Source organism: Longimicrobium sp. (assembly GCA_036389795.1).
Lineage (GTDB): Bacteria > Gemmatimonadota > Gemmatimonadetes > Longimicrobiales > Longimicrobiaceae > Longimicrobium.
The window spans coordinates 1-56,539 of record DASVWD010000048.1 but is presented as its reverse complement, the minus strand read 5'-3'; the positions used below and the strand labels follow the sequence as shown (position 1 = coordinate 56,539).

Annotated in this window: 52 protein-coding genes and 2 tRNA genes (1 of these 54 cut by a window edge); 25 read left to right on the top strand and 29 right to left on the bottom strand. The window is 72.7% G+C overall.

The window, feature by feature from the left end; translation table 11 throughout:
• On the top strand, nt 1–125 hold the end of the coding sequence (bla, locus tag VF746_05695) for a class A beta-lactamase (protein HEX8691888.1). 844 nt of this gene lie to the left of the window's left edge; 125 of the gene's 969 nt are visible here — the last part of the coding sequence; its start codon lies off the left edge, out of view; the stop codon is at nt 123–125.
• A gap of 63 nt (nt 126–188) precedes the next feature.
• Nucleotides 189–2,903, top strand: a complete 2,715-nt coding sequence (locus tag VF746_05690; protein ID HEX8691887.1) for a DUF5916 domain-containing protein — start codon at nt 189–191, stop codon at nt 2,901–2,903.
• Between the two features lie 301 nt (nt 2,904–3,204).
• On the opposite strand, the gene VF746_05685 is transcribed toward VF746_05690, so the two are convergent.
• From VF746_05685 to VF746_05675, 3 genes are all read right to left on the bottom strand, one after another.
• Nucleotides 3,205–3,480 (bottom strand): hypothetical protein, encoded by a 276-nt coding sequence (locus tag VF746_05685; protein HEX8691886.1) that lies wholly within the window; start codon nt 3,478–3,480, stop codon nt 3,205–3,207.
• A gap of 76 nt (nt 3,481–3,556) precedes the next feature.
• A complete protein-coding gene (locus tag VF746_05680; protein HEX8691885.1) occupies nt 3,557–4,546 on the bottom strand; it encodes a polyprenyl synthetase family protein in 990 nt (329 codons plus the stop codon).
• 68 nt (nt 4,547–4,614) lie between these two features.
• Nucleotides 4,615–6,621, bottom strand: coding sequence for a tetratricopeptide repeat protein (locus VF746_05675; protein ID HEX8691884.1), 2,007 nt, complete (start codon nt 6,619–6,621; stop codon nt 4,615–4,617).
• Between the two features lie 399 nt (nt 6,622–7,020).
• Between VF746_05675 and eno the strand changes: the two genes are divergently transcribed.
• From eno to VF746_05650, 5 genes are all read left to right on the top strand, one after another.
• A complete protein-coding gene (eno, locus tag VF746_05670; GenBank protein HEX8691883.1) occupies nt 7,021–8,298 on the top strand; it encodes a phosphopyruvate hydratase in 1,278 nt (425 codons plus the stop codon).
• Nucleotides 8,289–8,618, top strand: a complete 330-nt coding sequence (locus VF746_05665; protein HEX8691882.1) for a septum formation initiator family protein — start codon at nt 8,289–8,291, stop codon at nt 8,616–8,618. The genes eno and VF746_05665 overlap by 10 nt, the downstream gene beginning before the upstream one ends.
• 37 nt (nt 8,619–8,655) lie before the next feature.
• Nucleotides 8,656–8,729 (top strand) — tRNA-Met (locus VF746_05660).
• A 49-nt stretch (nt 8,730–8,778) separates the two neighbouring features.
• Nucleotides 8,779–8,852, top strand: a tRNA-Met gene (locus VF746_05655).
• A gap of 123 nt (nt 8,853–8,975) precedes the next feature.
• Complete coding sequence (locus tag VF746_05650) at nt 8,976–9,281, top strand: hypothetical protein (protein HEX8691881.1); 306 nt, start codon at nt 8,976–8,978, stop codon at nt 9,279–9,281.
• 222 nt (nt 9,282–9,503) lie between these two features.
• Here VF746_05650 and VF746_05645 read toward each other — a convergent pair whose 3' ends face one another.
• The 5 genes from VF746_05645 to VF746_05625 form a co-directional block, all read right to left on the bottom strand.
• On the bottom strand, nt 9,504–11,018 hold the full coding sequence (locus VF746_05645) for a trypsin-like peptidase domain-containing protein (GenBank protein HEX8691880.1): 1,515 nt from the start codon (nt 11,016–11,018) through the stop codon (nt 9,504–9,506).
• 272 nt (nt 11,019–11,290) lie between these two features.
• Nucleotides 11,291–13,264 carry a molecular chaperone DnaK gene (dnaK, locus tag VF746_05640; protein HEX8691879.1) on the bottom strand — a complete coding sequence of 658 codons (1,974 nt, stop codon included), beginning with the start codon at nt 13,262–13,264 and terminating at the stop codon, nt 11,291–11,293.
• 275 nt (nt 13,265–13,539) lie between these two features.
• Nucleotides 13,540–13,770, bottom strand: coding sequence for a hypothetical protein (locus VF746_05635; protein ID HEX8691878.1), 231 nt, complete (start codon nt 13,768–13,770; stop codon nt 13,540–13,542).
• A gap of 168 nt (nt 13,771–13,938) precedes the next feature.
• Nucleotides 13,939–14,400: a type II toxin-antitoxin system antitoxin SocA domain-containing protein gene (locus tag VF746_05630; GenBank protein ID HEX8691877.1), complete on the bottom strand. Its 462-nt coding sequence runs from the start codon at nt 14,398–14,400 to the stop codon at nt 13,939–13,941.
• Between the two features lie 214 nt (nt 14,401–14,614).
• On the bottom strand, nt 14,615–15,304 hold the full coding sequence (locus tag VF746_05625; protein ID HEX8691876.1) for a phosphatase PAP2 family protein: 690 nt from the start codon (nt 15,302–15,304) through the stop codon (nt 14,615–14,617).
• 125 nt (nt 15,305–15,429) lie between these two features.
• Between VF746_05625 and VF746_05620 the strand changes: the two genes are divergently transcribed.
• Together VF746_05620 and VF746_05615 are read left to right on the top strand one after the other, a co-directional pair.
• Nucleotides 15,430–16,275 (top strand): purine-nucleoside phosphorylase, encoded by an 846-nt coding sequence (locus tag VF746_05620; GenBank protein HEX8691875.1) that lies wholly within the window; start codon nt 15,430–15,432, stop codon nt 16,273–16,275.
• A gap of 127 nt (nt 16,276–16,402) precedes the next feature.
• Entirely contained in the window at nt 16,403–16,723 is a 321-nt protein-coding gene (locus VF746_05615; GenBank protein HEX8691874.1) for a hypothetical protein, read from the top strand.
• A gap of 250 nt (nt 16,724–16,973) precedes the next feature.
• Here VF746_05615 and thiD read toward each other — a convergent pair whose 3' ends face one another.
• The 3 genes from thiD to VF746_05600 form a co-directional block, all read right to left on the bottom strand.
• Entirely contained in the window at nt 16,974–17,780 is an 807-nt protein-coding gene (gene thiD, locus VF746_05610; protein ID HEX8691873.1) for a bifunctional hydroxymethylpyrimidine kinase/phosphomethylpyrimidine kinase, read from the bottom strand.
• Nucleotides 17,781–17,897: 117 nt separating this feature from the next.
• Complete coding sequence (locus VF746_05605) at nt 17,898–18,764, bottom strand: M48 family metallopeptidase (GenBank protein HEX8691872.1); 867 nt, start codon at nt 18,762–18,764, stop codon at nt 17,898–17,900.
• Nucleotides 18,761–19,600, bottom strand: coding sequence for a M48 family metallopeptidase (locus tag VF746_05600; protein HEX8691871.1), 840 nt, complete (start codon nt 19,598–19,600; stop codon nt 18,761–18,763). Before VF746_05600 ends, VF746_05605 begins: the two co-directional genes overlap by 4 nt.
• Nucleotides 19,601–19,663: 63 nt before the next feature.
• Here VF746_05600 and VF746_05595 point away from each other — a divergent pair, with 63 nt between their 5' ends.
• Both VF746_05595 and VF746_05590 read left to right on the top strand, forming a co-directional pair.
• Nucleotides 19,664–20,440: an RNA methyltransferase gene (locus tag VF746_05595; GenBank protein ID HEX8691870.1), complete on the top strand. Its 777-nt coding sequence runs from the start codon at nt 19,664–19,666 to the stop codon at nt 20,438–20,440.
• 8 nt (nt 20,441–20,448) lie between these two features.
• Nucleotides 20,449–21,213, top strand: coding sequence for a prepilin peptidase (locus tag VF746_05590; protein ID HEX8691869.1), 765 nt, complete (start codon nt 20,449–20,451; stop codon nt 21,211–21,213).
• A gap of 474 nt (nt 21,214–21,687) precedes the next feature.
• Here the strand turns inward: VF746_05590 and VF746_05585 are convergent, their stop codons facing one another.
• From VF746_05585 to dusB, 3 genes are all read right to left on the bottom strand, one after another.
• Complete coding sequence (locus VF746_05585) at nt 21,688–23,376, bottom strand: sensor domain-containing diguanylate cyclase (protein ID HEX8691868.1); 1,689 nt, start codon at nt 23,374–23,376, stop codon at nt 21,688–21,690.
• A 269-nt stretch (nt 23,377–23,645) separates the two neighbouring features.
• Entirely contained in the window at nt 23,646–24,407 is a 762-nt protein-coding gene (larB, locus tag VF746_05580; protein ID HEX8691867.1) for a nickel pincer cofactor biosynthesis protein LarB, read from the bottom strand.
• Nucleotides 24,404–25,402 carry a tRNA dihydrouridine synthase DusB gene (gene dusB, locus VF746_05575; protein HEX8691866.1) on the bottom strand — a complete coding sequence of 333 codons (999 nt, stop codon included), beginning with the start codon at nt 25,400–25,402 and terminating at the stop codon, nt 24,404–24,406. Before dusB ends, larB begins: the two co-directional genes overlap by 4 nt.
• 595 nt (nt 25,403–25,997) lie before the next feature.
• On the opposite strand from dusB, the gene VF746_05570 reads away from it, so the two are divergent.
• The 5 genes from VF746_05570 (at nt 25,998) to VF746_05550 (ending at nt 29,727) form a co-directional block, all read left to right on the top strand.
• Entirely contained in the window at nt 25,998–26,234 is a 237-nt protein-coding gene (locus VF746_05570) for a hypothetical protein (protein ID HEX8691865.1), read from the top strand.
• A gap of 94 nt (nt 26,235–26,328) precedes the next feature.
• On the top strand, nt 26,329–27,270 hold the full coding sequence (locus VF746_05565) for a hypothetical protein (protein ID HEX8691864.1): 942 nt from the start codon (nt 26,329–26,331) through the stop codon (nt 27,268–27,270).
• A gap of 303 nt (nt 27,271–27,573) precedes the next feature.
• On the top strand, nt 27,574–28,008 hold the full coding sequence (locus tag VF746_05560) for a PTS sugar transporter subunit IIA (GenBank protein ID HEX8691863.1): 435 nt from the start codon (nt 27,574–27,576) through the stop codon (nt 28,006–28,008).
• 16 nt (nt 28,009–28,024) lie between these two features.
• On the top strand, nt 28,025–28,384 hold the full coding sequence (locus tag VF746_05555; GenBank protein ID HEX8691862.1) for a C4-type zinc ribbon domain-containing protein: 360 nt from the start codon (nt 28,025–28,027) through the stop codon (nt 28,382–28,384).
• A 266-nt stretch (nt 28,385–28,650) separates the two neighbouring features.
• Nucleotides 28,651–29,727, top strand: coding sequence for an endonuclease/exonuclease/phosphatase family protein (locus VF746_05550; protein ID HEX8691861.1), 1,077 nt, complete (start codon nt 28,651–28,653; stop codon nt 29,725–29,727).
• A 6-nt stretch (nt 29,728–29,733) separates the two neighbouring features.
• Here VF746_05550 and VF746_05545 read toward each other — a convergent pair whose 3' ends face one another.
• The 6 genes from VF746_05545 to VF746_05520 form a co-directional block, all read right to left on the bottom strand.
• Nucleotides 29,734–30,423, bottom strand: coding sequence for a tetratricopeptide repeat protein (locus VF746_05545; GenBank protein ID HEX8691860.1), 690 nt, complete (start codon nt 30,421–30,423; stop codon nt 29,734–29,736).
• Nucleotides 30,420–31,472 carry a VWA domain-containing protein gene (locus VF746_05540; protein HEX8691859.1) on the bottom strand — a complete coding sequence of 351 codons (1,053 nt, stop codon included), beginning with the start codon at nt 31,470–31,472 and terminating at the stop codon, nt 30,420–30,422. Before VF746_05540 ends, VF746_05545 begins: the two co-directional genes overlap by 4 nt.
• Nucleotides 31,469–32,461 carry a VWA domain-containing protein gene (locus tag VF746_05535; protein HEX8691858.1) on the bottom strand — a complete coding sequence of 331 codons (993 nt, stop codon included), beginning with the start codon at nt 32,459–32,461 and terminating at the stop codon, nt 31,469–31,471. Before VF746_05535 ends, VF746_05540 begins: the two co-directional genes overlap by 4 nt.
• A complete protein-coding gene (locus tag VF746_05530) occupies nt 32,458–33,468 on the bottom strand; it encodes a hypothetical protein (GenBank protein HEX8691857.1) in 1,011 nt (336 codons plus the stop codon). Before VF746_05530 ends, VF746_05535 begins: the two co-directional genes overlap by 4 nt.
• Nucleotides 33,465–34,424: a DUF58 domain-containing protein gene (locus VF746_05525; GenBank protein ID HEX8691856.1), complete on the bottom strand. Its 960-nt coding sequence runs from the start codon at nt 34,422–34,424 to the stop codon at nt 33,465–33,467. Before VF746_05525 ends, VF746_05530 begins: the two co-directional genes overlap by 4 nt.
• A 460-nt stretch (nt 34,425–34,884) precedes the next feature.
• A complete protein-coding gene (locus VF746_05520; protein ID HEX8691855.1) occupies nt 34,885–35,871 on the bottom strand; it encodes an AAA family ATPase in 987 nt (328 codons plus the stop codon).
• 355 nt (nt 35,872–36,226) lie between these two features.
• Here VF746_05520 and VF746_05515 point away from each other — a divergent pair, with 355 nt between their 5' ends.
• The 3 genes from VF746_05515 to VF746_05505 all read left to right on the top strand — a co-directional run bounded on the left by VF746_05515 (nt 36,227) and on the right by VF746_05505 (nt 39,754).
• A complete protein-coding gene (locus VF746_05515) occupies nt 36,227–37,351 on the top strand; it encodes a histidine kinase (GenBank protein ID HEX8691854.1) in 1,125 nt (374 codons plus the stop codon).
• Nucleotides 37,352–37,459: 108 nt separating this feature from the next.
• Nucleotides 37,460–38,587 (top strand): sensor histidine kinase, encoded by a 1,128-nt coding sequence (locus VF746_05510; protein HEX8691853.1) that lies wholly within the window; start codon nt 37,460–37,462, stop codon nt 38,585–38,587.
• A gap of 183 nt (nt 38,588–38,770) precedes the next feature.
• The gene (locus VF746_05505; protein HEX8691852.1) at nt 38,771–39,754 is read left to right on the top strand and encodes a hypothetical protein; all 984 of its coding nucleotides are present in this window, start codon (nt 38,771–38,773) and stop codon (nt 39,752–39,754) included.
• Nucleotides 39,755–39,989: 235 nt separating this feature from the next.
• Here the strand turns inward: VF746_05505 and VF746_05500 are convergent, their stop codons facing one another.
• The 7 genes from VF746_05500 to VF746_05470 form a co-directional block, all read right to left on the bottom strand.
• A complete protein-coding gene (locus VF746_05500) occupies nt 39,990–42,674 on the bottom strand; it encodes a DUF5916 domain-containing protein (protein HEX8691851.1) in 2,685 nt (894 codons plus the stop codon).
• A 260-nt stretch (nt 42,675–42,934) separates the two neighbouring features.
• A complete protein-coding gene (locus VF746_05495) occupies nt 42,935–44,485 on the bottom strand; it encodes a HEAT repeat domain-containing protein (GenBank protein ID HEX8691850.1) in 1,551 nt (516 codons plus the stop codon).
• 258 nt (nt 44,486–44,743) lie between these two features.
• Nucleotides 44,744–46,438: a hypothetical protein gene (locus tag VF746_05490; GenBank protein HEX8691849.1), complete on the bottom strand. Its 1,695-nt coding sequence runs from the start codon at nt 46,436–46,438 to the stop codon at nt 44,744–44,746.
• Nucleotides 46,439–46,721: 283 nt separating this feature from the next.
• Nucleotides 46,722–47,762 (bottom strand): pseudouridine synthase, encoded by a 1,041-nt coding sequence (locus tag VF746_05485; protein HEX8691848.1) that lies wholly within the window; start codon nt 47,760–47,762, stop codon nt 46,722–46,724.
• Complete coding sequence (scpB, locus tag VF746_05480; protein HEX8691847.1) at nt 47,749–48,321, bottom strand: SMC-Scp complex subunit ScpB; 573 nt, start codon at nt 48,319–48,321, stop codon at nt 47,749–47,751. Before scpB ends, VF746_05485 begins: the two co-directional genes overlap by 14 nt.
• Nucleotides 48,321–49,067, bottom strand: a complete 747-nt coding sequence (locus VF746_05475) for a segregation/condensation protein A (protein HEX8691846.1) — start codon at nt 49,065–49,067, stop codon at nt 48,321–48,323. The genes scpB and VF746_05475 overlap by 1 nt, the downstream gene beginning before the upstream one ends.
• Nucleotides 49,068–49,078: 11 nt before the next feature.
• Nucleotides 49,079–49,738 carry a site-2 protease family protein gene (locus VF746_05470; GenBank protein HEX8691845.1) on the bottom strand — a complete coding sequence of 220 codons (660 nt, stop codon included), beginning with the start codon at nt 49,736–49,738 and terminating at the stop codon, nt 49,079–49,081.
• Between the two features lie 167 nt (nt 49,739–49,905).
• Here VF746_05470 and rpsT point away from each other — a divergent pair, with 167 nt between their 5' ends.
• On the top strand, nt 49,906–50,163 hold the full coding sequence (gene rpsT / locus VF746_05465) for a 30S ribosomal protein S20 (protein HEX8691844.1): 258 nt from the start codon (nt 49,906–49,908) through the stop codon (nt 50,161–50,163).
• A 430-nt stretch (nt 50,164–50,593) separates the two neighbouring features.
• Here the strand turns inward: rpsT and VF746_05460 are convergent, their stop codons facing one another.
• Nucleotides 50,594–50,866, bottom strand: a complete 273-nt coding sequence (locus VF746_05460) for a hypothetical protein (protein HEX8691843.1) — start codon at nt 50,864–50,866, stop codon at nt 50,594–50,596.
• A gap of 639 nt (nt 50,867–51,505) precedes the next feature.
• Here VF746_05460 and VF746_05455 point away from each other — a divergent pair.
• The 5 genes from VF746_05455 (at nt 51,506) to VF746_05435 (ending at nt 55,444) form a co-directional block, all read left to right on the top strand.
• On the top strand, nt 51,506–51,721 hold the full coding sequence (locus VF746_05455; protein ID HEX8691842.1) for a cation transporter: 216 nt from the start codon (nt 51,506–51,508) through the stop codon (nt 51,719–51,721).
• 16 nt (nt 51,722–51,737) lie between these two features.
• Complete coding sequence (locus VF746_05450; GenBank protein HEX8691841.1) at nt 51,738–52,106, top strand: metal-sensitive transcriptional regulator; 369 nt, start codon at nt 51,738–51,740, stop codon at nt 52,104–52,106.
• A gap of 22 nt (nt 52,107–52,128) precedes the next feature.
• Nucleotides 52,129–52,935: a hypothetical protein gene (locus tag VF746_05445; GenBank protein ID HEX8691840.1), complete on the top strand. Its 807-nt coding sequence runs from the start codon at nt 52,129–52,131 to the stop codon at nt 52,933–52,935.
• Between the two features lie 74 nt (nt 52,936–53,009).
• A complete protein-coding gene (locus tag VF746_05440) occupies nt 53,010–54,674 on the top strand; it encodes a hypothetical protein (protein HEX8691839.1) in 1,665 nt (554 codons plus the stop codon).
• A gap of 11 nt (nt 54,675–54,685) precedes the next feature.
• The gene (locus VF746_05435) at nt 54,686–55,444 is read left to right on the top strand and encodes a hypothetical protein (protein HEX8691838.1); all 759 of its coding nucleotides are present in this window, start codon (nt 54,686–54,688) and stop codon (nt 55,442–55,444) included.
• 162 nt (nt 55,445–55,606) lie between these two features.
• Here the strand turns inward: VF746_05435 and VF746_05430 are convergent.
• Nucleotides 55,607–56,539: FtsX-like permease family protein (locus VF746_05430; protein HEX8691837.1), on the bottom strand; the 933-nt coding region annotated here is incomplete at its 5' end.

The window sequence follows — 56,539 nt, the reverse complement described above, 5'->3', positions numbered from 1 at the left end:
CCGTCGCGATCTTCGTCCGCAACGCCGCCGCCCCCGACACGGCCGTCGAGCGCGCCATCGCCGCGATCACCCGGGAGGCCTACTGCCACTGGGCCGCCGCGCCCACGTCCGCCGCACGCCGGTAGCGGTCTCCGGCGACTTCTCATCCTCCCGACGCGCGTCCACCCCCAACCCGCATCGCCAGGGTCATGTCCCGCAGACGCCGCTGCACCCCGCTGCTCGCCGCCTGGGCCTCGCTCGCGCCCATCTCGCTCGCCGCGCAGGCGCCCGCGCCGGACGAGCACGCCGGGCGGCCCCGGGCGGTGGCCGTCGAGACCGCCGCGCCGATCACCCTGGACGGCGCGCTGGACGAGGCCGCGTGGAGCGGCGGGGTGCCGGCCACGGGCTTCCGCCAGCAGGAGCCCGACGAGGGGCGGCCCGCCACGCAGGAGACGGAGGTGCGCTTCGCCTACGACGCCCGGGCGCTCTACGTCGGCGCGCGCATGTACGACTCGCTCGGCGCGCGCGGGGTGCGCACCCGCCTGGTCCGCCGCGACCAGGTCGCCGAGGCAGACCGGCTCCAGCTCGTCTTCGACACCTACCACGACCACGCGGGCCGCACCGTCTTCACCGTGAACCCGTCCGGGGTGAAGGGAGACGCGGGGCAGGCCTCGCCGGGCGCCGACCCGTCGTGGGACCCGGTGTGGGACTACGTCGCGCGCGTCGACTCGCTGGGATGGACGGCGGAGATCCGCATCCCCTGGAGCCAGCTCCGCTTCGGGCGCGACACGGCCCAGCTCTGGGGGATGCAGGTCTGGCGCTGGGTGGAGCGCCTGGGCGAGACCACGATGTGGGCGTTCTGGGGGCGGCGGGAGGCGGGCGGCCCCCACCGCTTCGGGCACCTGGAGGGGATCGTCGTCCGCGACCGTCCGCGGGGCGTCGAGCTCGTCCCCTACGTGCTGGCGCGGGCCAGCGACGTGACACCCACGGAGCCGGGGAGCCCGTTCCAGGCGGAGCGCCGCTACGGCGCGCGGACGGGCGCCGACGCGCGCCTCCTCCTGGGGAGCAGCTTCACCCTGTCGGTCACCGTCAACCCCGACTTCGGCCAGGTGGAGCAGGACCCGGCCGTGGTGAACCTGTCGGCGTTCGAGAGCTACTTCGCCGAGAAGCGCCCCTTCTTCGTGGAGGAGAGCGGGCTCCTGTTCTTCGGGGGGTTCAGCTGCTTCACCTGCAGCAACGCGAGCGGGATGAACGTCTTCTACTCCCGCCGCATCGGCCGGGCGCCGCAGGGCGCCGTGCAGGGTGACTACCGCTTCCGGGAGGTTCCCCGCGCCACGCGCCTCCTCGGCGCCGCCCGGCTCACCGGGCGCGCCCCGGGCGGGTGGCAGGTCGCCCTCCTGGAGGCGGTCACCGCGCGGGAGGCCGCCCTGGTGCAGGACACCCTCGGCGTGCGCGGCGAGGTGGCGGTGGAGCCGCTGACCAGCTACTGGCTGGGCCGCGTGCGGCGCACCACGGGCGGCGGCCGGTTCACCTGGGGCGCGATGGCGACGTCGGTGCTCCGCCGCTTCGGCGAGGACGACGGTCCGCTCCGCGCGCAGCTCCCCGCGCACGCCGAGGCCCTGGGCTTCGACTGGACGCTCGCCACCCGCGGGAACGGATACTCGCTGATGGGCAACTTCGTGCTCTCCAGCGTCGCGGGCGACTCGCTCGCCATCGCCCGGCTGCAGCGCTCCAGCGCCCGCTACTTCCAGCGCCCCGACCGCCGCGGCGGGGGCGGCGGCGTCTTCCCGGACGAGTACGACACCTCGGCGGAAGCGCTGCGCGGCTTCGGCGGGTACCTGCGGGCCAGCCGGGACCAGGGGGCGTGGCGCTGGGAGGCGATGGTCAACTACCGCAGCCCGGGCTTCGAGGTCAACGACCTCGCCTTCCTCACCCGCGCCGACTACGTGTGGATGGCCGCCAACCTCCAGCACCGGTGGACCCGGCCGGGCTCGTGGTACCGCGGCGCGACGTGGGTCGGCGGCGGCCAGCAGCAGTACAACTTCGACGGGGACCGCACCGACCTGCAGCTCCACTCCAACGCCAGCGCGCAGCTGCGGAACTACTGGACGGTCTCCCTCTACGGCCACTACCGCCCCTCCGTCATCGACGACCGGATGACGCGCGGCGGCGCGGCGGTGCGGCGGGCCTGGAGCTGGTACGTGTCGCCCGAGGTCTCCACCGACCCCCGCCGCGCGGTGGTGCTGGAGGTGAACCCCGTCCGGGCCCGCTGGGGGGACCGGAGCAGCTACTGGCGGATGACGGCGTCGCTGCGCTGGAAGCCGGCGGCGGGCGCGGAGCTCGCCTTCGCACCGTCCTTCTCCGCCATGAACGACATGGGGCAGTACGTCGAGCAGTTCCAGGACCCCTCGGCGAGCGCGTTCTACGGGCGGCGGGCCGTCTTCGCCGAGATGCGGCAGCGGACGCTCTCGCTGGGCACCCGGCTCAACTGGACGTTCACCCCGGAGCTCACCCTCGAGCTGTTCGCGCAGCCCTTCGTCTCGGCCGGGAGCTACACCGGCTTCCAGGAGTACGTCCGCCCGCGGAGCGGCGCGCGCGCCTACTTCGACACGCTGCAGGTCCGGGTGGCGGCCCGCGACTCCGGGGGCCGGCCGGCGCGCTACCGCCTCGACCCGGACCGGGACCCCGCGACGGCGGACTTCGACTTCGCCGATCCCGACTTCCGCGTGCGCAGCCTGCGCGGGAGCGCGGTGCTGCGCTGGGAGTACCGGCCCGGGAGCACGCTCTTCTTCGTGTGGCAGCAGGAGCGCAGCGGCACGGACGGCGTCGGCGACTTCGACGCGCGGCGCGACCTCGGCGAGATCTTCCGCCGCCACGCCGACAACGTGTTCGTCGTCAAGGCGACCTACTGGCTCGGGCGGTAGGGTGTCGAGCCGGGCGGTTGCAGCCGCGGCAACAGCGGCGAGAAGCCTGCCTTCGCAGGCTGGTTCGGCGCGCGAGCCGGCTTCGGCGCCAGGGGGCTGGCTTCGGTGCGCGAAGCGCGCGGGCGCAGCCCGCCAGTCCGCGCAGGCGGACTTCGTGTAGTTGTTGCAGCGAATTCATTCGCCCTGGCTCCCCACCCCGGCCCAGCAACGACGAAGGGCGCGACCGCCGCCCGCGGTCGCGCCCTCCCGTCATCCATCCCTGATCGACCTCGATCCCGATCGATTTCGCTCTTCGCCCGCCTCAGAGCCACGTCCGCGCGGCCAGCGCCACCACCAGCACGCCGAGCACGGAGAGGAAGTCGAGCCGGATCACCAGCGGGCCGATGGTGAAACCCACGGCCACCAGGTCGATCACCAGCGGCCCGAACGCCGCCGACACCGAGGTGGTGAAGAAGGTGCGCGCCGTGCTGTCGGGCATGAAGCGCACCGCCAGCTCCGACAAGAGCGCCCCCAGCACCAGCCCGATCAGCACCACCACCAGCAGCCGCCCCATCCGCCGGCGCGTCGTCGCGCTCATCTCCCCTCCCGCCCCCGGTGTCCGTTTCCGCCTGGCCCGCCCGTGCGCCCGCCGTGCCCCGGCAAATGCGGTGCCGTCACTTGCGGCGCTCCACCGCGTAGGTGATGCTCTCGCGCAGGCTCTCCAGCGCCGGGCCCTCGGGGAGCCCCTCCAGCGCGTCGTGCGCCCACTGCGCCGCCTCGCCCGCCTTCTCGCGCGCGTAGTCGAGCCCGCCGTGCGCCTTCACCAGCTCCACCACCTCGTGGATCGCCTCGTCGGCCGGCTCGGGGTCGCGGAAGAGCGCCTCGACCTCCGCGCGCTCGGCCGGCCCCAGCCGCGGCAGCGCGTGGATCAGCGGCAGCGTCACCTTGTGCTCGCGCAGGTCCAGCCCCGACGGCTTCCCCGTCACCTCGGCGTCGGCCGTGTAGTCCAGCAGGTCGTCGGCGATCTGGAAGGCGTGCCCCAGCCAGCGCCCGTAGCGCGCCACCTGCCCGCGGTACGCCGGCGCGCCGGTGAGCGCCCCCATCTCGCAGGCGGCCGCCATCAGCGAGGCCGTCTTGCTGTCGATCAGCCGGTAGTAGTCGTCCTCGGAGAAGTGCAGCGCGTCGTGCGACACCAGCTGCCGCATCTCGCCCACGGTCATGGCGTTGGCCGCCGCGGCGATCACCCGGATCGGCTCCAGCTGGCCCAGCCGGGTGATCTCGGTGATCGAGCGCGAGTACAGGTAGTCGCCCATGATGATGGCCACCTGGTGGCTCCAGAGGGCGTTCACCGTGGGCATCCCCCGGCGCAGCACCGAGTGGTCCACCGCGTCGTCGTGCACCAGCGTGGCCAGGTGCACCAGCTCGATGATGGCCGCCAGCGTCTCGGCCTCGCGGTGCGAGCCGCCCCCCAGCTCGTCGCAGAGGAGCACCAGCCCGGGGCGGAAGAGCTTGCCGCGCAGCTTGAGCAGGTAGTGGTTGACCTCGTCGACCGGCGCGAAGTCGGAGACCACGATGCGGCGGATCTCGTCGACCACGGCGTCCAGCCGCTCGCGGACGGGCGCGTGGATGTCGGAGAGCCGGGGAGGTGCGGTGCGCAGCGTCATTCGCCGGGTGTGTCGCGTCGGGACCGGGGGTGAAAACGGCGGTAAGCTAAGGGCGGCTTCCGGCGGTGTCAAAGCGGCGCCGCGCCGCTGGCCGCCCTGAGCGCCTCGATCCGCCGCGCGGTGTCGCGGAAGCGGATGTCCACCGAGAGCACCCGCTCGTAGTACTCGATGGCCTGCGCGGGCCGCCCGAGCGCCTCCTCCACGCGCCCCAGCTGGTAGAGCACCCCCACCAGCTCGGCGTCGGAGGCGTGCGGCAGCCGGTAGGCGCGGTCCAGCACGCGCGCCGCCACCGCGTACTGCCCCTTCTCCACGAAGCACTGGCCCAGCAGCTCCAGCGTGGCCAGCGGGTTGGCCCCGCCGCGCAGCGCCACCTGGAACTCGGCGATCGCCTCGTCCACCAGCCCCATCTCCTTGAAGGCGAGCCCCAGGTCGTAGTGGCTCTGCACGTCCTCCACCTCGATGTTCTCGGCCACCTTCTGGCGGAAGTGGGCCAGCATCTCGGCGAAGTCGCGGTCCTCGTCGCCGCTGGGCTCCTTCTCCTCCACCACGAAGCGGGTGGTGGTCTCGCGCTCGTCGTCCAGGATCAGCGCGCCCAGGTCCACGTACTCGGCGGCCGGCTGCGCCGGGGCGGCGGGCGCCTGGCGCGGGACGGCGGCGCGGGCCTCCGGGTTCTGCGGGTCCAGCTCCAGCACGCGCTGGAAGACGGCCTCGCCGCGCGCCCGGTCGCCCGAGGCGGTGAAGTGGCGGCCGAGCGCCAGGTACGCCTCCACCTGCGCGTCGCGGTCGCCCGACTTGAAGGCGTACTCCACCCGCTTCTGCAGGAGCAGCGGGTCGCCGGGGCGCAGGCGGACGAGCGCCGAGAGGGGCTGGATGGCGTCCAGGTACTGCCCCCGCACCGCCAGGTCGCGGTGCGCCTCCTCCAGCAGCGCCGGCACCTCGTGCGAGAGCCCGCGCTCGTGCAGCGCGTGCACCAGCTCGTCGCGGGCGGCGTGGTCGGCCGGGGCGGCGGCCACCCGGGCCCGCAGCTCCGGCAGCCGGTCGCGCCCCGGCGCCACGGGCTCCTCGCCCGGGTCGATCAGCGGGAGCGGCTCGCCCTCCTCCTCGTCGTCGCCCGCGCCGGGGGCGAATTCCAGCGGCTGCCCGAGCGAGACCTCGCCGAAGCGCGCGGGGTCGGCGGCCGGCGCGGGCGCGGCGTCGGGGTCGATGAGCGGCAGGTCGCCGCCCACCACCTCCTCGTCGTCGTCCGCCGCGGCCGCTCCGCCGCGGCCCGTGCCGATCATCGTGCTCTCCAGCCCGGCGATCGGCGCGACCTCGCCCGGCGCGGCGGCCTCCTCCGGGGCGGTCGGCACGTGGTCGGCGCGCGCGCCGCCGGCCCCGGCGGACGGCGCGCCCGGCCCGCCGCTGTCGAAGGCCTGCTGGAAGTCGTCGCCCGCGGCGGCCCGGGCGGCGCGCGCGAGCGGCTCGGTGGAGGCGCCGGGGTCGATGCCCAGGATCTGCTGCCGCACCGCGTCGGCCCCCTCGCGGTCGCCGCTCTCCACGAGCGGGGCCAGGAGGAGGCGGAGCTGCTCGACGGCTTCGTCGCGGCGGCCGTGGGCCAGGAACTGGTCGGCCAGCAGGCGGCGCACGTCCGCCGGGTCGGGGGAGAGGTCGGCGAACTCCTTCAGCGCGTCGAAGGCGGCGTCCACCTTCCCCGCTTTGCGCATGCGGTCGGCGTACTCCAGGAAGTTCTGCCGCGCGTCGGCGAAGAACCCCTTGGCGGCGCTGATCTGCCCCAGGCGCAGGTAGGTCTGCGCCCGCCCCGGCACCAGGCGCAGCACCTTGCGGCAGAGCGCGATGGCGTTGTTGTAGAGCCCCACCTCCACGTACGCGGAGACGGCCGACTCGTACGCCTGGATGGCGAGCTCGGTCTCGTTCAGCCGCAGGTGCAGGTCGCCGATGCGGTTCCAGATGCCGATGTCGACGTCGCCGCCCTCGGACGCCTCCAGCAGCTCGTGGTAGGTGCCGATGGCCGCGTGCCACTGGTCGCGCAGCTCGTAGGCGCGGGCCTGCTCCCTCAGTTTCGCCGGGTTCGCCATGCGGGTCGGGTGGGGTGGGGCCGCGCGTCGGGGGAACGGGCTCGGCGGGCCGGAATGGCAGTAGGACGAAGAAGATAGCGAGACGCGGAACCGTTTACAAGCAACGGCGCGGAGGTTTGCGCCGTCCCACGCCTGCGCGGGGGCCGGTCCCACAGGCATCGATTCCGAATCCTGAAAACAACAGGCCTCACGCAGAGTCAGCAGAGGTAGCAGAGAACTCATCATCCGCATGGTGTTTCTCTGCTACCTCTGCTTCCTCTGCGTGAGAAAAATCTTTTGCCGGACCTCGTGCCGAGCGGAACAGTCCACCCGCGATTCTGTTGACTTCCCGCACCCCGAAAGGTACGTTCCGCGCGCGTTTCCCCTTCCCACGACGAGTCCGAACCTGTTCCCGGATACATGGCGACCATCCAGCGCATCCACGCCCGCGAGATCCTCGATTCGCGCGGCAACCCCACCGTCGAGGCCGACGTCGTGCTCTCCAGCGGCGCCTTCGGGCGCGCGGCCGTCCCCAGCGGCGCCTCCACCGGCGAGCACGAGGCCGTGGAGCTGCGCGATGGCGACGCGGGGCGCTACCTGGGCAAGGGCGTGCGCCGCGCCGTCGAGAACGCCAACCGCGAGCTCGCCGAGGCGCTCCACGGCCGCGACGCCTACGACCAGGCGGGCCTCGACCGGGCGATGATCGCGCTCGACGGCACCCCCAACAAGGCCCGCCTGGGCGCCAACGCCATCCTGGCCGTCTCGCTGGCCGCCGCGCGCGCCGCCGCCGCCGACTGCGGGCTCCCCCTCTACCGCTACCTGGGCGGGCCGCTGGCCAACGTGCTCCCCGTCCCCATGCTCAACATCCTGAACGGCGGGGCGCACGCCGCCAACACCGTCGACTTCCAGGAGTTCATGGTGATGCCCGTGGGCGCGGAGAGCTTCTCCGAGGCGCTCCGGATCGGCGCCGAGATCTTCCACACGCTCAAGAAGGTGCTCTCCGAGCAGAAGAAGGGCACCGGCGTGGGCGACGAGGGCGGCTTCGCGCCGGACCTGGCCAGCAACGAGGAGGCGCTGGCCGTGATCCTCCAGGCCGTCGAGCGCGCCGGCTACACCCCCGGCGAGCAGGTCGTCCTCGCGCTCGACGTGGCGGCCTCGGAGCTGTACCGCGACGGCGGCTACGTCTTCCACAAGTCCACCGGCGAGCGCCGCACCGCCGCCGAGATGGTGGAGTTCTACCGCGACTGGAGCGCCCGCTACCCGATCCGCTCCATCGAGGACGGCCTGGCCGAAGACGACTGGGACGGCTGGAAGCTGCTCACCACCGCGCTCGGCGACCGGCTGCAGCTGGTGGGCGACGACCTGTTCGTCACGAACACACAGAGACTGGCGCGCGGCATCCGCGAGCGGGTGGGCAACGCCATCCTGGTCAAGGTCAACCAGATCGGCACCCTCACCGAGACGCTGGAGGCGATCGAGATGGCGCGCGCCGCGGGCTTCCGCGCCGTGATGAGCCACCGCTCGGGCGAGACCGAGGACACCTTCATCGCCGACCTGGCCGTGGCCACCGGGGTGGGGCAGATCAAGACCGGCAGCGCCAGCCGCACCGACCGCGTGGCCAAGTACAACCAGCTCCTGCGCATCGAGGAGCAGCTGGGCGCGGCCGCGCGCTACCCGGGCCGCGGCCTGTGGGGCTGAGCCCCGCCCGGGTGCGGCGCCTGCTGGCGGGCGCCGTGCTGGCCCTGGCGGCGTACTACGCCGTCTGGGGCGGCGAGTACTCGCTCTTCGACCTGCTGCGGCTGAAGCGCGACCGCCGCGCGGCCGAGGAGCGGCTGGCGCGCACCAGGGCCGAGGTGGACTCGCTTCGCGCCGAGGCGGGGAGGCTGGAGCGCGACCCGGCCGCCGTCGAGCGGGTGGCCCGCGAGCGCTTCGGGATGATCCGCGAGGGCGAGACGCTGTACCGCTTCGTCCCCGTCGACTCGGGCGGGGCGGGGAAGAACGCCCCGGCCCAGCCTTGACACACGCGGGCCTGGCGCTTACATTTATGGCCTACGACGCGGGGTGGAGCAGCCTGGTAGCTCGTCGGGCTCATAACCCGAAGGTCGCGGGTTCGAATCCCGCCCCCGCTATCCCGAAAGGGGCCGGTCCCCGGCGGACCGGCCTCTTTCGTCGGCCCGAGGCAGGGTAGCTCAGCTGGTTAGAGCACGGCACTCATAATGCCGGGGTCGGGGGTTCGAGTCCCCCCCCTGCTACTGCATCCCGAAAGATCGAAGGCCGCTTCCTGTCGGGAGCGGCCTTTTTCGTGCGCATGCACCGGGCGGCCCCCGCTCCCTCGCCGGACGCGGGAGGCCGTCCGCCTCTCGACGACGACTCGCATGCTGCTCTGCCGGAAGTGCGCGCACACCGTGCGCTTCACCACGCTGCGCTGTCCCCGCTGCGAGTGGCTGCTGCCGTACTGGCGCTCGCGCCGCTGGAAGCCGGAGCTCGACCTCTCGGGCCCCGCGTTCGGGAAGGACTGCCCGCGCTGCCGCCGGCGCACCGTCCGCCGGCGCCCGCCCCCGTGGTTCCGGCCGCTGCGCCTGCTCACCCTCGGCCGCTCCAGCTACCGCACCTGCACCGCCTGCGGCTGGCGCGGCCCCGCCTTCCACCGCCGCGGCCACGAGCCGTCGCGGGCCGCGTGAGCCGCGCCGCATCGCCGGACGTCGTGCTGGATCGAGGTTGAAACCGAATGTCTCACGCAGAGCAGCAGAGTCAGCAGAGAACAGCGCTCTCCTCTGCTGCTCTGCGTGATTCGACAACGCGAACGGCCGCCCACGCATCGGGCGGCCGTTCCTCGTCAGGCAGACATCGATCCTACCTCCAGCTCCTCACCTGCTCAGCACTTCGCACTCGGCACTTCGCGGTCACGACGGCAGCCGCACGTTCAGGATCGTCCGCGAGCCGTTGCGGAACTGCAGCTGGAGCGAGACGATGTCGCCCGGCCCCTTCCCCGCCACGGCGCGGCGGAAGGAGGCCACGTCCGGCACCGGCCGGCCGTCCACCGCCAGGATGCGCGTCCCCTCGCCCACGCCCAGGCGGCCCACCGGGCCGTACGGCTGCACGTCGGTGATGACGATGCCGCCGGTCTGGTCGTAGCCGAGCTGCCGGGCCAGCTCCGTCGTGAGCGGCGACACCGCCACCCCCAGCCGGGAGCCCGACTCGCTCTCGGGAGTGCCGCGCTCGGGGCCGCCGGCCACGCGCGTGGCCACTGGCTCGGTGGGCGCCTCCGACAGCGTGACCTTCACGCGGCGGCGGTTGCCGTAGCGGATCAGGTCCAGGGTGACCTCGTCGCCCGGGCGGTACGAGGCGATGATGCGCTGGAACTGGCCCACGCGCTCCACCGGCTTGCCGTCGACCGACACGATCACGTCGCCCGGCTCCAGGCCGGCGCGGCGGGCGGCGCTCCCCTCGGGGAAGTCCTGCGCCACCACGCCCTCGATGCGCTCCAGCTTGTAGACCTCGGCGTCCTCGGGCGACACCTGCGTCACGTGCACCCCCAGCGCGGGCCGGCGCACCTTGCCGTAGCGGATCAGGTCGTCGGCGATGCGCCGCGCCAGGTCGATGGGGACGGCGAACCCGTACCCCGAGTAGAAGCCGGTGCGCGAGGCGATGGCCGTGTTCACCCCCACCACCTCGCCGCGCAGGTTCACCAGCGGGCCGCCCGAGTTGCCGGGGTTGATCGGCGCGTCGGTCTGGATGAAGTCCTCGATCGCCCAGTTGCTCCCCGACGACTGCCGGATGATGTCGAGCCCCCGCCCCTTGGCGCTGATGATCCCCGAGGTCACGGTGATCCCCAGGTCCAGCGGGTTGCCGATGGCCAGCACCCACTCGCCGATGCGCGCCTCCTCGGAGCGGGCCATGCGCACCATGGGGAAGCGCCCCTCCACCTTGATCACCGCGATGTCGGTGTTGGGGTCGCGCCCCACCAGGCGCGCCTGCAGGTGCCGGTTGTCCTGGAAGACCACGTTGATCCGGTCGGCCTCCTGCACCACGTGGTTGTTGGTGATGATGTAGCCGTCCTCGCTGATGAGGAACCCCGAGCCGCGCGCCTCCTGCGGCACGTCCTGGTCGGGGAAGCGGAACGGGAACATCCGCCGGAGGTCCTCGGGAACCTGCTCCCGGTCGCGCCCCTGGGCGCCGGCGTTGCGCTCGGTCTCGATCGCCACCACCGCCGGCGTCACCGACTCGGCGATGGAGATGAAGGCCTGGCTGAGGTCGGCCACCGGCTTGATGTCCTGCCGGGTGGGCGCCGTCTGCAGCACCGTGGTGGCGTGGCTCCCGGCCGTGAGGTCGAGCCCCGAGGCCAGCAGGATCCCGCCGGTGAACGCCACGGCCGTGAAGCCGATCAGCTTGAGCTTGGCACGAACTGGATCTGGCATGGCACGCTGCGGGTGAGGGTACATCGGGGGCTGGAGCGCCCCATCAATACTGCCGTCGAAGCCGCGCGCTCGGGAAGCCCGCGCGGATTAGCCGAGGATTAACCCCGCCGCCCCGGCGCGGTTCCCCGGCTGCACGCCGCACCTCGTACTCCGCACTTTCGCACTCTCGCACTTCGCACTTTCGCACTCGCCGTGCGCTGCAAGACTTCGGCCCCGCCCCGGCCATCGGGACGGGGCCGAAGCCCTCGCGGCGGAGGCGAGCGCCGGCGGCGCTACTTGTTGTCGTCGACGATCTCGTAGTCGGCCTCGACCACGTCTTCCGGGGCGCCCTGGCCGCCGGCGCGCGCGGTGGCGTCGCCCTCGAACCCGGCGCCCGCCGTGGCGCCGCCGCTGAAGCCCGCGTCGGCCCCGGCGCCGGCCTCGGCCCCCGCCGTCTGCTGCTGCGAGGCGTAGATCTGCGCGCCCGCCGCGGTGAAGGCCTGCTGGAGCGCCTCGGCCGCGCTCCTGACCTCGTTCACGTCGTCCTGCTTGAGCGCCCGGCGCGCCCGCTCGACCGCCTCGTTCAGCCCGGTGCGGGTGGACTCGTCCAGCTTGTCCTCCCACTCCTTCTTGTCCTTGTCGACCTGGTAGACCAGCGAGTCCAGCCGGTTGCGCGCCTCCACCTGCTCGCGGCGCTGCTTGTCGTCGCTGGCGTGGCTCTCGGCGTCCTTCACCATCCGCTCGATCTCGCTCTCGGAGAGCCCGCTGGAGGCCTCGATGCGGATCTTCTGCTCCTTGCCGGTGGCGCGGTCCTTGGCCGAGACGTGCAGGATGCCGTCGGCGTTGATGTCGAACGTCACCTCGATCTGCGGCATGCCCCGCGGCGCCGGCGGGATGCCGGTGAGCTGGAACTTGCCGATGGTCTTGTTGTACATCGCCATCTCGCGCTCGCCCTGGAGCACGTGGATCTCCACCGTGGTCTGGTTGTCCTCGGCGGTCGAGAACACCTCGCTCCGCTCGGCGGGGATGGTGGTGTTGCGCTCGATCAGCTTGGTGAACACACCGCCCAGCGTCTCGATGCCCAGGCTGAGCGGCGTCACGTCCAGCAGCACCACGTCCTTCAGGTCGCCCGTCAGCACGCCGCCCTGGATCGCCGCGCCCACGGCGACCACCTCGTCGGGGTTGACGCCCCGGTGCGGGTCCTTCCCGAAGAAGGTCTTCACCACCTCCTGGATCTTGGGGATGCGGGTGCTTCCGCCCACCAGGATCACCTCGTCGATGTCGCCCGGCTTGAGCCCGGCGTCGGCCAGCGCCTTCTCCATCGGCGGGATGGTGCGCTGCACCAGGTCGTCCACCAGCTGCTCGAACTTCGCCCGCGTGAGCGTCACGTTCAGGTGCTTGGGCCCCTCCTGCGTGGCGGTGATGAAGGGCAGGTTGATGTCGGTCGACATGGTGGTCGACAGCTCCATCTTGGCCTTCTCCGCCGCCTCCTTCAGGCGCTGCAGCGCCATGGGGTCCTTGCTGAGGTCGATCCCCTGGTCGCGCTTGAACTCGTCGACCAGCCACTCGATGATGCGCTGGTCGAAGTCGTCGCCGCCCAGGTGGGTGTCGCCGTTGGTGGCCTTGACCTCGAAGACGCCCTCGCCGAGCTCCAGGATGGAGATGTCGTAGGTGCCGCCGCCCAGGTCGTAGACCGCGATCTTCTCGTCCTTCTTCTTGTCCAGGCCGTACGCCAGCGCCGCGGCCGTGGGCTCGTTGATGATGCGCAGCACCTCCAGGCCGGCGATCTTGCCGGCGTCCTTGGTGGCCTGCCGCTGGGCGTCGTTGAAGTAGGCGGGGACGGTGATCACCGCCTGCGTCACCGGCTGCCCCAGGTAGTCCTCGGCGGTCTGCTTCATCTTCTGCAGGATCATCGCCGAGATCTCGGGCGGGGTGAACAGCTTGTCGCCCGCGTTGGGCACCTTCACCTGCGCCAGCCCGCCGGAGCCGCTGACCACCTCGTAGGGGACGATCTTCTCCTCGCTCTTCACCTCGGCCTCCTTGCGGCCCATGAAGCGCTTGATGGAGAAGACGGTGTTCTTGGGGTTGGTGATGGCCTGGCGGCGGGCCACCTGGCCCACCAGGCGCTCGCCGTCCTTGGTGAACGCCACGACGGACGGCGTGGTGCGTCCGCCCTCGGCGTTGGGGATCACCACCGGGTCTCCGCCCTCCATCACCGCGACGACGGAGTTGGTGGTGCCCAGGTCGATCCCGATGACCTTCGCCATACGCTAGGTCCTTTCGCGTTCGTTGGTAGACGTGGGATGATGGCGCCCCGGGGCCTGCCCTCGGCCCCCGGCGCACAGGGTTGCTGCCTGCCGGGGGGTGCAACGCCGATGCCACCTGTTTCTCCCGTTTTCCTGCCATATCCGCAGCTTCGCGCCGCGGTTCCGGGCCATTGTGGCGGGTTTCGCCGCGTGCCGTCCCGGCAGGCGCATGAAACGCGAAGCGGCGCCGCGATGGGCGCCGCTCCCGGCAGGCTCGCCGGTCCCTCGCCCGGGGCTCAGGCGTAGAGGTTGTGCTCCGGGTCCAGCCAGCGCACGAAGAAGGTGTCGTCGACCAGGAACCCGTGCACCCGCCCGTGCTCGTTCGCCGAGAGGGCGAACTGCCACGCCAGCTCGTCCGCGTCGATGTCGCCGCGGATGCCGAACCCGTCGACCGATACGCGCTCGTCCGCGAAGTTGATCGGATGGACCCGCAGGGTTCCCGAGCGGCTGGCGCGAAACTCGGACACGCTGAGCATCGACAACTCCCTCAGACGCGCCAGGAGGAGCTGGAAATAGCGCCCGCTCTGCCCGCCGACGTCGAACGCCGGATGCGACGTATCGAGGAACCTGAACGAGAAAAGCAGCAGCCGATCTGCGCGCCGGATCCCTGGGGAGCGGAGATCTCGCTTCACGACTCAGGCGGCGTCGGCGAGGCGCCGGAAGTATGCCCGCATGTCCTCTTCCGAAAGCTCGGTGCTGCAAGGGTCCGCGGGATCGATCCCCCCGCGGGCCTCCAGCCAGGGAAGCTCGCGGCGCGTCATTCCGTCGAGCTCCCACTCGTCCAGGAGAAGGTATTCGCCCGCTACTTCGTTCAGGAACGCCGCGGCATCGGGCGGAAGTGCCGGGACGGCCGGAGACGGGGGGATGTCGCAGATTCCGAACTCCTTGAAGCGCCAGTATACGGACGGGATCACCGGTCCGGAGATCCACGCCTGGAACTTCTCCGGGAACAGCGGCCGGTTGTACAGCGCCAGGTGCCACGCCTGCGCGTAGTACAGCAGCTTCTGGAGCTTCAGGTTGTTCACCGAAGCGCTCCGCTGGTGCGCCAGGGCGATGAAGTAGTCGGCGACCTCGTCGGCCGTGATCTTCCGCGACATGGAAGCCCGTTGGCTGGGTGCGGTCCGTCCAGTTTATTCCGAATCTAGGCTGGTCCGCTCGTCCGGGCAAGATACATTCGCGACCGGAAAAGGTGCGCCAGCGCGTGGGCAGGTGCCTGCGTACGGTGGCGCGGAGAGGGTGGCCTCGGGAGCAGACCCGTCAGGCCGGGAGAGGCTCCTCGAGTGGACGGGTTCGTGGCGGCGCCGCCCGCCGTCATCGCCCGCGCACGGCCTCGTACGCGGCGAGGCACGCGGCGGCGACGGCGAGGCCGCCCAGGAGTCCGCCGAGCACGTCGGACGCCCAGTGCTTCTCCTCCAGCACGCGGCCACCGGCCAGCGCGAGCGGCAGCGCCAGCGCCACAGGGACGGTGGCGGCGGGGCGGGCGATCTCCTCGCGCGCCAGGACGTACGCGGCGGCCAGGGACACGGCGCCGGGGCCGAAGGCGTGGCCGCTCGGGAAGACCGGCTTGTTGCGCTTCCGGTGCCCGGGCGGCGTCGGCGGCTGGGGGAGCCAGCGGTCGAACGCCGGGTTGAGCGCGGTGGCCACGGCGCCCGCCAGCATCACGGCGCCCGCGCCGGCCCTGCGCGACCGCGCCGCGTCCTCCCCGCGCGGCCCGGGGCCGGCGAGCACGCAGGTGGACGCCGCGAGCGCCGCCGGGACGTACGTCCACCACTTGCCGGCGGGCGCCATGGCTCGGGCCACGCGGCGGGCCGGGTGGCCGCGGGGGCTCGCCGTGCGCCTGCGCACCTCCTCGTCGGCGGCCGCGGTGTGGCGGCGGACGACGGCGGCGTTCAGCAGCGCGAACCCCGCCGCCGCGCCCACCGCCACGGCGCCCAGCGCGAGCGCGCGGCTCCCGCCGTCCCGCCGCTCGCCCGTGTGGTCCTGTCGGTCGGATTTCGTCATGCCCGGGCGCTCCGGCCAGATCCGTACCGGCGGCGCTCCACCCGTCGTCCTGGGTCCGACCTTCCCGTCACGTTGCGCCGTCCGGGGGAGGCGCCTATATCTCCGGCGCTTCCAGGGGAGGAGAGATGACGGGGATCACGGAGACGCTGCACTTCCTGCGCGAGCGGATCACGCGGGCGCCGGGCGCGGTGCTGGTGCTGGGGTCGGGACTCGGCGGGCTGGCGGAGGAGATCGAGGACGCGGTGCGCATCCCGTTCGGCGAGATCCCCGGCTTCCCGCGGCGCACGCAGGAGCTGGCGGGGCACGCGGGCGCGCTGGTGGCCGGGCGGCTGGAGGGGGTGGAGGTGGCCGCCATGCAGGGCCGCTTCCACCTGTACGAGGGGTGGCGGCCCGAGGACGTGGCGCTCCCCGTGCGCGCGCTGGCGGCGCTCGGGGCCGAGGTGATGGTGCTCACCAACGCCGCCGGCGGGCTGCGCCCCGGGATGGAGCCCGGCGACCTGATGCTGATCGCCGACCACCTCAACCTGATGTGGCGCAACCCGCTGATCGGCCGCGTGGTCCCCGGCGAGCAGCGCTTCCCCGACATGTCGGACCCGTACGACCGGGAGCTGCGCCGCGTGGCCGAGGAGGTGGCGCTCGGGCTGGGGATCCCGGTCACGCAGGGCGTCTACGCGGCGGTGCTGGGCCCCAGCTACGAGACCCCCGCCGAGATCCGCATGCTGGCCCGCCTCGGCGCCGACGCGGTGGGGATGTCGACCGTGCCCGAGGTGCTGGTGGCGCGGGCGCTGGGGGTCCGCTGCCTGGGGATCTCCTGCATCACCAACCTGGCCGCAGGGCTGGCGGGCCACCCCCTCACGCACGACGAGGTGATCGAGGTCGGCGCCCGGGTGCGCGACCGGCTGGTGGCGCTGGTGCGCGGGGTGCTTCCCCGCGTCGCCCCGGTCAACCTCGCCTCGGAGGCGGCCGCCTAAGCCCTCCGGACCCGTCGGGCCGCCCGGCGGATCGCGCGGCGGCGCTGCTGAAACCAATCCCCCGCGGCGGCCGTAAGCGCCTGCCGTTTACTCGATTAGCCCACCACCTGCGCCCGCGATAGCTCTCATGGACGGCTTCGAACTGCTCATCCCCATCCTGGGCGTCATCTTCGGCGGCCTGACCATCCTGGTGCCGATCGTCGGCATCACCGCGCGCATCGCGCTCAAGCCGGTGATGGAGTCGTGGGCGCGGTACCGGGAGCTGAGGGGCAACGACGACGCGGTGGTGATGCTGGAGCGGCGCATGGCGCTGATGGAGGAGCACCTGAACAGCATCGACCGCTCGGTGCAGCTCCTGCTGGAGGAGTCCGACTTCCGCCGCAAGCTGGAGGTGGGCGGCTCCGCCCCCGCTGCCCTCCCCGGCGGCTCCGGCACGCCGGAGAGCTGATACCACTTTGCAGAGAATCGTTCGGGTACAGCTTTCCGATAAAGTCTCACACAGAGGACACAGAGAAACTTCAATCGAGTCTTCAGTTCCTCCGTGTTCTCTGTGTCCTCTGTGTGATTCCCAATCCGTTCGGAACCAGAACAATGCTCGGCAATCTGGTATGAGCCCGACGGTGCCCACGGAACGCCGAAGCCCCTCCTCGCCGATCGAGGAGGGGCTTCGGGCTCGAAGGACCTCGCGCCCGTAGCGGCTATGGCCCCGGCGGCGGCGCGGGGACCATGTGGTTCAGCGGGCCGTGGCCGGAGCCGAGGCCGGGGGCGGCCGCGAGCGCCCGCTGCACGTACTCCAGCGCGTCTTCCACCGCGCGGCGGAGCGGCCGGCCGTGCGCGAGGCCCGCGGCCACGGCGGCGGAGAGGGTGCACCCCGTGCCGTGCGTGCTGCGCGTGTCGAGCTTCGGGCGGCGCCACTCGCGCCACTCGCGCCCGTCGAAGAGCACGTCCACCAGCTCGGGCGCGCGCAGGTGGCCGCCCTTCACCAGCGCGGCCCGGGCGCCCATCTCCACCAGCGCGGCCGCCGCGCGCCGCATCCCCGCCTCGTCCTCCAGCGCCTCGCCCACCAGGAGCGCCGCCTCGTCCAGGTTGGGCGTCGCCAGCGCCGCCAGCGGGAGCAGCTCCCGGGCGATCGTCCGCTCGGCGTCGGCGTCCAGCAGGCGGTCGCCGCTGGTGGCCACCATCACCGGGTCCAGCACGTAGTTGGGGAGCCGGTGCTCGCGGATCGACGCCGCCACGGCGCGCACCAGCTCGGAGGTGGCCAGCATCCCCGTCTTGCAGGCGGCCGGCGGCAGGTCCTCGGCCACGGCGCGGACCTGCGCGCGCACGGTGTCGACGGGGATGGCGTGCACGCCCGTGACGCCGCGCGTGTTCTGCACCGTGACCGCCGTCAGCGCGCTGGCGCCGAAGACGCCGAACGCGTGGAAGGTCTTGAGGTCGGCCTGGACGCCGGCGCCCCCGCCGGAGTCGGACCCGGCGATGGTCAGCGCGACGGGCAGGGTCGTCATCGTCTCGATCTCCTGGAACGGCTTCGTCTCGCGGGGGAATGAGACGGCGCGGGGCGGCCGGGCGCAAGGGGCGCCGGGAAGCGAAGGGGCCCCGCGTGCGGCGGGGCCCCGGGCGCTTCAGTTCAGGTTGAAGACGGGCGCCGGCGGCGGCAGCGCGTACAGCCGCCGCAGGAAGAGCGGGTACGACGCGTTGTTGGTGGCCAGCTGCTCGCGCGGGTGCGCCGGGAGCAGCTCGGCGATGCGCGCGCGGGTGACCTCGATGCGGTGCGCGGTGGCCGGGTGGGTGGAGAACCACGCGGCGGCCGGCGTCCCGTCGGGCGCCGCCTGCTCCTCGTGCGCCAGGCTGTCGAAGAGCGTCAGCATCCCGTTGGGGTCCACGCCGGTGTCGATCAGGTACCCCACCGCCAGCCGGTCGGCCTCGGCCTCGTCGTGCCGCGAGTGCGCCGCGAACCAGAGCTGGTTCCCCAGCTGCAGCGCCTGCTGGTCCAGCAGCGGCTTGCGCCCCAGGATCGTCTGGTACAGCAGCGTCGACATCGAGCTGGTGCGCATCTGCCGCTGCAGGTTCTTGGCGCCGTGCCGGGCCGCCACGTGCCCGATCTCGTGCGCCAGCACCCCGGCGAGCTCGGAGACGTTGCTGGTGCGCTCGATCAGCCCGCGGTTGACGTAGATGTGCCCGCCCGGCAGGGCGAAGGCGTTCACCGCGTCGGTGTCGACGATGTAGAAGTGGTAGCGGACGTCGGGGCGCGCGCTGTGGCGGGCGATCAGCCCGCCCAGCTCGTTGACGTACAGGTTCAGCGGGACGTCCCGCACCAGGGGGACGCGCGCGTTCACGTTCGCGGCGATCTGGTCGCCGAGCGCCTGCTCGCGCTTCTCGCTGATGCACCCCGCCAGCAGCAGCGGAAGCAGGGCGAGCGCGGCCCCCGCGGGCCGGACCCGGGCGCGGAGGCGCCGGGTCCGGACGCCGCCGCCGAACCGGGCGCTCACCGCCGGTCCCGCGGCACGGGAGTCAGCGAGCGGACGCGCGCCCGGAAGCTCTGGAACTCGCGCGTGTCGGTGGTCAGCCGGGAGCTGTTCGCGCCCGGCGTGGCCTGGATGGCGGCGCGGGTGTTGGCGACGCGCTCCTGCTCCAGCGGGTGCGTGGAGAACCACTGCTCCACCCGGCTGGGGTTGCGCCGGCGCTCGCTCAGGAGCTCCTCGAAGAAGCTGGGGAGCCCGTTGGGGCTGATCCCGCTGCGCACCAGGTAGGTGATGGCCACCCGGTCGGCCTCGCGCTCGGCGTCGCGGCCGTAGCCGGCGAACACGGCGCTGCCGCCCACCTGGATGCCCGCGCGCTCCACCGTCGAGGGCGGCCGGCGCAGCAGCACGCCGTAGAGCACCCCCAGCATGGTGTTGGCGTTCTGCGCGCGCTGCATCTGCTGCAGGCCGTGCCGCTCCACCACGTGGCCGATCTCGTGGGCCAGCACGCCGGCCAGCTCCGACATGTTGTCGGCGCGCTCGATCACCCCGCGGTTGACGTAGACGTAGCCGCCGGGGATGGCGAAGGCGTTGACAACGTCGGAGTTGACGACGTAAAACGTGTACGGGATCCCGCGCTGGTCCGCCTGCGACGCGATCCTGCGGCCGAGCTGGTTGACGTAGTCGTTGGTGGCGCGGTCGGTGATCAGCGGGAGCTGGCGGTTGATCTGGGCCGCGTAGTTGGCCCCGAGCTGCTGCTCCTGCTGCGTGGTGACCGCCGGCGCGCACCCTCCCGCGACGGCCGTGCCGCCCAGGGCCAGCGCCAGGGCGCCGGCGCGGAGGGGGCTCGTAAGTCGAATTCTCATAACACTCTCCATCCGCCTGGGGTGTTCGGGTTGGGAGGGGAGGGGAGGCAAGTCTCGGACCAGATGGGGGCACCGCTCACGCGCCGCGAGGAGCGGCTGGTACGCTCGCTCGCCGTGCGGAAGCACCGCGAGGCCGAGGGACTGTTCCTGGTGGAGGGGGTACGCGCCGTGGAGGACCTCCTGGCCTCGCCGCTCCCGGTGCGGATGGTCGTCGCCTCGTCCTCGCTGGAGGACACCCCGCGGGGGGCGGCGCTCCGCCGGTCGGTCGAGGAGCGCGGCCTTCCCCTGCGCGAGACGGGGGAGCGGGAGCTGCGCGACCTCGCCGGGACCGAGCAGCCGCAGGGGGTGCTGGCCGTGGCGGCGATCCCCCGCGCCACGCTGGCGGGCCTGAAGGTGGACGCCGAGCCCGCGGTGCTGCTGGTGCTGGACGCGGTGCAGGACCCCGGCAACTTCGGCACGCTGGTGCGCACCGCCGAGGCGCTGGGGGCGGCGGGGGTGCTGGCGCTCCCCGGCACGGTGGACCCCTGGAACCCCAAGGCGGTGCGCGCCGCCATGGGCTCCTCCTTCCGCCTGCCGGTGGTCCCGGCGACCTGGGACGAGGCGGCGCCGTGGCTGGCGGAGCGCGCCGTGGCGGTGGTCGCCGCGGTGGTGGGCGCTGCGCCGCTCCCGGTGCCGCCGCCGCGCCGGGCCGCGCTGGTGCTGGGGAACGAGGGCGCCGGGGTGGGCGCCGAGACTCTCGCGCGGGCCGACCTGCGGGCGGGCGTCCCCTTGCGCGGGCGGACCGAGTCGCTGAACGTGGCCGCCGCCGGGGCCATCCTCCTCCACGAACTCCTCAGGTGAGCTGAGCTTTGCCGGACCTGCTGCTGTGGGCCTACGCGGCCGTGATCGGGGCGTGCGTGGGCTCGTTCCTCAACGTGTGCGTCTACCGCTGGCCCGAGGGGGAGTCGGTGGTCTCGCCCCCCTCGCGCTGCCCGGAGTGCGGCACGCGCATCCGCTGGCGCGACAACATCCCCGTCCTGGGCTGGCTGCTGCTGCGGGGCCGCTGCCGGGAGTGCGGCGCGCGCATCTCCATCCAGTACCCGATCATCGAGCTGGCCACGGCGTCGCTGTGGGTGGCGGCGGTGCTGCGCCACGGGCTCTCGTGGCAGGCGCTCGCGACGGCGCTCTTCTTCACCCTGCTGCTGGGGATCGCGCTCACCGACGCGCGCGCCTACGTGATCCCCGACCAGTTCACCCTGGGCGGGCTGGTGATCGGGCTGCTCCTGTCCCTGGCGCCGGGGGGAATCGAGCCGCTGCAGGCGGTGCTGGGGGCGGTGCTGGGGTTCGTGCTGCTCTGGGTGGTGGCGGTGCTGGGCGAGTGGGCGTTCAAGAAGCCGGCGATGGGCGGCGGCGACATCAAGATGATGGCGATGGTGGGCGCCTTCCTGGGCCCGGTGGGGGTGCTGCTCACCATCTTCCTGGGCGCCCTGGCCGGGAGCCTGATCTTCGGCCCCATCAGCCTGCGCACGGGGAAGCTGGTCCCCTTCGGCATCTTCCTGGCCCTGGGCGCCGGGATCGCGCAGCCGTGGGGGCAGGCGATCGTCGACTGGTACCTGCGCACCTTCGTCGGCTGACGGCGGTCGCCGAGACCTGGGCGGGATCCGGGTTCAAGTGTCTCGTACCGAACCGGTTGAACAGTGGATGAGGCGGCGGGCATCCGTGTCGCTGCCGCGCCCAACCCACGTGGCGAGGCGAGTAGATCCTTCGCCCTGCGATCATCCAGGCGTATGCTGGTTTCGTGCGATCGGGCCTCAGGATGACAAGCGCACACCAACTAATCTTACGGATTCGGTATCAGGATGACAGCTTTGGGGGACCGGACACAGGCGAAATAATCAGTTTGTAGGGGCGAGCCTGCGAGTCCGAACGGAGGCGGCACCGGCACGTGAGCCGGCCTGTCGCGTGGAGGCTGGCATCCGCCGGTCGAGGCATGCCTCGCCCCTACGGGTTCGGTGCGTTCGGTGGAGGCCTGCGCGGTCCCGGACAACGGTCGAGGAGGCCTCGCCCCTACGAGGGTTCGGTGCGTCCGGCGGGCGCCTGCGCGCGCATCAGGCCCCCGCCCCGCTCTCCTTCCCCACCTTGGGCGCCAGCGAGACGCGGTTGCGGCCGGCGCCTTTCGCGCGGTAGAGGGCCTCGTCGGCCAGCTTGAGCGTGAGGGCAGGCGCGGGGGTGCAGTCCGGGCAGGCGGCCGCGCCCACCGATACGGTGACGGAGAGCGGGCGGCCGTTCCACATCACCGGCCGCGCCTCGATCGCCCGGCGGACGCGCTCGCCCACCTCGGCCGAGGCGCGCAGGCCGGTCTCCGGGAGCAGCACCACGAACTCCTCGCCGCCCAGGCGCGCCGGCAGGTCCACGTCGCGCACGGAGAGGCGCAGCAGGTTGGCCACGTGCTGCAGGACGCGGTCGCCCGCCTCGTGGCCGTGCGTGTCGTTGAACTTCTTGAAGAAGTCGATGTCCAGCACCAGCACCCCGAACGCCCGCGCGTAGCGGTCGAAGACGTGGCTGAGCGTCACCAGCCGCTCCTCGAACGCGGCGCGGTTCGGCAGCCCCGTGAGCGCGTCGGTGTGCGCCCGCTGGTCGAGCGCCTGGTACTCGCGGGCGCGGCGCAGCGGCAGCGGGGCCAGGCCGCACACCAGCCGCAGCAGCTCCGTCTCCTTCTCGCCGAAGCGCCCGGGCTCGGGGTGCCAGACGACCACCGCCCCCAGCGCCCGCCCGTCCGCCACCAGCGGGAAGACGGCGGCCGAGCGCGGGGAAACGCGCCACTGCTCGCCCGGCGTGCAGAGCGGCAGGCGCTCGCGGTCGCGACGCAGGTCCTCGTAGGTGAGGTCCACCGCGTGCTTGAGCGCCAGCGCCAGCCGCGACTCGTCTTCGCCGAAGTCCGCCGCGAACACCGGCGCGGGGCCGGTGTCGTCCACCTCCAGCACGCGCCCGCGCCCCGCCTCGTCCAGCCCCAGCGCAACGGCCGCCCCCGCCGCGCCCGTCCCCCGCCGCACCACGCCCGCCAGCCGCCGCGCGAAGGCGTCCACCTCGATCTCGCCCGGGAGCGTCCGCGCGGCCTCGGCGATGGCCCGCACGCGCGCGTCCTCGTGCTCCGCGTCGGCGCGCAGGCGCAGCAGCGCGGCGAGCGTCGACAGGTGCCGCCCCGCCTCCAGCGCCGCCGCGTCGGCACCCGAAGGCGCAGGAGCTGGATAGGCGAGCGCCAGCACCCCCTCCGGCAGGTCGACGGGAACGATCAGCATCTCCGCGGCCCAGGCGACGGGGAGCTCGCGCCGGCCCGGCTCCACCCGCTGCGGGATCTGCTCCTCGATGGCCCAGCGGTACGGGCTCCCCTCCAGCGCCACGACGGGCGCGGGCGACGGCGCCCCGGGCGCGGCCGCGCGGGCGACGAGCGACGCGCTCTGCCACTCCGCGTCCGCCTTCCACAGCGCCGCCTCGTGCGCCCCGGCTGCCAGCCGCGCCAGCTCCAGCGCCGCCTCCATCGCTTCGACGTCCCCCGCGCGCGCGGCCGGCTCCTCCGCCGCCTGCACCGGCTGCCGCGCCGCCCCCGCCGTCCGCGGAGCGCGCGGCCGGCCGACGAGCGCGTACGCCGCCGCCAGGCCGATCAGCAGCTCGTAGCGGAGGATCGACGCGAGCGACGGCGGGCCGAGATGAATCCACTCCGCGAGCGGGACGAGGAGCGCGGCGGCGACGGCCGCGGCGGGGGCGGCCTGCGGGCGGAATCTCCCGAGCGCGACCACCCACGCCGCGGGGAGCGCGATGAGCGGCGAGGCGAGCGAGCCGGTGAGCCAGACCAGGAGGTGGAGCGGCGGCCAGGCGGCGAGGACCAGATCCCCCTTCTCCCGCCTCGCCGCGTACGCCCACGCGGCCAGGCCGGCGAGCAGGACGACGGCGAGGCCGATCCCCCGCTTCGGCAGGACGCCGAGGAGGGCGAGCGCGAGGAGGTACGCCGCGGCGCCGGCGGCGAGGGGAGGAACGGCGTTGGGACGGCCGGCGGGAGCGGGAATCGTCAGGAGGCCGGCAGGAGGTTGATGCGGGCCGCGGCGCAGGCGGCGCCGAAGCCGTTGTCGATGTTCACCACGGTGACGCCCGACGCGCAGCTGTTCAGCATCCCCAGCAGCGCGGCCACGCCGCCGAACGAGGCGCCGTACCCCACGCTGGTCGGCACCGCGATCACGGGGACGGAGACCAGCCCGCCGACGACCGACGGGAGCGCCCCCTCCATCCCCGCGACCACGATGATCACCGCCGCGGAGCGCAGCTTCTCGCCCTGCGCGAGCAGGCGGTGCAGCCCGGCCACGCCCACGTCCGTCATCCGCTCGACGGGGTTGCCGAAGGCGTGCGCCGTCACCGCCGCCTCCTCGGCCACGGGGAGGTCGCTGGTGCCCGCGGTGACGACCAGGACCGTGCCGCGCACCGTGCGCTCGGTCGGCTCCGCCGGCGCCAGCCACGCCGTGCGCCCCAGCGCGTTCAGCTCGATCGACGGGAAAGCGGCGCGCAGCGCGTGCGCCGCGGCCGGGGCCACGCGCGTCACCAGCACCCCGTCGCCCCGCGCGGCGATGCGCTGCGCGATGCCGACCACCTGCTCGGGCGTCTTCCCCTCCCCGAAGATCACCTCGGGGAAGCCCTGCCGGAGCGCCCGGTGGTGGTCCACCGAGGCGAAGGGGAGCTGCTCGAACGGCGTCCAGGCCAGGCGCCGCTCCGCCTCGTCGGGCGCCACGGCGCCGCTGGCCACCTCGGAGAGGAGCAGGCGCAGCTTCTCGGGCGTCACGCGGCGACCCCCTCGTACTCCTCGAGGTAGCGCTCCAGCTTCTCCTCGGCCTCGGCGAGCGACGTCACCTCGAAGAGCTCCTGCCGCAGCACGCGCCCGTTCGGCAGCCCCTTGGTGTACCACCCCAGGTGCTTGCGGAACTCGATCATCGCCTTCTCCTCGTCCCTCTCCCAGGCGATGGCGAGGCGGGCGTGGTGGATGATGATGCGGAAGCGCTCGGCCGGGTCGGGGTCCGGCGGCACCGGGCGCCCCTCCAGCGCCGCCCGCGCCTGCCCGAAGATCCACGGCTGCCCGTGCGACCCGCGCGCGATCATGATCCCCGCGCAGCGCGTGTGGTCGTGCATCCGCTTCGCGTCTTCGCCGTTCCACACGTCGCCGTTGCCGATCACGGGGATGTCGAGCGCGTCCACCACGGCGGCGATCTCGTCCCAGTCGGCCGTGCCGCTGTACATCTGCGTGCGCGTGCGGGCGTGCAGCGTGAGCACCTCGGCGCCCGCGTCCTGGCAGCGCAGCGCGATCTCCACCGGGTTCCTCATCTCCTCGTTCCACCCGCTGCGGATCTTCACCGTGGTGGGGATGGAGAGGGCGCCCTTCACCGCGCGGATGATGCCCTGCACCAGGTCCAGGTCGCGCAGGCACCCCGAGCCGCCGTTCCTGAGCGCGACCTTCTTGACCGGGCAGCCGAAGTTGATGTCCAGGTAGTCCGGCGCGTACACCTCCTCCACCAGCGCGGCGGCCTCGGCCATCGCCTGCGGGTCGGAGCCGAAGATCTGGATGCCGATCGGCCGCTCGTCGTCGTGGAAGCGCAGGTACGAGTGCGTCCTCCTGTCGTGCCGCCGGATCCCCTCGGCCGAGACGAACTCGGAGACCACCACGTCCGCCCCGAACGAGCGGCAGAGCCGGCGGAACGGGCTCTCGCTGACCCCCGCCTGCGGGGCCAGGTACAGCGGGACGCGGTCGTCCCTCCGCAGCATCTCGAAGAAGCTCTCGCGCATGGGGAAAGGATACCGAAAAGCGCAGGGCGATTCAACCTTGGCGTCCGCCGTCCCGGATGGCTGCGATGTGTTTCGTAGGGGCGAGCATGCGAGTCCGAGCACAGGCGGCCGCAGCGCAAGAGGCCGCCTGCGCGCACGAGCCGGCATCCGCCGGGCGAGGCATGCCTCGCCCCTACGAATTCCCAGGTTGTTCGGTCCTGATTCGTTGCTCGGGACGCTACTGCGCCATTCCCGTCCCAGGTGCGGCCCCTCGATTGGGACGCGAGGTCCCCAATGGGGCACGGGCGCCGCAGCTCCGGACGCATCCTATCCTGATCCATTTGTTTGTCAACCCGGGTCTCAAGCGTGCGAAATCGCCTTGGAGGGCGGGCCCGTGCATCATCTTCGTGCATCACGAGTTCGGTGCGCCTGGCGTCTTTCCGGAATTTGGAGATCTTCCCGGCCGCGGCTCGATGGACGGGAATTGGAACAAAGCTTTCCATATAGGCCGGCGCCTCCGCGAGGTGCGGAGCGCTCCCGGGGCCGGGGACAAGCGGCCCATCGCGGAGAGGCTTCCGCCTCTCCTGACCGCATACATCTGCAAGGAGACACTCTCATGTCGTTCACGACCCTGGCGATCGGCGAAGAGGACCGCTACTCGGCGTCGTCCGACCCCACGACCCTCTCCCTCGGCGAAGAGGACGGCGGCTACACCACCCTGGCCCTCGGCGAGGAGGACAAGGACCCCACGACCGAGGCGATCGGCGAGGAGGACCCCACCACCATGTCGCTGGGCGAGGAGGATTCCAGGCAGTACGAGGCCGGCGTGGTCGACCCGTTCGGGCAGTTCTGATCCACCGCGACCGACGGACCGCCCCACCCGGCGTACGCGCCGGGTGGGGCTTTCGCTGGAGCCGAGACCGTCCACCCTCGAGGGATGCTCAGCCATGCCGACACTCCAGGCCCCGCGCCGCGCCCCCGCGCGCGCGCTTCGCGATACCCGCCGCCCGCTGCTGGTCGCCGGCGGCGAGACCGACCCCAACCTCCTCTCCCTCCTGCGCCGCGCCCGCGAGCGCGCGCTCCCGGTGCTGCCGGTGCTGGCCGGGCCCCAGACGACGCCCGCGCTCACCTGGGACGTGCAGGCGGACACGCTGGTGCTGGACGGCCGCGAGGTGCGCCCGGCCGCCGGCTTCATGCGCTACGACGTGTTCCACGCCATGGCCGACCGGCGCGCGGCCGTCGGCTTCCGGGCGCAGGCGTGGCACACGGCGCTCCAGGGATGGCTGCTGGCGCACGACGACGTGCGGGTGATGAACCGCGGCTACGCCGGCCAGACGAACAAGCCGTTCATGCTCCGCGCCGCGGCCGCCTGCGGGCTCCGCATCCCCCGCACGCTGATCACCAACCACCTGGACGCGCTGGAGCGGGTGGAGGGCGCGGCGGAGATGATCGCCAAGCCGGTGGCCGGCGGCGGCTACACGCAGCTGATCCGCGACCTGCTGGCGAAGACGCCGCGCCGCGACGGCCGCTCGGCCGCGCCGGCGATCGTGCAGCAGCGGCTGGTGGTGCCGGAGGTGCGCATCTACGGCATCGGCGGGCGCTTCCTCCCGTTCACCGTGATCAGCGACCGGCTGGACTACCGCGCGGACGACGCCACGCGCGTGGAGCCGCGCGACCTGGAGAGCATCGACCCGGGGCTGATCGCGGGGCTCGGGCGGCTGATGGGCCGGCTCGCGATGGAGTACGGCGCCGCCGACTTCAAGACCGACCCCGACACCGGCGAGCTGGTGTTCCTGGAGATCAACAGCGGCCCCATGTTCGCCGCCTTCGACCGGGCGAGCGGGCACGCGGTGAGCGACGCGATCCTCGACTACCTGGCCGCCGCGTGAGGCAGGTTCCGAGCATTCTCCTGGTTTCGAACAGATCGAAGTCACACGGAGAAACGGAGAAACAGAGGAGCGCGAGGACTTCGGTTCTCTGTTCCTCCGTTTCTCTGTGTGAGACCTTTCCTCGCCGACGCTCCGACGACTTTCGCAGCACGCGGATTCCGACCCGCCGTCCTCCCGATCATCCGGCTAAGTGGTTGCTTTGACAGGCCGGAGGACGGCGGTTACATTGGCGCGTCCTTTTTCCGGACCCGGACGTTTTGTAATCGAACCAACCGATTGGACGATATGAATCTTCGTGAGTTCTTGACCGAGGACGCGGTCCAGCTCGACCTCAGGGGCGAGTCGAAGGACGAGATCCTGAAGGAGCTCATCGGCCTGCTGGGCGTGGACGACAAGGCGCAGGGCATCCTGTTCAAGATGCTCAAGCGCCGCGAGAACCTCGGCTCCACCGGCATCGGCAAGGGGATCGCCATCCCCCACTGCCGCTCGCTGGTGGTCAACCGCCTGCGCGTGGCGTTCGGCCGCAAGAAGGGCGGCGTCGACTTCAAGGCCATCGACGACCAGCCCGTGCACAACTTCTTCCTGATCGTCGCCCCTCCGCTGGAGGTGTCGAACCAGTACCTGCCCGTGCTGGGGCGCATCGCGCAGTTCGCCAAGGAGCCCGACGTGGCGGGGCGGCTGGAGCAGATGAGCGAGCCCAGGGAGTTCCTGGCGCTGCTCGAGGAGAAGGGCGTCTGAGGAGCACACCGGAACGATGCTGAATCCGCAACTGGAAGCCCTGCTGGAGATCCAGGACCTGAAGACGCAGCGCCGCGAGCTGGCCGAGGCCGGCGAGCGCGAGGTCCAGGAGCAGGTGTTCGGCCTGGGCGTCGACGAGGCGCTCAAGGTCCTGGACGACAAGATCGCCGAGATGGAGGAGGCGCTCGACCCGCCGGTGCAGAGCCGCTACCGCCGCATGGCCGGCAAGCACGCGCGCGTGGTGGTGCCGGTGATCCGCGGCACCTGCTACGGCTGCTTCGTGGCCGTCCCCACCGCGCAGGCCTCCGACGCCGAGCGCAACGCCGAGATCCGCTCGTGCCAGAACTGCGGGCGGTTCCTCTATCACGTGGACTGAGCCGAGAGTACGGGGTACGAGGTACGGAGTACGAACCACGGAGCCGGCCCGGCGCGAAGTCGGGCCGGTTTTGCTTTCCAGAGCGGGGTATCCACCAGACGTCATCCCGGGGGAGCCATGGATCGTACAGGGAGGCGGGGGGCGTACCCGTTGCAGGGTGCGCCCCTCCATGAATGCACGAAATCCTTGACCGCCGCGCCGCGAAAACCGTAACGATAGTCCGCGGTTCATCTTTACTTCTTCGATTCCCTTTCCGGAGACTTCCCATGCCCACCCGATTCCGCGTCGCCAGCTTCAACGTCGAGAACCTGTTCGAGCGCGCGAGGCTCCTCAACTTCGACGACAACGCGCAGGCGGACCCCCTGCTCGCGAGGGTAGAGGAACTGCGCCAGGAGCTCAAGCGCAAAACATACGACAAAGAGAAAATCCTCAAGCTCTACCACGAGTTGAAGGAATGGATCGAAATCGCCGAAGTGCGCGGGAAGCTGTTCGACCGGAACAAGACCCAGGTGAAGGCGGACGGCGTCGACGACTGGGGCGGCTTCATCGACTTCAAGAAGGAGAGATTCACCGAGGAGGCGCGAGCGAACACCGCGCGGGTGATCCGCACCGTCAACGCCGACATCTGCTGCCTGGTCGAGGTGGAGAGCCGGCCCGTCCTCAAGCACTTCTGCATCGACCGGCTGCCGAAGAAGGGAACATTCAAGGATTACAGGCACCTGATGCTGATCGACGGCAACGACCCGCGCGGGATCGACGTGGCGCTGGCGAGCCGCTTCCCGCTCCTCACGCTGCGCAGCCACGTGGACGACCGGTCCGGCAACAGTTCCATTTTCTCGCGCGACTGCCTCGAGATCGAGGTCGACACCCCGGTCGGGGCCGTGTGGATCCTGCTGAACCACTTCAAATCGAAAGGCTACGGCGCACAGGCGACTTCCGACGCGAAAAGGAAGCGGCAAGCTGAGAGGGTAGCCGAGATACTCCAGACGAACTTCGACCTGAGGAAGGACCGGGTGATCGTCGTTGGCGACCTGAACGACACGCCGGACAGCAAGCCTCTGAAGCCTCTGCTCGGGGTCAAGCACCTGCACGACGTCCTGGCGCTGACCTTCTCGGACGCGGCGGACCGGTGGACCTACCACTACAAGAAGAACGAGCAGATCGACTTCATGCTGGTCTCGGAGCCGCTGCGCGCCGCCCTGAAGGACGCGGGCGTGGAGCGGCGTGGGATTTTCGGTGTCGACAAGTTCACGAACGGACAGGTCCAGGCGTTTGACACGGTCAAGCGGCCCAAGGATGCCGCCTCGGACCACGGCGCGGTTTGGGCCGACTTCGAACTCTAGCCGCCCTCACCAGTCCCGTGCCGGTACCTGGCGCGCGCTGCGGTTGCGCTCCAGCACCGAGCGCTGGGCGTCCTGCTCCTGCTGCGCGGCGCCGGCCAGGATGCGCTCGGCCTCGGAGCGGCTGACGCGCGGCGCGGAGCCGCCCGGCTGCGGCGCGGGCGCTGGCGCCGGCTGCGGCGCCGGGGCCGGCTGGTCCTCCTCGCCGCCGCCCCCTCCCCCGCCCTGCCCCTGCGACTGCGCTCCGCCGCCGCTCGGCTCGCGCTCCAGCAGCTTCTGGGCGAGCTCCAGGTTCCACTTGGCGTCCAGGTCCGCCGGGTGCAGCCGGAGCGCCTGCTTGTAGCGCGCGATCGCCCGCTCCAGCCGCTGCCGGCGCTGCTCGTCGGGGACCTTGCGGCGGAAGACGGGCTCCAGGTCGGTGTTGCCGGCGTTGTAGTGCGCGCGGACCAGGAGCGCCCGCGGGCCGCGCGCGTCGGCAGCGGCCTCCAGGTGCGGGCGGGCCTGGTCCCAGCGCCCCAGCCGCAGCAGCGCCGTCCCCAGGTTGTAGCGCACGATCGCCGACGAGTCTCCCCGCTCCAGGCGGCGCGCGTAGACCTCGGCCGCGCGGCGCGCCTGGCCCGAGCGGTAGGCGCGGTTCCCCTCCGCGATCCCGCCGCCCAGCAGCGGGAAGGCGACGGCGAGCACGAACAGCGTCCTCATCGCCCGCCTCCTCCGTTCAGCCCCCGGCGCCGCCCCGCGCGCTCGACCAGCAGGGAGTCGAGCGCCAGCAGGAGGAGCGCGGCGCCCAGGAACCACTCGTAGCGGTTCCCCGGCGCCGTCCCCGCGCGGTTCGTCCCGCGCCCGGCGGGGACGGTGCGCACGGCGTCGACCACCCACGCCACGTCCCCGGGACTGCGGAGCGGACGGTAGACGCCGCCCGTGCGCCGCGCCACCTCGCGCAGCAGGTCGTGGCCCAGGCGCGAGACCGCCATCTCCCCCGTCTCCGGGTCGCGCTTGTACCCCTCGCGCCGCCCGCTCACCGGGTCGAAGTGCGGGACCGGGCCGCCGCGCGGGGTGCCGATCCCCACCGCGTGCACGGGGACCCCGACGCGCGCGGCCACCGCCGCGGCGCGGACCACCTGGCCGCGCTCCTCCAGCGCGTCGCCGTCGGTGACCAGCACGATGGAGCCCGCCGCGCCCGCGCCGCCCCCGCGCACCAGGAGCGAGAGGGCATTGGCGATGGCGTCGGAGAGACTGGAGCCGCCCTGCGTGAGCACCTCGGGCGAGAGGCCGTCCAGGTACAGCTCCAGCGCGCCGAAGTCGTCGGTGAGCGGCGAGACCAGGTAGCCGCGGCCGGCGAAGACCACCAGCCCCACGCGCGAGCCCTGCAGCCGGTCCAGCATCGCCCGCGTGGCGGTGCGCTCCCACTCCAGCCGGTCGGGGCGCACGTCCTCCACGCGCATGGAGTTCGAGGCGTCGAGCACCAGCACCACGTCGGCCGCGCTGGCGGAGCGGGGGGCGCGCTCCACCCCCCAGAGCGGGCCCACGGCGGCCACCCCCAGCAGCAGCGCCGCCACGCTCACCAGCGCGATGCGGAGGTTGGGCGCGGCCAGCAGGTCCGTCGGGGCCAGGCGGCGCACCAGCCCGGCCTCGCCCAGCGCCTCGGCGGCCTGGCGGCGGCGGCGAGCCCAGAGCAGCATCGCCGCGCCGACGACGGCGGGCAGCAGCGGCACCAGGTGCAGCAGCTCGGGGTGCAGCAGCCCGTTCACGGCACCCTCCCCCAGCGGGTGGCGCGGAAGCACCACTCGGCCACCAGCAGCGCCGCCCCGGCCAGCAGGAACGGCAGGTAGCGCTCGGTGAAGCGCACGTAGCGCCGCACCCGCACCCGCGTCCGGGTCAGCCGGTCGATCTCGTCGTAGATGCGCCGCAGCGCCAGGTTGTCGGTCGCCCGGTAGTAGCGCCCGCCGGTGGCGCGCGCGATCTCGGTGAGGAGCCCCTCGTCCACGTCCACCGGCATCAGCGCGTAGCGCAGGCCCCCGCCGGGCGTGCGGGCCACGGGGATGCGTGCGCGCGTGCGCGACCCCACGCCGATGGTGAAGACGCGGATCCCCAGCGCCCCGGCGGCGCGGGCGGCGTCGCGCGGGTCGATGCTGCCGCGGTTGTTCTCGCCGTCGCTCATCAGGATCACCACGCGCGACTCGCCGGCGGCGCCGCGCAGCCGGTTGGCGGCGGTGGCCAGCCCCAGCCCGATCGCCGTGCCGTCGCCGAGCTGGCCGATCTGCAGGCCGTCGAGCGCGGCGGAGAGGTAGGCGTGGTCGCCGGTGGCGGGGACCTGCGTGAGCGCCTCGCCCGCGAAGGCCACCAGCCCGATGCGGTCGTGCGGCCGGGCCTCGATGAAGCGGCCGACGGTCTCCTTGGCCGCCCCCAGCCGGTTGCGCGGCCGGAAGTCCTCGGCCAGCATCGACGAGGAGACGTCGAGGGCGATCATGATGTCGATCCCCTCCGACTCCTCCTCGGTGACCGACGCCCCCGTGCGCGGCCCCGCCAGCGCGACGATCAGGCACGCGAACGCCAGCGCGCGCAGCACCTCGGGAAGCGCGCCGAAGACGGCCGCGCGCCGCGTGCGCACCGCGGCCAGGGTGGAGGCGCGCGCGTAGACGATCCCCTCGTCGCGCCGGCGGCGGCGGACCAGCGCCAGCCAGAGGGGGATGGCGAGGAGGAGCGCGAGCGCCCACGGGTGCGCGAAGGCGAGCGTCATCGCACCCCCTCCCCCGCCCCCGCCCCGGCGCCGGCCAGCGCGGGCTCGGGCGCTTCCGGCTCGCGGACGGCGCGCGTGAACGTCTCCACCCACTGGCGCGCGGCGGTCCAGTCGTGGAGAGCGTCGTCCAGCGCGCGGCGGTGGCGCGCGAACTTGGCCAGGTCGGCGACGCGGAGGACGTGGGCGACCGGGTCGAGCGACTCGGCGGGGACGCCGTCCTCGCGCATCCGCGCCAGCAGCTCCGACGTCGTCAGGTCCGCGCCCCACCTCGGCTCCAGCGCCGCCGCGTAGCCGCGCAGCGCCTGGGCGACCAGCGTGTAGAACCCCTTCCAGTCCCCCGCCTCCGCCAGCCCCGACTTCCGCGCGTGCTCCAGGATCTTGATCGCGCGCTCCTTCGGCGTGCCGCTCACCGCGGGCGGCTTCCGGCGCCGGCGGCGGACGAGCAGCCAGGTGACCAGGACCAGCAGCAGGGCGGCGAGCGCGGCCAGGAGCGCGACCAGGCGCCAGTCGCGCCCGGGGCCCCACACGTCCCTGGGGCCGCGGGGGACGTGCTTCGTGGTGTCGCGCGGGAGGACGGAGCGGACGACGGGGAGCCTGAGGTCGAGCCGGACGCTGCGCGTGCTCCCGTCCGGCATCACCGAGCGGGCCCGCACGACGGCGGTGTCCGGCAGCCCCGTCCGCCACGCCACCATCTCGAGGTCGACGCGGATGCGGCCGCTGGTGCTGTCGGGCCGGGTGGTGCGGGGGCGGAAGACGAACTGCAGCCGCGTGGTGTCTTCCGGCGGCTCCAGCTCCACCCACGCGCCGGGGGGGAGCCAGAGCGAGAGGACCACGCGGAAGCGCTCTCCCACCGTCACCGTGTCGGGCGCGACCTCGGTGGCGCCGGCCAGGTTCAGCTCCACGCGCTGCGCCTGGGAGAGCCGCGACCCCTGGGAGGGGCGCGGCGCCTGCGCCTCGGCCGCGGGGGCGAGGAGGAGGCAGAGGGCGAGGAGGGCCGCGCGCTTCATCGGCGGAGGCGGCGCTCGCGGCGGCGGAAGAAGGAGAGGATGGCGCCCGAGGTGGGGGCGTCGGTCGTCAGCTCGATCTCGTCCAGCCCCAGGCGGCGGAAGGTGCGCCGCAGCGCCGCCCGCTCCTCGCGGACGGCCGCGGCGTAGCGCTCGCGGACGGCGGCGCTGCCGGAGTCGACCACCACGCGGGCGCCGGTCTCGGGGTCGGTCACCTGGATGAGGCCCGCGTCGGGGAGCTCCAGGTCCGCCGGGTCGCTGATGGTGACGGGGACCAGGTCGTGGCGGTGGGCGGCGGCGGTGAGCGCCTTCTCGGCCGCGCGGGACTGCGGGCCCACGAAGTCGGAGACCAGGAAGACGATGGAGCGCGAGCGCAGGAGCCGCACGGCGTACTCCAGCGCGCCGGCCAGGTCGGTGCCCGTGCCCTCGGGGCGGAAGGTGAGCAGGTCGCGGACGATGCGCAGCACGTGGCGCCGCCCCTTGCGCGGGGGGACGAACAGCTCCACCCGGTCGGTGAAGACCAGGAGCCCCACGCGGTCGTTGTTGCGCACGGCCGACATGGCCAGCGTGGCGGCGACCTCGGCCACCATCTCGCTCTTGAAGCGCCCGCGCGTGCCGAAGCGCTGCGAGCCCGAGAGATCGACCAGCAGGAGGACGGAGAGCTCGCGCTCCTCGACGTACTTCTTGACGAAGGTCTCGCCGGTGCGCGCGGAGACGTTCCAGTCGATGGTGCGCACGTCGTCGCCGGGGAGGTACTCGCGCACCTCGGTGAACTCGATCCCCTGCCCCTTGAACACGGAGTGGTACTCGCCGCTGAAGCGCGAGCTGACCAGCCCGCGCGTGCGCAGCTCGATCCGCCGCACCTGCCGCAGGATCTCCGGCAGCGCGGGCGCGGTGGAGGCGTGGGCGGGCCGGGGGCCGGGCGCGGGACGCCGGCGGCGGAAGAGGCGGCTCAGCATGGGGGGCCGCCCCCCGCGGGGCCCTCTCCCTGGCGCCTGAGGCGCCTGTCCCTCCCCCAAAACAACCTGGGGGAGGGACTTCCTCGCTGCGCTCGTGACGTGCGGAATGCGGGATCGGCCCGTAGGGGCGAGGCCTGCCTCGACCGGCGGACGCCGGCGCATGCGCGTGAGGCGGAGTCACGCGCCGACGCAGGCTCCGCACGGACTCGCAGGCTCGCAGTTGCTACGAACACCTTCGCCGGGCGAGACTCGCGTGAGGGATGCGCGCCCGGAGGGCCGGGACGCCGCCGCCACAGGGGGTATCGTGGCGGCGGTGGCCCGGCGCCGTTGGGCACGGTGGTATCGTGCCCTACGGCGCGCGCAGCCCGGCCCGGAGCGCAGCGGAGGGACACGCCCAAGAACCGCAGTGCGAAAGTGCGAGAGTGCGAGAGTGCGAAAGTACGCATCACGCTCGCCCGGGTCACGGGACGCGGACGGCCTCGAAGACGCGGCGCACGATGTCGTCGGTGGTGACCTCTTCCGCCTCGGCCTCGTAGGTGGTGATGACGCGGTGGCGCAGCACGTCGGGGCCGATGGCCTTCACGTCTTCCGGGGTCACGTACGAGCGGCCGCGCAGGAAGGCGTGGGCGCGCGCGCACGCCGCCAGCGCGATCGTCGCCCGGGGGCTGGCGCCGAACTCGATCAGCGGCTCCAGGTCCGGCGCCTTGAAGCGGCGCGGCTCGCGGGTGGCGCCCACCAGGTCCAGGATGTAGTCGGCGATCTTGTCGTCCAGGTACAGCCGGCCGATCTGGTCGCGCGCCGTCAGGATCTCGTCGGGGTGCGCAACGGTGCCCACCGGGATCTCGGCGCCGCCCGCCATCCGCCGCAGGATCTCCTTCTCCTCGTCCCTCGTGGGGTAGCCGACGCGCACCTTCAGCATGAAGCGGTCGACCTGCGCCTCGGGGAGCGGGTAGGTGCCCACCTGCTCGATCGGGTTCTGCGTGGCCAGCACCAGGAACGGCCGCGGCAGCGGGTACGTCTCGCCGCCGATGGTCACCTGCTTCTCCTGCATGGCCTCCAGCAGCGCGGCCTGCACCTTGGCGGGGGCGCGGTTCACCTCGTCGGCCAGCACGATGTGCGCGAAGATCGGCCCCCGGTGCGGGACGAACTCGGCCGTGCGGGCGTTGTAGATGGTCGTCCCCACCACGTCGGCGGGGAGGAGGTCGGGGGTGAACTGGATGCGCTGGAAGGTGGCGTCGATGGTCTCGGCCAGGGTGCGCACGGCCAGCGTCTTGGCGAGGCCCGGGAGCCCCTCCATCAGCACGTGCCCGCCCGTCAGCAGCCCGATCAGGAGCCGCTCGATCATGTACTCCTGCCCCACCACGCGCCGGTGCACCTCGGCGCTGATGCGCTCCAGGAAGTCGGCCCGGGGCAGCTCCGCGGGCGCGTAGGGGGATTGCAGGGTCATCGGCTTCGATTCACGGGTCCGCGTCGGGGACGCCTCGGGGGCGGTCCCGCTCCGACGTCGTGGGAATCTTCGTGCCGGGGCGGGTGGTAGGTCAAATCGGGGGGGATTGGTTCCGGGGGGTGGGAATTGGGGGAAGGGCTGGGAAAAGGCGGCTGAAGCCGCGGCAACAACCGCAGGAAGCCTCGCAAACTGCGCGAGGCTTCAACGGCAACAACCAGCGAATCCGTGGCATCGCACTGTTCGCGGGTGCCACGGATCGTGTCTTGTCAGTGGCGCCGCGCGCGTTCATCGTGGTGGAGACGCGCCGTCCGCGCCCGCCCGACGGCGCCACCGGCTCTCTCTTTCGCCTGATCCGATGCAGATCGCCGACTCCGATCCGACCGCCGAGCTGCCGCGGACCGGGCGCCTGAAGTACGTGGCGGCGGTGTTCGCGGGGTGGGCGGCGTGGGCGCTGTTCTGGACCACGGAGCCGCTGCTGATGACGGGGCGGCTCAACCACGTCGACGAGGCGGCGGGGTGGTTCCGCGAGGCGCTCGTGTGGGCGCTGCTCACCTTCTTCATCTTCTGGCTGGCGCGCCGCTTCCCGTTCGGGCGCGGGCGGCGGGCGGCGGCGCTGGGGGCTCACGCGGCGGGGGCGCTGCTGGTGGCCTTCGCGGCGGGGAACGCCACGTACGCGGAGGACCGCTGGCTCCTCGGCGCGGAGACGAAGCCGTACTTCGCGGAGATCCGGAAGGGCTTCCGCTTCGACCTGACGTGGTACTGCTACGTGCTGGGGATCGGCCTGGCGCTGCACTGGCACCGCCGGGCGCGGGAGCGCGACCGCCTGGCCGCCCGCCTGGCCATCCGCGCCGCAGACCTGGAGGCGGGGGTGGCGAAGGCGCGCCTCGCCGCGGCGCGGATGCAGGTGCAGCCGCAGCTCCTCTTCGGCACGCTGGACGCCGTCTCGGAGCTGGCCGCGCGCGACCCCGACCTGGCGGACCACCTGACGGTGCGCCTCGCCGACCTGCTGCGGATGACGGTGAGCCACTTCGACGTGCAGGAGGTCGCCCTGCACGTCGACCTCGCCTTCCTGGACACCTACCTCGCCATCCAGCAGGTCCGCCTCCCCGGCCGCGTCGCGGTGCGGCGCGAGGTCACGCCGGACGCGTGCGAGGCCCGCGTCCCCGCCTTCCTCCTCCAGCCCATCGTCGCTTCCCTGCTCCACCACGCATCGGCGGATGACGAGACGCGGCGGATCGACGTCGCCGCGTGGAGGGACGGCGGGCGGCTCCTGCTGGAGGTGCGCGGCGAGGGCCGTCTCCCGCCCGCACGGTCCATGGACGGCGCGGGGCTGGACGACGTGCGCGCCCGGCTGCGGCAGCTCCATGGCGCGGACGCTCGCCTGGAGCAGGGTGCGGACGCGGACGGCGCTCCCGTGCTGCGGGTGAGCCTGCCGTATCGTGAGGTGGAGGAAGGCGCGGCGGTGGAGGCGGGGGTGTAAAGGGCGGCTGAAGCCGCGGCTACGACTACAGAAAGCCTCGCAAACCCCGCGAGGCTTCAACAGCAACGGCACAACGTACTACGTACCTCGTACCCCGTACCTCGAACCATGCACGCCGAGCCGCTCCCGATCCTCGAGGCCCTGCCCGCGCCGGAGCCGTTCGCGCCGCGCGGGCGGCTGGTGCGCGCCGCGGCGGTGGCGCTGGGGTGGCTGGCGTTCCTGTGGGGGCTGGACCCGCGCGTGCTGGTGCCGTGGGTGGCGCCGGCGGGGCCCGCGGACGTGACGATGCGCGCGCTCACCGGGGCCGCGCTGACGCTGGGCGTCTTCCACCTGGCCGAGCGCTTCCCGTGGGAGCGGCGGCGCTGGCCGGCGTGGACGGCGATCCACTCCCTCGGCGCGCTGGCGTTCGGGGCGGCGGCGGTGTCGGTCGTCTTCCCCTTCCACCAGTACCTGGCGCCGGACCCGACGCTGCGCTGGACGGACGCCTTCCTCAGCAGCCTGCACTGGCACTTCCTGCTGTACTGGTTCGTGCTGGGGGTCGCGCTGGCGCTGGCGTACGCCGAGCGGGTGCGCGAGCGCGAGCGCGACGCCGCCCGGCTGCGGCTGGCGGCCTCGCGCCTGGAGGCCGAGTACGCACGCGCGCGGCTCGGCGCGCTCCGGATGCAGATGCAGCCGCACTTCCTCTTCAACACCCTGAACGCCATCTCCGAGCTGATCCACCAGGACCCGCGGCTCGCGTCGCGGACCATCGCCCAGCTCCAGGACCTGCTGCGGCTCACCCTCGAAGGCTCCGGCGCGCAGGAGGTCCCGCTCGAGCGCGAGCTCTCCGTCCTCGACCGCTACCTGGCGATCCAGCGGACACGCTTCGGCGACCGGCTCGACGTCCGCATGGAGGTCGCACCCGAGACGCGGCGGGCGCTGGTTCCCGGCCTTCTCCTCCAGCCGCTGGTGGAGAACGCGCTCAAGTACGGCGTCCCCGGCGGCCGCCGGGAGCAGCGGGTGACGGTCACGGCCCGCGTGGAGGGCTCCCGCCTTATCGTCGAAGTGCGCGACAACGGCCCCGGCGTCGCGGCGAACCACCGGCGGCCCGGGAGCGGTGTGGGCCTGAACAACATCCGCGCCCGCCTGGAGCACCTGTACGGCGCCGATGCCCGCCTGGAGCTGGAGGATGCGGAGGGTGGGGAGGGGGCGGTCGCGCGGGTGGTGCTGCCGTTGCGAGACGCCGAAGGCGGCTGAAGCCGAGGAGCCGCGGCTACAACGACAGAAAGGAAAGCCTCACAAACTCCGCGAGGCTTCACAACAGCGAGATCCGTTGGCGGGCTGGCAGCCTAGTCGAGATTCTTGCGTGCCGTTGGCGGCTGGCCTATGTCTTATCGGATAGCGCACAATCCAGAATTCCTCTGTCGAACCGGGCTTACAATGACCTCCTCCGAAACGACACCCCGCGAAAAAGGCGCCGACCAACACGAAGGTTCGAACTCGGAGAAACCATCCCGTGCCGACGACGGCGCCAGGTCCCAGCCTCCCAAAACCTGTTTTGTCATCTCGCCGATCGGCGGCGACGCGACCGAAACCCGGCGAGCCATCACGGGGCTGATGAATGCCGTCATTCGACCGGTTCTCGCCGAGCTTGGCTACGTGGTCGAGGTCGCTCACGAGATGTCGCTCAGCGGTTCGATCACGAGCCAGATCATCGAGCGGCTACTCGATGCCGATCTCGTCGTGGCGAACCTGACGGAACTCAATCCGAACGTGATGTACGAGCTCGCCGTGCGGCATGCAGTGCGGAAGCCCGTGGTCACTATAGCGCAAGAGCCCCTGGCACTCCCTTTCGACATTCGCGACCAGCGGACGATCACTTACCGGAACGACATGGCGGGCGTGCCGGAACTCCGGACGGCGCTCAGGGCAGCGGTAGAGGAGGCGGTTAAGACCAAGGAACCGGATAACCCGATCTACCGCGCCAAGGAGGGCATGATTATACGCGATGTCATTCGCGACAAAGACGCTCCCGGCGTGGAGAAATTCTTGTTCGAGGCGATCACTCGACTCGATGCCAAGTTCAGTGAACTGTCGCGCTCGGGCGCTTCTGCAACCGGGATCGCAACCGCTTCCGTACCCACTCTCTGGCTGTTCTGGCTCAGAGGACCGGAAGAAGCGGTCGTTCGCGTGATCGAGGCGACCAAGCTGTGGCACGGGGTCGATCTACAGTCCCGGCTCGCGAAAAGAATCAGTGACGCCGATCTCCAGGGGGTTCTCTATCACCTGGAGGTACTGGATCGCGATGGACGGTACTCCGATCTGTACACGCAACTGAATTCCCTCTCAAATTCGTTCGGAGTCGACTGCTACTTCCGTGGCAAGGCTCCGGGCGTCAGGACGTCTGAAGGACTCAACCTGTAGTGAACGCGGCGTATCACGAGATTGGCTGCCCCGCGCTCCCAATCGCCTTGAGCGCAGCCTCGCGCACCTCTCCGGCGCGGTCCTGCAGCAGGCGCTGGAGCACGGCCTTCACCGCGTCACCACCGATCTTGCCAGGCGCAGCTTCTGCCGACAAGCTACAAAACCGCTCCGGCACGAGATCTCTCGTGCCGGAGCGGTTCGGTTTGCGAGCTCGCGCGCGTGCGTTCCGGCGGTCCTACCGGCCCAGCCAGTACGTCGCCTTGATCACGAACACGTTCTGGGCCGGGGCGCGGAACACCTCGCCGGCGTCGCGGCCGAAGTCGAAGTCGCCCACCGCCTCGAAGCCGTCGCGCTGCTGCTGCCACACCAGGAAGAGCACCGAGCCCGGGCGGTACTCCCAGCGCAGCACCGCGTTGCCGCGCAGGCTGCGCACGTTGAAGTCGCGCTCGCCGAAGGCGAAGCACGGCGCCGGGCCCGCGGCGTCGGGGTCCACCAGGTACAGGCCCCCCGGCTGGGCGGGCTCTGCGCAGCTCTCGCCGCGCGTCAGCGTCCCGCGGTCCTCCCCGTACACGGCGAAGTCGTACGTGCCGGGGCGCTCGAACTCCTTGAAGTCGCTGTAGTCGCCCGCCGCCACGAAAGGCTGGGCGAAGAGCTGCAGGCTGAGCGTGGGCGAGAACGTCCAGTCCAGCCGCGTCTCCATCGCCACGGTGGTCTGGTCGATGTCGGCGAAGACGTAGCGGCGCCCGAAGGTCTCCGTGGCCAGCGGGTCGTCGACCGCGCGGACGAACTGGGCGCTCCCCAGGCTCCTGCCGAGCGACGGGGCGAACCGGAGCCGCACGGCGCTGCTGGGCCGGTAGTCCACGCCCACCGACACCGAGCGGTCCCACCCCCCCTCGCCCTTCTCCGCGACGAACGCGTCCGCGCCGAAGGAGACCGCCTTGCGCGAGTCGGACGCCACGTACCCCGAGAGCTCCCAGCGCCCGGGGGCCCGCGCCAGCGGCCCGCCGCGGGTCAGCCGGTCGTCGTCGTACCAGGGGCGGAAGCCCACCCGGCCCCCCATGGCCCAGAAGCTGTGGAGGGTGGCGTCGGCGCCCACCGCGCCGCCCTGCAGGATCGACTCGCCCCCGAAGTTCCACACGTGGTAGGTGTAGCCGAAGACGCCGCCGTCGCGGAAGAGCTTGCCGGGGGTGTCCCAGCGCCGCCCGAGCAGCGTGGTGACGGCGCGATGGTCGGTGCGCCCCTGGAAGCCCAGGTCGTTGATCTCGAAGCCGGGGCTGGTGACCTTGACGCCCACCGAGCCGTGCAGCGCGCCGCTCCTCTGGATCGCCGCCTCGGCCATGTACCCGTCCAGCGAGGTGCGGTCGGGGTCGAGCTCCAGGTAGTCGGCGTCGGGGCGCTGGTAGTAGCGCGACGACGAGAGCTGCGTGGTGGTGATCACGTCCCGGCTCCCCTCCACGCGCGTGCCCGCCAGGTAGCCGGAGAGCGTCCACCGCCGCCGGTCCCACGAGTGCTCGCCGTCGACCCCCGCGAAGAAGGCGCGCTCGCGCAGCAGCGAGGGGAACCCGGGGTCCGAGAGGTCGCGGAGCGTCGCGGTGCCCATGGCGCCCAGCACGGTGCCGCCGCCGCGGAACTCGCGCCGCACGCGCCCCACCAGGTAGTCGCTGAGCGGCTCCACCACCGCGCTGCCGCGCCCGTCCGCCGTGACGAAGCGCGCCCGCTCCTCGGCGGTCAGCGCGTTCATCACCCCCAGCGTCCACGGGCCGGCCTTCCCGCTCAGCTTGACGGCGCCCAGGATGGTGGACTGCGCCGGCGCGTCGACGAAGAGGAGGGTGTCGCCGGTGAGGGCCCGCTGCGGCTGGCGCCCGATCCGCCGCGAGTAGAAGTACTCCTCGAAGCCGTAGTTGTTGTAGCTGCGGACCTCGCCGAAGCGGAAGATGTCGGCGCCCTCCACGAAGAACGGGCGCTTCTCCGGGAAGAAGGTCTCGAAGGCGGAGAGGTTGACCACGGCGGGGTCCACCTCCACCTGCCCGAAGTCGGGGTTGATGGTCCCGGTCAGGGTGAGCCCCGAGGTGACCCCCACCTTGAAGTCGGCGCCCGCCGAGAAGGCCACGTCGTTGCTGGAGTAGAACGGGTTCGCCTCCTCGCCGGGCGCGCGGCTCAGCCGGCTGCTCAGGTACGGCATGAGCTCCAGCCGCCGCACGGGCCGCACCCCCACCAGCCCGGTGAGGTCGCCGAAGCGGGAGACGTAGCCGGGATCGTTCCGGGTCCAGAGCGACCAGCTGTCGCGCTCGTTCTTGCGGGCGATGTCGCGCTGGATCTGCAGCCCCCAGACGCGCCCGCCCGCCGGCTCGGCCCCGCTGAAGCGCAGCTGCGAGAAGGGGACGCGGATCTCGGCGGTCCACCCGGCCGAGTCGACGCGGGTGGCCGACTCCCAGACGGCGTCCCAGTCGAGGTCCTCGTTGACGTCGTTGGAGTGGAAGACGTCCTTCTGCACCCCCTTGGGGTTCAGCGAGAAGCGGAAGCCGGTGCGGCGGTCGTGGTAGCTGTCCAGCGCCACGTGCACCCAGTCGGAGAAGATCCCGCTGGCGTCGCGCCGGGCCAGCTGCGCGGCGATCGAGTCGGGGTGGGAGTCGTACATCCGCACCGCCACGTAGACGGCGCTCTCGTCGTAGAGCACGCGCGCCTCGGTGCGCTCCGTGGCGGGCTGCCCCGGGTTGGGCCAGCTCTGCACGAAGTCGCCGGCCACGCCGGCGCTGTCCCACGCCGGCTCGTCCAGGCGGCCGTCGATGTGGATCTCGCCCGTGGCGCGGGCGGCGGAGACCACGCGCACGGTGGTGGTGTCGCGGGCCTGCGCGGCGCCCGCCGCGGGGACCGCCAGGAGCGCCGCGAGGGCGAGCAGCGGAAAAACGCGAAACGTCATAGGGATGCGTGCCGGTTCGGCTGGAAGTGCGTCCGGTGGATAGGAATCGCCCGGGGCGGGAGATGATTCGAAGTGCTGGAATATTAGCAAAACGCGCTAAATGTCAACGCATCAGGGACATACTGCGCCGTTGCGGCCGTGGCTTGGGCACTTGGCGGGGCGGGCAGCCCGGACGAGAACGGACACGGCGGGCCCGGTGCGGATGACCGTGCCCGCCGCGTGGAAGCCTGCCGTCGCATCCGCCCAGCCCCTGCTCTCCTCTACGCCGGCTGCCCCGCTCCCCCGATCGCCTTGAGCGCCGCGTCGCGCACCTCGGCAGTGCGGTCCTGCAGCAGGCGCTGGAGCACGGCCCTGGCCGCGTCGCCGCCGATCTGGCCGAGGGCGGAGACGGCCTCCACGCGCACGGGGACGGGGGTGCGCGAGAAGAAGCCGCCGGCGGAGGCGCGCTCGGCTAGCACGGGGACGGCGCGGGGGTCGCCGCAGCGGCCCAGCGCGCGCAGGATCTCCAGCACCGCCTCCTGGTCGGTCTCCTGGCCCAGCCGCTTCATCAGCGGGATCACCGCCGTCTGCGCCTTGGTGAGGCCCAGGCCCAGCGCGGCGGCCGCGCGCAGCCCCGCCTCGCCGTCGTTCAGCGCCTGCGCCAGGAGCGGCACCGCCTCGTCGCCGCCGAACTTGCTGAGCGCGATCACCGTCTCGCGGCGCACGCGCGCGTCGTCGTGCTTGATGGTGCGGGCGAAGTGCTCCAGCGCGTCGGCGCTCTTCACCTCGCCCAGGATCCCCACCATGTTGCGGACCACGAACCAGCGGTTGTCGCCCACCATGTCCTCCAGCAGGGGGACGCCCACGCGGTCCAGCTCCACCAGCGCGTCGCGGTAGGCGCGCCGCGCCGAGAGGTCGGTGGCCCCCACCAGCGCGCGCACCAGCGGCGTCACCACGTCGGCGCCCAGGTGCAGCAGCGTGGAGCGGTAGCCCGCGCGCTCCTCCTCGCTCCTCGCCCGCCCCAGGCGGCCCACCAGCTCCTCGACAACGGCGTGGCTGGCGAGGCGGTGCATGGCGAGCATCACGTGGCCGCGCGTGGCCGGGTTCTTCCCCGCCATGCTCTCCGCGTCGCGACGCAGGTCGTCGAGCACGCCCACGGCGCGGTCCAGCATCCCCCGCTGCAGGAACCACTGCGCCACGAACTCCATCCGCTGCAGCGCCTCCACCCGCTCCGAGTCGCTCCCGGTGCGCAGCATGTGGCGCAGCTGCTCCAGGTCTTCCGTCTCCACCCGCCGGGCCGAGAGCGACACCTGCTGGTACATGTCGTGGGCGGACCAGAGCGCGATCCCGTCCGCGCGCGCCGCCGTCCCCGGGTACGCGGGCCCCGCCGACGCCGCGGGGGCGGCCGCCGGGGCGGGCTCCACGCGCACGCCGTCGACCACCACGCGCCGGGCCCCCGCCGCCGAGAGCGCCGCCGCGAAGCCGCCCACCGCCTTCACCACCCGCGGCGGGAGCGCGATGGCCGAGAGCAGCCTCCCCAGCGACTCGGCGCCCACGTCGTGGCGCAGCGCCAGCTCGCGCACGCCGTGCTCGTGCAGCCGCGCGGTCAGGCGCTGCACGTGCGGCGAGCGGCGCGCCACCGTCTCGCCGCGCACGGCGATGCCGCCCGGCGCCACGTTCAGCACCAGGTCCTCGCCGTAGGCCAGCAGGGTGGCCGCCAGCTTCTGCAGCGCCTCGGTGAAGGTGGGGTGCGTGACCGGGTAGAACTCGCTGAGCGCGAACCCCTTCGCCAGGTCCACCAGCATCGCCGGCACCGACTTCACGTCGCTCATACCGAACCCGCTGCCTGGGTGGGAAACGAGGTGGGGGAGGATCTCGGGTCGGGCGAGGATGATGGCCGGGAGGTCTGCCCCGGTCCCCCCGGTTGAAACCGGGGGCTACAACGGCACCAGGTCCGCCTTCGCGGACTGCGGCACCGGCTTCGGCGCGTGAGGCCGCGGATCGCACGGAACCAGCCTGCGAAGGCCCTTCGCAACCCCGCCTTCACGTCGGACGATGACGATCACCCGCCGCGATCGTCATCCCCCGCCTCAGCGCTTGATCCGCTCGCCCTGGTCCTCGTAGCGGAAGACCCAGGCGGCCAGGGCGCCGGGGCGGATCGTGCGCGTGCGGTGCCACGGCTCCACGTCCCAGCGCGAGCCGCCCTCCGGCCCCGCGCGCGTGGCGATGCTCTCCAGCACGGCCGCGGCGCGCTCGCGCCAGCGCGACCAGTTGGCCGCGCGCAGGTCCACCCACCCCTTGCGCGCGGTGTCGTCCACCGCCTCGCCGGGCGCGGGCTCGATCTCCACCTTGCGCCCGCGCAGCAGCCGCTCGCCGTCCGGGAGCAGCACCGCCAGCTTGCTGGAGAGGATGCGCGTGCGCAGGTCCGCGTCGCCCGTCACCAGCTCCTGGGCCCGGCGCGCCGCGTCGTCCGCGTCCAGCGCCGCCGCGTTGTCCAGCCCGCCGCAGCAGAGGCGGCGCAGGATCTCGCCCTCGAAGAGGAGCTTGGTGAGGCGCGGCGGGCCCAGCATCTCGAAGCCCACCGAGCGCGGCCCGTCCTTCTCCAGCGCGTCCATGTACTCCAGCGCCGACTGGCGCAGCACCCCCGCGCGGAAGGTGGGCCCCGAGGTCGACGCGTCGAGCGCCGCCACCACGTCGCGCCCCGTGGGGTGCCCCACGATCTCGCGCACGGCGTCGACGGCGATCTCCTCCGGGGTGATGTACTCCATCAGCCCCAGCGCCGTGAGCGCCTCGAACTCGTCGGGGCTGAACAGGCCGTTCTCGCCCGAGTCCAGGTAGACGCCCGTGAGCACCTCGCCGGTGTCGCGCCAGAGCGAGTCCTTGCCGAACTCCTTCTTCATCACCCGCCGCTGGTGGTAGCGCACCCCCTCGCGCGGCGGGAACGCCTCGCCCACGGGGACGGGCGCCACCGAGTCCACGCGCGTGATCGGGAGCCCACGCCACACCACCTCGCCCGAGCGGATCGCCTTCCAGCTGATGGCCGCCGTGGGCTTGATCTCCTTCACCGCGGGGGCGCCGGGAGTCCGCGCCATCAGGTAGAGGAGGAGCGTGTGCGCCCCCGCGATCGCCGACTTGGCCAGGAGCTGCCGGCTGGGGCGGTCTTCCGAGTGGGTGAAGGGGATGTTGAGCCCCATCCCCCCGGTCCCCGCGGTGCCCACCTTCAGGTAGACGCGGGTGCCGACGCGCGTCATGGCCCCGAGCGCCACCCACACGTGGTGGATCAGGTGCGGGAGGGAGATGTTGGCCAGGTGCTTCTCGACGGTCTCCAGGTCCACCGGCCCCTGGCGTGCCTCCTCGCGCAGGTTGCCGGCGCTCTTGAAGACGTTCTGGTAGGCGAACGCCGTGGCCGTGTTCACGCAGTCGACCACCGCGTCGGGGCGGTAGCGCAGGATCAGCTCGCCCAGCGCGTTGCGGGTGAGGCTCTCCTCGCCCAGGGGCCCGTACAGGTCGTCGAGCATCGCCCCGCGCGCCTCAGGGTCGTCCAGGAGCGTGTCGCGCCCGGCGGTCTTCAGCTGCGCGGGGACGAAGAGGTTCCCCCACTCCGGCACCAGCTCCGTGCCGTCCGCCAGGGACGCCAGCTCCTCGACTCCCTCGCGCGCCTCGCGCTCGGTGAGGGCGGAGACGACGAGGAGCTTTGGTCTCAGCGGCAGCAGCTCGCGGGCGATGGCCATCCCCACCAGCCCCGAGCCCCCCAGGATCACGATACGCGAGTCGCGAACGTCCACGATTCGTCTATTCGTCAATCAGAAGAAAGTCAGCCTTCGCTTCGACCAGCATCGGCGCCGCCCGCGGGGCGCCCCCCTCCCCGACCCTCCCCCCGCTGCGCGGTGGGAGGGAGAACCGCAACCCCGCTCAGGGGCAAGTTTCGTCGCGCGAAAGCGCCGAGGTGTTCCCCTCCACCGCGCAACGGGGGAGGGAGCGCGCCCTCTGGCTGCGAGGAACGAGCAGCCGAGGGTCGCGCGGGGAGGGGGCCTCCCGGCCGCCGGACGGGCGAGGCAGGCCTCGCCCCTACGAGGAGCCCCGCGGCCCGCCCTTCCTCGGCGTGAAGCGCGAAGGTCGCTTCGTTCCCCCGGCCTTCTTCCCCGGAGGCCCATCTCCCTTCCCCGCCCCGCCGGCCTTCTTCGCGCCGCCGAAGTCCTTCGCCGCGGCCCGCTTCGCGCCCCCGCCCGTCTTCGCGCCGCCGCCGGCCGGCTTCCCCGCCCCGCCCGGCTTCTTCGCGGCGCCCGGACCCGGCTTCGCGCCGCCGGCCGGCCGCTTTCCGGCATCGGTCGGCTTCGCCGCGCCGGCCGGGCTCTTCGTGGGCTTCGCGCGCAGCGAGGCCAGCTCGGCGGGGGTGACCACGCGCCACTTCCCCGAGGGCAGCTCGCCGAGGGAGACGGGGCCGAAGCGGCGGCGGATCAGGCGCCGCACCGGGTGGCCCACGGCGGCGAGCATGCGGCGCACCTCGCGCTTCTTCCCCTCGCGCAGCACCAGCTGCAGGCGGAAGACGTTCTCGTCCACCTGGTGCAGGCGCCTCACCTCCTCCGCGCGCAGCGTCTCCCCCTCGTCCTCCACCCCCTCGGTCAGCCGGTGCAGCTGCTCCGAGGTCGGCTTCCCCTCCACGTCGGCCCAGTACTCCTTGGTGATCCCGAACGAGGGGTGCAGCATCCGGTTCGCCACCTCGCCCTCGTTGGTGAGGAGGATGATCCCCTCGCTGTCGCGGTCCAGCCGGCCCACGTGGAAGAGGCTGTGGAAGCGCTCCGGGAGCAGGTCGTACACCGTGCGGCGGCCGTACTGGTCCTGCCGTGTGGTCACGTACCCCTTCGGCTTGTGCAGCGCGATCCACGTGGTCGGCTGCACCTCCACCGGCTCCCCGTCCACGGCCACGCGGTCGACGCCGGGGCGCACCTTGGTCCCCGGCGCGGTGACGCTCACCCCGTTCACGAACACCCGCCCCGCCGCGATCAGCTCCTCGCTGGCGCGCCGCGAGGCGATTCCCGCGCGCGCCAGGAAGGTCTGGAGGCGCACCTCCTCCGCGTGCGGGTGGGGCCTGGGCCTATGCTGCGCCATCGCCGAGCGTGAGCTGGGGGTCGGGCTCCGGGGCGCGGCGGGCCAGCACCACCGGGAGCTCCTCGGGGCGCGGGAGGTCGTCCAGCGCGCGGAAGCCGAAGTGCTGCAAACAGAACGGCGTGGTCCCGTAGAGGAGCGGCCGCCCCAGCCCCTCGCCGCGGCCGACGACCTCGATCAGCCCGCGCTCCTGGAGCGTCTTGAGCACCGCGCCGGCGCCCACGCCGCGGATCTCCTCCAGCTCCGCGCGGCCCACCGGCTGGCGGTAGGCGATGATCGCCAGCGTCTCCAGCGCGGGGCCCGAGAGCCGCTGCGCGCTGGGCACCGTGTCGAAGCGCTCCAGCACCGGCGCGAACTCGGGCCGGGTGAGGAGCTGCCAGCCGCCGCCCACCTCGAAGATCCCGAACGCCCGCTCGTCGCGCTCGTACTCGGCGCGCAGCTCCAGGATGGCCGCCTCCACCCGCTCCTCGTCCAGCCCCTCGTCCGCCCGTGCCAGCTCCGCGGCCGAGAGCGGCGCCTCGCTGGCGAAGAGGAGCGCCTCGATCATCCGGCTGGCGCGCATCAGTTCTCCTCGCCGCGGGCGCGGCGGTAGATCCAGAGGGACGCGAAGGGCGACGCCTGGCGGATGCGCACCACGCTGCGCTTGGCCAGCTCCAGGCACGCCAGGAGGAGCGCCACCGCGTGGATGCGCGTCCCCCACGGCTCCACCAGCGCGGCGAACTCCACGCGCTTCCGCTCCACCAGCGCGTCCACCACCTCGTTCATCTTGTCCTCGATGCGCACCGGCCGGCCGTGCACGGTGTGCACCGTCTGCTGCTCGGAGAGGCGCTCCTGCAGGCGCAGCGCCGCGTCCCACACCTCCTGCCAGGCGGTCTCCAGCGGCAGGTCCGACAGCTTCGGCGCGGGGCGCACCTCCACGAAGCCGCGCGAGAACATGCGGGCGCGCTCGCGCTCGGCGCGCTCCATCAGCCGCGCCGCCTCGCGGAAGTGCTCGTACTCCAGCAGCCGCCGCACCAGGTCGGCGCGCGGGTCCTCCTCCTCGTCGCCGCCCGGGGGCCGGGGGAAGAGCATCTGCGCCTTGATGCGCACCAGCGTGGCCGCCATCTCCAGGAACTCGCCCGCGCGCTCCAGCTCCAGCCGCTCCACCCCCTGGATGGCCGCCAGGAACTGCTCGGTGATGCGCGAGATCGGGATGTCGAAGATGTCGATCTGCTGCCCGCGGATCAGGTGCAGCAGCAGGTCCAGCGGCCCGTGGAAGCGCTCCAGGTCGACCTCGAAGGGGTCGCGCGCGGCGAGCTGCAGCTCCATCGGTCCGCCGCTCAGTCGAACCGCAGGCCCGACGGCCAGACCAGCAGGTTGGCGACCCCGTAGATCAGCGGCGAAAGGAAGCTGAAGCCGCCCAGGAGCACCATCCCCCACAGGATCAGCATCCCGTACGGGTAGAGCTGCCGGTAGCTGGCGCCCAGCTTCGGCGGGAGCAGGTGGTAGAAGACGTGCGAGCCGTCCAGCGGCGGGATCGGAAGGAGGTTGAAGAAGATGAGCCCCACGTTCCCCGCCACGCCCAGCGCGCACATGTCGCGGAGCGTGTTCAGCGGCCCCGGGGCGTCGCTCGCGGCAGACCAGGCGATCGGGATCAGCACCAGCGCGAACAGGATCGCCAGGATCAGGTTCGCCGTCACCCCGGCGATGGAGACCAGGATGTCGCCGCGCCGGTAGTGGCGGTACTTGCGCGAGTTGGTGGGCACCGGCTTGGCCCACCCCAGCAGCGGCAGCCCGCTCCCGATGGCGATGACCGGGAAGAGCAGGCTCCCGATCGGGTCCAGGTGCGCGCGCGGGTCCAGCGTCACCCGGCCCAGCATGTAGGCGGTGTCGTCCCCCTGCTTCAGCGCCACCCAGGCGTGCGCGAACTCGTGGGCGGTGAGCGAGAGGAGGAGGATCGGGAGGCTGAGCAGGACGCGCTGCAGGTCGAAGTCACCCATGGCCGGCAAGCTAGCGGGGCGCGCGGTGCTTGTCAAAACGGCGCGGGGACTGGGGTTGACACCTCCGGCCAGTTCGGGTATAATTCGGCTTCCCGTTTTCCGGGTGTGAGAAAGACCCCATCCCGCGGCGCCCGACTGGGGCGCCGGTATTCTCTGGAGACCGAGCCTTGCCGAACGTCAAGTCCGCCGAGAAGCGGATGCGGACCAACGAGATCCGCGCCGCCCGCAACCGCGCCTTCCGCTCGCGCCTGCGCACCGCGCTCAAGAAGGTCCGCGGCGCCGACAGCCGCGAGGCCGGCGCTTCGGCGCTGCGCGAGGCCAGCTCGCTGCTGGACCGCGCCGCGCGCAAGCGGATCATCCACCCGAACAAGGCCGCCCGCGCCAAGTCGCGCCTCACCGCCTTCATCGGCAAGCTGGGCGCGTAAGCCCGGCGGAACACCGCGGGAGCAGAAGGCCCGCCGACCCACGAGGTCGGCGGGCTTTTCGCGCCTGTGATCCGTCCACGGAAGCGTGGGAACGCGAGCCGAACCTGTCCTCCACACGGAACGAGCCCGCGCAGGCGGGCTTTTCGCAGCTGTTGCCGCGGATCAGCCACCCGCAGCTAAGTGCTGCCCCAACAAGGGTTTCGCTACTGTCACTGCGGGCGTGCTGTCGGCTGCCGCTGTCCATCCGACGCGCGAGCCGCAGAACGCAGGAGACGGACCGGCGCGGGCGGCTGCGACAGGGGCGCCGGCTCGGAATGGATCAGCGGACGGGGGCGCCGGTGCGGCGCCCCCGCCCGTGGTGCATCACGCACAGCACGCCCGCGGTGAACGGCATCCGCCAGAACGCCGGCGGCCTGCCGCCAGCCGTGCGTCAGGGGCAGATGTATCCGCCGCAGCGTGTTGCGTTGATAGAGCAGTCGCAGCCGGTTTCATCGCAGCTGTAGCCCGAGCCACAGCCCACACACGTGGCGTCGTCGCACGTGTTGGCGCAGGTGTTGGCGCAGGTGGGGCAGCCCGGGCACGTGCAGTTGGTGTAGCAGGTGCACTGCTCGCCGAAGACGGTGCCCTTCGGTTTCTCCACCGCCGACGTCTGGAACGAGTCGACGGTCAGTTGCTCCAGGTTCAGCGTGAGCTTGCTGCGCATGGGCCCTCCGGGGTGCGGGGATGGATGCCGGTCGTCGCGCCCTCGCGAGACCAACGCGAATGGCCGCGCCCTCCACGAGGCGCGGCCGCTGTTTTCACGTCGCCAGGGTAATGCCCATCAACCCGCAACACGCCTCAGTCCACGCGAGCACGTGAAGGCGAAAACAGGCCGCAGGACAACAGGTGCGTTTCACGGGGCATCCATCCGATCCACAGTGATGGCACCGGCGCGTACGGCGGCCGGCATCAGATTACCTATCCACCGCAGCTGTGCACGATACCAGTGCCGGGTACCGGCTACGCCGCCCGATCGTTTCCTCCAATGCAATTTAAAGGCCGGAAGAGATTTTCTGAACGGAGTGACCAGCGCTAGTAGAGTCGAGTCGGAACGCCGTGGGACTGTAGGCAGAGCCTATCTGGATTTCCCCGTTTCCTCGTGAGAGCGCCTCACTAGCCCGGCCATGGCCCGGTTTCCCCGGCCCGCTCATCGAGCCAGAGGTACGGATTTCCCGCATCCAGTCGGCGAAACGGACGATCCAGATCCCGACCGCCCCTTGACGATAGGGGCAGGGGGTATCTAACATCTACGCTACATCAGATCGATACCACCGGGTATGCACCACTGGCGAGGAGACCGGCCATGGAACGGCTGACGATCGGGATCGAGGGGATGAGCTGCGCCCACTGCGTGCGCGCGGTGACGGAGGCGCTCGCGGAGATCGACGGGGTGGAGGTGGAGCGGGTGGAGGTGGGCACCGCGACGGTGGGGTACGACCCGGCCCGCGTGGCGCCCGACGCGATCCTCGCCGCGGTGGACGACCTCGGCTACGAGGCGCACGCCGCGGCCCGGCGCTGACGACCAGGAGACGCACATGGCGGACGAAGCGCTGTCCCTCGCCGAAGAGAGCGCGCACCCGGCCTCGTGCGGGTGCGCCGTGCCCGGCGAGGAGGGTCGCAGGGCGGCGGGGGTGGACCCGGAGTTCAAGGACCGCGCGCTCAAGCGGCTGCGCCGCATCGAGGGGCAGGTGCGCGGCCTGCAGCGCATGGTGGAGGAGGAGCGCTACTGCGCCGACATCATGGTGCAGGTCTCCTCCGTCCAGGAGGCGCTGCGCGCCACCGGCCGCGAGCTGATGCGCAACCACCTGAAGCACTGCGCCACGGCGGCCATCCGGAGCGGCGGCCGGGACGCCGAGGCCATGTACGACGAGCTGCTCGACCTCGTCTACCGCCACGCGCGGTAGCGGGGTGGAACACGGGAGACGGATGACGATCCGGACCTGGCGGGCGGTGGGGCTCGCCGCGTGCGCGCTGGCGCTGGCGGCGCCCGCCCGCGCGCAGACGGACTACTACAACACCGACGCGGGGCGGCCGCTGCGCATCGAGGACGCGCTCCCCGTGGAGCGCCACGCCTTCGAGCTGCAGCTGGCCCCCGTGCGCCTGGAGCGCTCCAGCGGCGGCGTCTACAGCTGGGAGGTAGAGCCGGAGCTGGCGTACGGCATCTTCCCGCGCACGCAGCTCGAGGTCGGCTTCCCGCTGGTGGTGGTGGACGCCGGCGGCGACGCGCAGGCCGGGGGGCTGGCGGGGATCGCCGTGGCGGCGCTGCACAACCTGAACGTGGAGACGCGCACGCTCCCCGCCTTCGCTCTGGCCGCGGAAGTGCTGCTCCCCGTGGGCGGGCTGGCCCCGGCGGAGACGTACGCCACCGCCAAGGCCATCGCCACGCGCACCTTCACCTTCGCGCGCTTCCACCTGAACGGCGCCTACACCTTCAGGCCCGAGCCGGGAGCGGGGGGCGAGGCGTCGCGGTGGATGGCGGGGCTGGCCGTCGACCGGGCTTTTCCGCTGCGCTCGCTGCTGGTGACGGCCGGCGCCTTCGCCGAGCGGCCGCTGGAGGACGGCGCCGAGCTGCGCTGGACGGCCGAGGCGGGCCTGCGCTACCAGCTCAGCCCGCAGTTCAACGTTGACGCCGGCGTCGGCCGCGTGCTCGCGGGAGATGAGCAGGGGTGGTACGTGACCTTCGGCACGGCGCACGCGTTCGCCCTGCGCTCGCTGATCCCGGGCTTACGATAGATCGCGGTGTGAAGGAATCGCAGACGATGCAGACGACGCCGAGATTCGGCTCCGGAGCCTCCCCGCAGAAGCTGTTGAAGCCTCGCGGGGTTTGCGAGGCTTTCTGCCGTTGTAGCCGCGGCTTCAGCCGCCTGCGACCCCACCTGCGCACGGAGAGATGGCGCCGCGCCCTCGCCGTCCTGATCGCCGCCGTCGCCCTCGCCGCGACGGCCGCGCCGGCGGGCGCGCAGTGGGTGCAGGAGAGCGAGCAGTTCTACCTGCCGGCCGGGCACAACTGGGTGTTCCGGCGCAATTACCCGGGGGCGGACCGGCTCTTCAACGCCTTCGACTACGGCCACGCCATCCTCTACGAGGAGCTGTGGCGCCGGCCGGACGCGCCCGCGGAGCGGCTGGAGGAGCGCGAGTACGACTTCATCACCCGGCGCCTCCTGGTCCACCCGCCGCGCGTGCCGCTGGAGGAGGGCGCCATCGAGGTCGCCTACGCCAAGCTCGTCCCCGAGGCCAAGCTGATGTTCGAGTGGGCGCACGTCCTCCACCGCCAGGTCTACGACGTGCTGGCCGACGAGCGGCTCGCGCAGGCGGAGAAGGACGCCGAGATCGCCGCCCTGCTGCGCTACTACCGGACGCGGCCCAGCGTCGCCTTCAGCTCCCGCCCCAAGAACATGGAACTGATGGAGGGGCAGTACTACGCCACCGCGTTCCGGGAGAAGTATCCGAAGTTCAACGGGCTGATCTGGGGATACCACTGGCTGCAGGTGGGCCTCTACGAGCCGCTGCTGACCGGGCGCACGCCCGAGGAGCGGCAGAGGGGCGTGACGGCGGCGGTCGCGCGCTTCCGGCAGATGCTGGAGGACGCGCCCGAGCACATGCCGCGCATCATGCCGATGACCGCGGCGGTGGCCCCCACCTTCGCGGCGCGCTACCCCGAGGCGGCGATCATCTTCGACAACCTGCACGGGATGCACGACGTGATCTCCGACATCCTCACTTCGCCCCGGGTGCCGCGGGAGAAGAAGCGCGAGGAGATCCTGCGGGCCGCCGCGCGCTACCGCGACGACACCTCGTTCCTGATGACGGTGGACGAGTGGCGGGAGATGGCGCTGGCGATGGGGGTGGAGAACATGGGTGGCCCGGTGGTGGGCTTCCTGGCCGGTTTCCCGCAGCCGACGGTCGCGCGCGGCGCGGTAATGGCCCACGGCGCGGGCGGCCACGCCGGCCACGACGCCGCGCCGGCCGGACAGGCGACTCAGGAGCACCAGCACGCTCAGCCGCAGCCGGCACAGGCGGGAGGGCACCAGCACGCGCCTCGGCCGGCCGAGACCCCTGCGCATCAGCACGAGCAGATGAAGGGCGGCATCGAAGGCGATTCGGCGTCGGCGATGCGCGAGACGTACCTGCGCCTGCTGGCCGATCCGGTGATCCGCGAGCGTGTGATGGCGGACAGCGGCCTGCACCGCCTGATGATGGAAGCGGCCGAGCAGATGCCCGCCGCGGACCGCGAGCGTCTCCTGCGGGCGATGGGCGGCGGCGCGCACGCCGGGCACGGCGCCGCTCCCGCCGCGGACGTGCGGCGTGCGGTGGACTTCGTCGCCCGCCTCCTCTCCGACCCCGCGGTCGAGGCCCGCGTGCACGCCGACCCCGAGCTGCACCGCCTGTGGAGCGACCCCGAGGTCCAGCGCCGCCTGGCCGCGCTGCGGCGGGAGCGGGGCCAGGCACCCGCGCAGGAGCACCGTCATTGAACCGCAGGACCATGCACGCGAAGCGCGTGGTCGGCGCGGCCGCCGCGCTGCTGCTCGCGGCCTGCTCCGGCCCGCGCGAGGAGCGCGCCGCCGCGCCCGCGGACAGCGCCGCGCCCGCCGCGCCGGACACCGCCTCGCCAGCGCATCTGAGCCACGATGCGATGGCCGGAATGGGTCACGACTCTGCCGGCGCGGCGACGGTGGACCACGGCTCGGGCGCGGCGCACTCCGGCTCGGAGCACCCGGCGAGCGATCACTCTCCATCCGACGCCGGCTCGACCGGGGACCACACCGCACACGCGGGCGTTACCGGTCGCGCCGCAGCCGCGGTCGGGCACGCCGGACACCCCGCGAGGCCTGCCGGGCGCCAGAGCTCCGCTGACGAGCACCGGGATCACGCGGGCGGCCGAGAGAGCGGCGAGGGTCACACAGCACATGCGGCCGCGCAACCCCGGCCCGGCGTGCACGCCGCACAGCCACGGGCCGATGCGCACGCGGAGCATGGCGCAGCGCAGCCCCGGGCCGGCGAGCACGCGGCGCACGCGGGCGCGCAGCCCCAGCCTTCCGCCCACGCCCGGCACGGCGCCGGAGCCGCTCCCCCGTCGGCCGAGGCACCCGCCGTCGCGAGCGCGGCCGACCGCAAGCTGCTGGAGCTGGCCTCCGAGCTGGTGCGCGATTCCGTGGTGCGGCGCCGCATCCAGCAGGACTCCGCGTTGCGGCGCGCCTGGGCGGACCCGGGCGTCCGCCGCGCCGTCAACGGCCAGCCGTAGCGCCGGTCCGGAAAACGCCTGGCCCCGCGCAGGGTCGGCGGAGAGCTCCTCGACCGACTCTGCCGACTTCCGCGGTGGCGGAGCGGCAACGACCAGGATCGACGCGCGAAAGGCCCGCCCCGCGATGCCGCGAGGCGGGCCTTCCCGTGCCCCCGGGGCGCGCTACGACGCGCGCAGCGCCGTGGCGGGGTCCACCCGGGTGGCCCGGTGGACGGGGACGAGGAGCGCGACGGTGGCGCACGCCAGCAGGACCGCCACCGCCACGCCGAGCGCCACCGGGTCGAACGGCGGCACGCCGTACAGCAGGGTGCGCAGCAGCCGCGCCACCGCCACGATGCCGAGCGCGCCCCCCGCCAGCCCCGCGGCCATCCACGCCGCTCCCTGCCGCAGCACCAGCCCGGCGATGGCGCCCCGGCTGGAGCCCAGCGCCATGCGCACGCCGAACTCCCGCTCCCGCGCGGCCGCCAGGTTGGCGAACATCGCGTAGACCCCCACCGAGGCCAGCAAGAGCGCCAGGGCGCCGAAGGCCGTGAGCAGCAGGGTCGGCAGCCTCCGCCCGGCCAGCCCCTCGCCGAGCAGCGCGCCGAGCGTGACCGAGCGCTGCACCGGGAGCCCGGGGTCGACCTCCGCCAGCGCGCGCTCCGCGGGCCGCACCAGGGCGTCCGGGTCGCCCCGGGTGCGGAGGAAGAAGGTCGCCAGGGGCCACGGCTCCTGCCGGGTGGGCCGGTACGCCATCGGCTCCGCGTCGGGCCGCGCCGGGTCGTTGCGCACGTCGCCCACGATGCCGATCACCTCCAGCAGGGGAGCGTTCGGGTCGGGCCCCATGCGGATGCGCGAGCCGAGCGCGCCGCCGGCGGGCCAGTAGCGCCGCGCCATGGTCTCGCTGACCACCACCACCGGGGGCGCGTCCGCATGATCGCGCGTGTCGAAGACCCGCCCCTGCCTGAGCGGGATGCGGAGCGCGCGGAAGTAGTCGTCCGAGACGCCGGCGTACAGGACGAACGGCTGCTGGTCGGCGGGCGGCGGCGGCGCCCCCGCGATGGTGAACCCCATGCTGCTCTTGACCGCCGTGGGGGGCATGGTGGCGCTCGCGAC

Coding starts and splice junctions, on each gene's coding strand:
- VF746_05565 (HEX8691864.1), top strand. CDS start 26,329: ATGCCGACACTCCAGGCCCCGCGCCGCGCCCCCGCGCGCGCGCTTCGC.
- VF746_05555 (HEX8691862.1), top strand. CDS start 28,025: ATGCTGAATCCGCAACTGGAAGCCCTGCTGGAGATCCAGGACCTGAAG.
- VF746_05460 (HEX8691843.1), bottom strand. CDS start 50,866: ATGCGCAGCAAGCTCACGCTGAACCTGGAGCAACTGACCGTCGACTCG.
- eno (HEX8691883.1), top strand. CDS start 7,021: ATGGCGACCATCCAGCGCATCCACGCCCGCGAGATCCTCGATTCGCGC.
- VF746_05495 (HEX8691850.1), bottom strand. CDS start 44,485: ATGAGCGACGTGAAGTCGGTGCCGGCGATGCTGGTGGACCTGGCGAAG.
- VF746_05520 (HEX8691855.1), bottom strand. CDS start 35,871: ATGACCCTGCAATCCCCCTACGCGCCCGCGGAGCTGCCCCGGGCCGAC.
- VF746_05570 (HEX8691865.1), top strand. CDS start 25,998: ATGTCGTTCACGACCCTGGCGATCGGCGAAGAGGACCGCTACTCGGCG.
- VF746_05535 (HEX8691858.1), bottom strand. CDS start 32,461: ATGACGCTCGCCTTCGCGCACCCGTGGGCGCTCGCGCTCCTCCTCGCC.
- VF746_05600 (HEX8691871.1), bottom strand. CDS start 19,600: ATGAGAATTCGACTTACGAGCCCCCTCCGCGCCGGCGCCCTGGCGCTG.
- VF746_05470 (HEX8691845.1), bottom strand. CDS start 49,738: ATGGGTGACTTCGACCTGCAGCGCGTCCTGCTCAGCCTCCCGATCCTC.
- VF746_05530 (HEX8691857.1), bottom strand. CDS start 33,468: ATGAAGCGCGCGGCCCTCCTCGCCCTCTGCCTCCTCCTCGCCCCCGCG.
- VF746_05485 (HEX8691848.1), bottom strand. CDS start 47,762: ATGGCGCAGCATAGGCCCAGGCCCCACCCGCACGCGGAGGAGGTGCGC.
- VF746_05680 (HEX8691885.1), bottom strand. CDS start 4,546: ATGACGCTGCGCACCGCACCTCCCCGGCTCTCCGACATCCACGCGCCC.
- VF746_05685 (HEX8691886.1), bottom strand. CDS start 3,480: ATGAGCGCGACGACGCGCCGGCGGATGGGGCGGCTGCTGGTGGTGGTG.
- VF746_05445 (HEX8691840.1), top strand. CDS start 52,129: ATGACGATCCGGACCTGGCGGGCGGTGGGGCTCGCCGCGTGCGCGCTG.
- thiD (HEX8691873.1), bottom strand. CDS start 17,780: ATGACGACCCTGCCCGTCGCGCTGACCATCGCCGGGTCCGACTCCGGC.
- scpB (HEX8691847.1), bottom strand. CDS start 48,321: ATGCGCGCCAGCCGGATGATCGAGGCGCTCCTCTTCGCCAGCGAGGCG.
- VF746_05650 (HEX8691881.1), top strand. CDS start 8,976: ATGCTGCTCTGCCGGAAGTGCGCGCACACCGTGCGCTTCACCACGCTG.
- dnaK (HEX8691879.1), bottom strand. CDS start 13,264: ATGGCGAAGGTCATCGGGATCGACCTGGGCACCACCAACTCCGTCGTC.
- VF746_05475 (HEX8691846.1), bottom strand. CDS start 49,067: ATGGAGCTGCAGCTCGCCGCGCGCGACCCCTTCGAGGTCGACCTGGAG.
- VF746_05455 (HEX8691842.1), top strand. CDS start 51,506: ATGGAACGGCTGACGATCGGGATCGAGGGGATGAGCTGCGCCCACTGC.
- VF746_05545 (HEX8691860.1), bottom strand. CDS start 30,423: ATGAGGACGCTGTTCGTGCTCGCCGTCGCCTTCCCGCTGCTGGGCGGC.
- VF746_05525 (HEX8691856.1), bottom strand. CDS start 34,424: ATGCTGAGCCGCCTCTTCCGCCGCCGGCGTCCCGCGCCCGGCCCCCGG.
- VF746_05615 (HEX8691874.1), top strand. CDS start 16,403: ATGGACGGCTTCGAACTGCTCATCCCCATCCTGGGCGTCATCTTCGGC.
- VF746_05450 (HEX8691841.1), top strand. CDS start 51,738: ATGGCGGACGAAGCGCTGTCCCTCGCCGAAGAGAGCGCGCACCCGGCC.
- VF746_05515 (HEX8691854.1), top strand. CDS start 36,227: ATGCAGATCGCCGACTCCGATCCGACCGCCGAGCTGCCGCGGACCGGG.
- VF746_05505 (HEX8691852.1), top strand. CDS start 38,771: ATGACCTCCTCCGAAACGACACCCCGCGAAAAAGGCGCCGACCAACAC.
- VF746_05510 (HEX8691853.1), top strand. CDS start 37,460: ATGCACGCCGAGCCGCTCCCGATCCTCGAGGCCCTGCCCGCGCCGGAG.
- VF746_05630 (HEX8691877.1), bottom strand. CDS start 14,400: ATGTCGCGGAAGATCACGGCCGACGAGGTCGCCGACTACTTCATCGCC.
- VF746_05675 (HEX8691884.1), bottom strand. CDS start 6,621: ATGGCGAACCCGGCGAAACTGAGGGAGCAGGCCCGCGCCTACGAGCTG.
- VF746_05550 (HEX8691861.1), top strand. CDS start 28,651: ATGCCCACCCGATTCCGCGTCGCCAGCTTCAACGTCGAGAACCTGTTC.
- VF746_05690 (HEX8691887.1), top strand. CDS start 189: ATGTCCCGCAGACGCCGCTGCACCCCGCTGCTCGCCGCCTGGGCCTCG.
- dusB (HEX8691866.1), bottom strand. CDS start 25,402: ATGCGCGAGAGCTTCTTCGAGATGCTGCGGAGGGACGACCGCGTCCCG.
- VF746_05625 (HEX8691876.1), bottom strand. CDS start 15,304: ATGACGAAATCCGACCGACAGGACCACACGGGCGAGCGGCGGGACGGC.
- VF746_05645 (HEX8691880.1), bottom strand. CDS start 11,018: ATGCCAGATCCAGTTCGTGCCAAGCTCAAGCTGATCGGCTTCACGGCC.
- VF746_05620 (HEX8691875.1), top strand. CDS start 15,430: ATGACGGGGATCACGGAGACGCTGCACTTCCTGCGCGAGCGGATCACG.
- VF746_05595 (HEX8691870.1), top strand. CDS start 19,664: ATGGGGGCACCGCTCACGCGCCGCGAGGAGCGGCTGGTACGCTCGCTC.
- VF746_05435 (HEX8691838.1), top strand. CDS start 54,686: ATGCACGCGAAGCGCGTGGTCGGCGCGGCCGCCGCGCTGCTGCTCGCG.
- VF746_05500 (HEX8691851.1), bottom strand. CDS start 42,674: ATGACGTTTCGCGTTTTTCCGCTGCTCGCCCTCGCGGCGCTCCTGGCG.